We start from the raw sequence: 56,915 nt of genomic DNA on the forward strand, positions 1-56,915 counted from the left end.
TGTCGGTGCCCGACCGGCTCGTCGAGCCGTACTTCCGGGCCCTGTCGGAGTGGCTCGACGCGGAGCTCGCCGTCGCGGCGGAGCGGGTCGCGGCCGGCACGCTGCACCCGATGGACCTCAAGAAGGTCCTCGCGGGTGAGGTCACGGCGGCGATCCACGGTGTGGACGCGGCGATGAAGGCCCGCGACGAGTTCGCCGCACGCTTCTCCCGGCGTACCTTCGCCGAGGTCGACGACCTGCCGACGGTCGCGGACCTCGGGGTCAGCGTCACCGAGGCGGTCAAGGCGCTGGGCTTCGCCGCGAGCAACGGCGACGTCCGTCGCGTCGCGCAGCAGAACGGCCTGCGCCTGGTCGTGGAGGCCGACGGCGAGCAGGAGCAGCTGTCGCTCACCGCGGACGACGCCCGCGCGGTGCTCGCGGACCTCGTCAAGGACCGGCTCGACGGAAAGACCGGGGACTACTTCCTCAAGGTCGGGCGCAAGCTGGCACGCATCCGGGCCGACTGAGCCGGGTCGCCCGGGACGGGGCGACCGAGCCGGAACGGCGGTGCGTCGGCACCTGCGCTCTACCATCGCGGCATGAGCGGCGAGGAGACGCGCGACGGCGCCCGTCGGAAGAACGCGTCCCGGCGCGGTCGTGGCGAGGCCGGCGCCGACGACAGGGGAGCCCGGCCGAGCACCGCCCGCCGCGAGCTGGTGGAGAACGAGCTCTACGAGCACGCCACGCGCCTGTTCGCCGAACGGGGCTTCGCCGGCACCAGCCTGCAGGACATCGCCGACGCCCTCGGCATCACCCGGCCCGCGCTGTACTACTACGTGAAGAGCAAGGACGAGCTGCTCGCCAAGCTCGTCACCGAGGTCACCAACGGCCCGCTCGACGACCTGAACGAGCTCGCCGCGCGGACCGACCTCGACGCCGTCGCGAAGCTGCGCGGGGTCGTCGAGGTGATCGTGGGCAGGCGGACGGCGCAGCCCGAGCGGTTCCGGCTGCTCATCCGGTCCGAGGCGGAGCTGCCCGCCGAGCTCGTCGAGGCCTACGACGAGGGCAGGCGCGAGGTGCTCGCCACCATCGCCGGGATCGTGGAGGACGGCGTGCGTGCCGGGCGGTTCCGGCCCGTCGACGCCCGGGTCGCGGCGCTGGGCGTGCTCGGGATGTGCAACTGGGTGGCGTGGTGGTTCCACCCCGGTGGCCGGGACTCCGGCGAGTCGGTCGTCGCCCAGCTCGCGGACATGGCCGTCGGTGCGCTGCAGCGGCCCGACGGACACGTCCTCGACGGCGAGGGTCCCGCCGCGGCGCTGAAGATGCTCCGCCAGGACCTCGACCATCTCGAACGCATCCTGGACGTCTGATCGTCCCGCGCTCCGGGCCCGCAGCCGGGCCGCTTCCCGCCGCACGCGCTCCCGCAGCGCTGTACGCGGCGGGGTTCGTCACGGCGTTCGGGGCACACGCGGTCGCGGCGACCGTCGGGTCGGAGGCCGGGATCGACGCGATGTCGCTGTTCTCCCTCGGCGTCGTCCTCGCCGTGTACGACGGCGCGGAGGTGCTGCTCAAGCCCGTCTTCGGCTCCCTCGCCGACCGGTGGGGGCCGCGACGCGTGCTCACCGGCGGGCTGGTCGCCTTCGCGCTGGTGTCCGGCGGGTACGCCGTCGTCGCGGCCACGGGTGCGGTCGCCACCGGGCCGGGCGCGGTCGTCGCCCTGACGCTGGCGCGGCTCGGACAGGGCGCGGCGGCGTCGGCCTTCTCACCGGCCGCGGGAGCGATGGTCGGCCGGCTCTCCCCGACCGGGAAACAGGGCCGCGCCTTCGGGTCCTACGGCGCCTGGAAGGGCCTGGGCTACACCGGGGGTCCGCTGCTGGGCGGGGTCGTCGTCCTGCTCGGCGGGCTGTCGGTGCTCTTCGCGACGCTCGGGGCGCTCGCTGCACTCGTCGCGGTGTGGGTGCTCCTCGCGGTGCCCGTGCTCGACCCGCTGCCGCGGCGCCGGCAGACGGTCGTCGACCTGGTGCGCAGGCTCGGGTCGCCCACCTTCCTGCGTCCGACCGCCGCGCTCGCCGCCGGCACCGCCGCGCTCTCGGTGGGGGTCGGTTTCCTGCCGGTCCTCGGCGCGGCGGCCGGACTCGGCCCGGTCGCCACGGGTGCGGCCGTCGCGCTGCTCGCCCTCAGCTCGACGCTGGTGCAGCCGCGCGCGGGCCGCGCGCACGACCGCGGGACCCTCGGGACGAGGGCCGCGCTGCTGCTCGGGTTCGGCCCGATTATCGCCGGGTTCGTCGTCGCCGCGACGGTCCCCGGGCTGCCCGGGCTCGTGCCCGCGGCCGTCGCCATCGGGTTCGGCGTCGGGACCCTGACCCCGGTCGCCTTCGCGACGCTCGCCGCGACCTCGCCGCCCGAGCGACTCGGGCAGACCATGGGCTCGGCCGAGCTCGGCCGCGAGCTGGGCGACGCCGGTGGACCGTTGCTCGTGGGCGCGGTCGCGGCCGGGGCGTCGACCGGCGTCGGCCTGGCGGTGCTGGCCGGTGTCCTCGCCGTCACCGGCGCGGCGAGCCTGGTGCGGACCGGCGGCACCGCCCCGCACGGGCCCGATGCCGGGGCGGACTAGCGGATCCGGGCGCCGTAGACGTGGTCGACCGTCATCGTCATGAGCACGCGGCGGTCGTCGACCATCACGCGCCGGTACTCGTCCCAGTCCGGGTGCTCCCCGGCCGCCGACCGGTAGTACTCGACGAGGGCCTGCACCTCGGGCCCGTCCGGGTCGGTGCCGGGACCGACGAGCGTCGCGACCCCCTCGACCGTCGCCCAGCCCCACCCGTCGGCACTGGTCACCTCGAGCGTCGCGCGAGGGTCGCGGCGCAGGTTGGCGGTCTTCGCGCGGCCCTCCGTCATCGACACGCGCACGACACCGGCCTCGCGGTCGTAGAACGGCGTGACGGGGGAGAGCTGCGGACGGCCGTCGGACTTGATGGTCGCCAGCACGCCGAGGCGGCTCTCCGCGAGCAGGGCGTGGGGGTCGAACGAGGAGTCGCTCATGACCCCGGCAACCCTGCCCGCGGCGGCCCGTATTCCGCCGTCAGTGGAACGGCTTGTGCGGGATCTCGGCGTCGTTGAGCTGCTGCTCGGGGTCGACCCAGATCGCGTCGTCCTCGATCTTGCAGGCGTACACGGGGATCGGGCTCACCGCCGGTACCCCGCGCGGTTCACCGGTGCGCAGGTCGAAGCAGGAGTTGTGGGCCGGGCAGATCAGCGTGTCGTCCTCCTGCAGGTAGCCCTCGTTGAGCGGCTGCTGCTGGTGGGTGCACGTGTTGTGCACGGCGACGGCCTCGTCCTCGTAGAGCCGGACGACGCAGATCGGCTCGCCCTTCATCTCCACGACCATCATGTCGCCCTCCTCGAGCTGGTCGAGGTCGGCGACGGCTTCCCATGCCATGGCTGCTCCTAGTTGGTGGTGGGGGCACTGCGCGTCCGGGTGCGGCCCTCCGCCGGTGCAGCCGAGCCCGCCGCCGACCGCGTGCCGCGCGCCCGCGGCTGCGACCCCCGCACCTCGACCCAGCCGTTGCGGATGCGGGTCGGCAGCACGGGCTGGGGATGGTGGGCGGGTCCGCGCACGATGTGGCCGTCGCGCAGGTCGAACAGCGACTCGTGCAGCGGGCAGGAGATGACGCAGTCCACGACCTCGCCGCGGCTGAGCAGGCCGCCCGCGTGGCTGCACAGGTCGTCGAGGGCGTACACCTCGTCGCCGGCGCGGTGCAGCACCACCTGCCTGCCCTCGACGACGACGCCGGTGGTCGCGCCGTCGGGCAGGTCGGCCTCCTCGACCGCCTTCACCCAACGGTTGGGGCCCGACGTCGTCGCGACCCGGTTGACCATGAGCGCGCGACCCTGCACGAGGTGCCCGCCGACGTACCCGGCAGCGGCGGTCACCGCCATGCTCGCGACGCTCAGCGCCTGCGCCGGGCGGCGCCTGCCCGCGACACGCGCGGCGAGGGAGGCGGCCTGCAACGTCGTGCCGGCGAGGTTCATCATGCCGTGCAGCAGCCCGACCCGACGGTCCTCGCCGTCGCTGACGGTCCAGTCCGTCGCGCCCGTCGCGACCGTGGCCGCCGCGGCGGCGAGCCCGGCCGCGCTCAGGGCGCCGGCGGGATCGAGGCGGCTGCCGGCCGGACGCACGTCCTTGCCGAGGAGGTCGAGCACCACCGTGCCCGCCCAGAAGCCGATCGGCAGGTCGCTGAGCGCGGCGTGCAGCGAGTGCCCGGCCCAGCGGCCGCCGTGCATGAGCTCGACGGCGATGTTGCCGCGATGGCGGTCGTAGACGGGCAGGACGGCAGCGGCGACGTTCTCGTCGAGGTCGCGCAGCCACGGCCAGCGGGTGATCGCGGCGAAGAGGTCGCGGTGCCACGTCGTCAGCCGGGACGCGCCCCCGGGCGCCGGTGCGCCTGACGGTGTGTCCGAACTCGACATCGCAGCTCCGTCCGTCGTCGTGTCGCCCCGTCGCGATGTCTCGCATGGTCGCATCGCGGCGGTGTGCCCACCATCACTCACTTTCTCGCCCGGTGATGATCGGGCGGTTGCGCGACGATCACGCTGGTGAGGGGCCTGGGTCCGGTCAGGACGCCACCCGGTCCGGCGAGCCCCGGCACGGTGTCCGCTCACTCCGAGTAGGACTCGAACGCCGCGAGCCGCGACCAGTCGGGCGAGGTCAGCTCGTGCAGCCGCAGGATCCGGCCGTCGCGGTACTCACAGACGAGGACGACCTCGATGAGTAGATGTCGACGAGCGAGGCGTCCTCGGCCTCGACCATCCGCACGAACATCTCGCGCATCCGCTGCTGCAGCACCGTCATGTCCCCGACCCTGCCCGGCGGGGCGCCCGGCACGGAAGTCACACACCGCGCAGCCCGTGCGAGTCCACGGGTGACGACGCGTGAGGGGAGCCCGACATGCCGCGGACCGAACCCAGGTGGGTCCTCGACGAGGACGACGCGATCGAGGTGCTCGCGTACCTGGTCACGGCGGCCCGCACCCAGGTCGACGAGGCCGCCGAGTACGGCCCGCTGCGGCTGCTGACGGCCGCCCGCAGGCTCGCCGGCCTGCTCGCGCCGCGTGCGTCGGAGCCCACGGCGACGTTCGTCCGCGACCACGTCGAGCCGATGCCCGAGCTCGCGGTGCCACGCCAGGGCCGCGACGAGTACGTCGCGCGGCTCGACGGCCTGTGCGCCGAGCTGGGCTCGTTGCTCGCGCAGCGCTACGTGCCGGGCCGGTCGTCGTGAGCGCCGCCGGGCCGGTCGACACGAGCGCCGCCGGAGCCGGGCCGGGCCGCGACGCGGAGCCGGGCCGCAACCCCGTCCTCGCGGCGATCCGCAGCCGCCGGGTGGTGCGCGCGATGACCGGCGAGCCGCTGGCCCGCGCGACCCTCGAGGCGATCCTCGACGCCGTCCGCTGGGCACCCACGGCAGGCAACCGGCACCTGCAGCGCTTCGTCGCGAGCGACGATCCCGGCACCCTGCGGGCGTTGCGGATGGTGTCGCCGGGGATGCTGCAACGGCCTGCCGCGGTCGTCGCCGTCTGCGTCGACCGGGACCTCGCCGCCGACTACGGGTTCGCGCCGGACGCGCGGAGCCTGTCCGTCGACGTCGGCACCGCGACCGCGACGTTGCTGCTCGCGGCGCACGCGCTCGGCGTCGGCTCCGGACCGGTCACGTCCTTCAGCCGGGTGGCGGCGGCCGCGGTCCTGGACGTCCCGAGCGGCTGGACGGTCGAGCTCGTCGTCTGCCTCGGGCACCCGGCGCCGGTCGAGCCGGGCCGGCTGGGCCGCGGCCGGGTCACCTGGCGCGACCTCACGGTCTGGGCACCGCGCGACGCCGGCTGAGCCGGGTCAGTCCGCGTCGGCCCACAGCTCCAGAGCGATGTTGTCGGGATCGCGGAACTCCAGGAGGTAGCCGATGCCGATGTCCTTGACACCGGCGTGCTCGACGCCCAACTCCTCGAGGCGCCTCGCGGCCGCGTCGAGGTCGGCCCGGCCCGGGAGCTTGAAGCTCAGGTGGTCCAGGCCCGCCCGGTCCTCGGTGAACTGGTCACCGCTGGGCGCGACGGGCCGCAGTCCGAAGAACCCGCCGGGTACCTGGTAGACGACACCGCCGAAGAGCCACCACATGTCCTGCTGGGTGGACTCGTCGGCGTCCGGGGGCATCTCGAAGGCGATCGGCAGGCCGAACACGTCGTCGTAGAACTGCTTCGATCGCCCGAGGTCGGTGACGGTGATCCGCACATGGGAGAACCCGGTGACAGGAAGGGACATGGCGGGAGTGTTCCCCCGGGCGCGGATCGCGTCACCTGGCCGGACGGACAGGCCCGTTCAGCCTCGTCCGAGCGCCTGCAGGGCCGCCGCGACCGTGGGGAACGACCGGAACCGCAGCAGCTGGTAGCGGTCGCGACCGCTGAGGGTCATCGTGTGCTTCGACGTCCCGACGAGGTCGAGGGTGAGGCCGTGCGCCTCGGCGACCTCGCGGGCGCGCAGCAGGACGGTGGCCGTCCCGGGTGCCATGCCGGTCACCCCCGAGAGGTCGACGAGCACGTGCCGCGTCGCGCCGTCGCCTGCCGCGACGACGTGCCCCCTGGCGTCGACGATGCGCAGCAACCGGTTCGCCGTCGCGGCGTCCAGGTCACCCGAGACCCGGACCAGGTGCACGGTCGGGGTCGGGGACTCGATCGCGAGGAACCCGGGGTGTGCGAGCGTCATCGGCCGCCTCCGTCTGCGCGGGAGCGGCTTCTTCACCCCTGGACCGTCGGCGGCGGGAAGCCGCCCACCCCGACCTTACCGCGGAGTGGTCGCCCGTGAGAGGACGTCGCGGGCCGATCGGACGACCGCCTCGTCGAGCATGCGGCCCGTGCGGGGGTCGACGGCGACGCCCGAGCCCGCGGACTCCAGCGTCTCGACGATGCCCCGGGCGCGGTCGAGCTCGTCGGTGGACGGGGTGAACGCCGCGTTGATCGACGGTACCTGCCGGGGATGCACCGCCGTGCGCGCCCGGAAGCCCTGGCGGAGCAGGGCGGCGGTGCTCGCGACGAGCGCGTCGTCGCTCACCGTCAGGTCCGTCTCGACGGGGGCGATCGGGCCCGCGAGCCGCGCCGCCGCCGACGCGACGACGAGCTGCGCGCGGTGCGGGGCGAGCTCGGCCCGGTCCGGACCCGGTACGACGCCCAGCTCGGCGGCGAGGTCGGCCTCGCCGATGGCGAGCCGCGCGACGCGCGGCCCGCGGGCGAGCGCCGCGGTCTCGAGCAGGCCCGCCGCCGTCTCGACGACCGGCACGACCGCCACGGACCCGGTGGCCATCCCGGCGGCCCGTTCGGCGTCGGCGAGAAGGGAGTCGATGCGGTGCAACGATTCCACGCTCGCCTTGGGCAGCAGGACACCCGCGAGCGCCGGGCCCGTCACGGCCGCGACGTCGGCGTCGAGCCGGTCGGCGTCGACGCGGACCCAGTTCTGCGGGCCCGGGCCCGTCGGGGCCAGCGCGGCGAGGTGCCGGGCCACCGCCGCGCGGGCGCGGTCCTTCGCCGCGGCGGCGACGGCGTCCTCGAGGTCGAACACCAGCGCGTCCGCGCCGCGCTCCGCGGCACGGGCGAAGCGGTCCTCGCGGTCGCCCGGCACGTAGAGGTAGCTGCGCGGACGCACCGGCGTCAGCTCCGTCCGGTCGGCCGGTGCAGGTAGCCGCCCACCGCGTCGCCGACGACCTTGCGGTCGGCCAGCACCTGGTGCCCGCGCACGAACGTGTCGGTGACGACCGCGTCGAGCTCGAAGCCCTCGAACGGCGTGTACTCCTGCGCCGACTCCGAGTCCGCGGCCCGGACCGTCCAGTGCACGGTCGGGTCGAGCAGCGCGACGTCGGCGTCGAACCCGACGGCGATGGCGCCCTTGGTGCGCAGGCCGAACCGCTGCGCCGGGTTCCACGAGGTCAGCTCGGCCACCCGCTGCGTCGAGAGCCCGCGCTTGGTGCCCTCGGAGTACAGCCCGGCGAGCAGGTACTCCGCGCCGCCGAACCCGGACTTGGCGACGAAAACGTCGTCGCGCGGGTCGCCGAACTTCGTCTCGTCGCGGCAGCACGCGTGGTCGGAGACGACCCAGTCGAGCTCACCGGCGAGCAGGTGCGTCCACAGCGCCTCGACGTCCTCGCGCGGGCGGATCGGCGGGTTCACCTTGGCGCCCAGGCCCGACGCGGTGTCGACGTCGGCGAGCAGGTGCCCGATCGTCACCTCGCGGCGGAAGTCGATGTGCGGGAAGGCGCCCGCCATGCGCAGCGCGGCGTCGACGGCCTTGGCCGAGCTGAGGTGCAGCAGGTTGATCTTCGGCAGGCCGGTCTCGTGCGCCAGGTACGACGCGATCGAGACGGCGAGGCCCTCGGAGTGCGGCGGCCGCGACGCCGAGTAGGCCCGCAGCCCGGTCAGCGACCCGTCGGCCTCCACGATCTTCTGGTACGCCGTCATGATCTCGGCGGTCTCGCAGTGCAGGCTGAGCGAGATCTCCTCGGCGAGGTCCGGGAACCGCTCGCGGGCCGCCTGGATGCCGCGCATGACGAACTCGAAGTGCGCGAGGTCGTAGCGCTCGCCCTCGGGCGTCATGAGGAACGAGCTCTGGTCGTTCGAGCGTCCGTGCAGGCCGTGCCCGCCGTAGAACATGAAGATCTTGAACGAGGTGACGCCGAACTCCTCGACCAGGCGCGGGATCTCGTCGATGTGCTCGCGCATCATCGGCGCGAGGTGGAACGCGTAGTCGACGAGCGCGCGCCCGGCAGAGGCGTCGAGGACCTCGGGGAAGAAGTCGCGGTAGGCGCCGCCCTTGTTCAGGTAGTACTGCCCGGTGCGCATGTAGTTCAGCGCGGTGGTGACGCCGCCCTGCGCGCACGCGCGGCTCTCGATCGCGGTGTCCTCGGACAGCGGGTTGTAGATGCCCCAGTGCTGGTGGGCGTCGACGACGCCGGGGAAGGCCAGCTTGCCGGCTGCGTCGACGACGGTGGTGGCGTCCTCGACCGGGATGCCCGGCTCGAGGCGCACGATCTTCCCGTCCACGACGCCGATGTCGAGGCGCTCGGGCTCGGGCCGGTCATGGCCGGCAACGGCGGCGTTGGTGATGAGCAGGTCGAGTGCCACTGCTACTCCTCGGTGTCGGAGAAGGTCGGGGTGAGCCGGGCCAGCAGGCGGCCGACGACCGCGGGGTCGTCGGAGGCGGCCAGGCCCAGCACGGTGTCGGTGACCTCGTCGGCGACGGCGCCGGCGACGTCGGCCGGGAGCGTCACCGCGAGGTTGTCGCGGAACTTGCGGGCGTGCTCGGCGTCGGTCAGCGGCCGGTCGGGGCCGCCGCGGTTGGTGAGGACCTCCTCGGTCCACTCCCGCCCGTCGGCGGTGGTGACGCGCAGGACCGCCGGGAACTGGTGCGGGAACACCGCGTCGCAGCGGGCGTCGGCGACGACGTCGACCTTGGCCATCAGCGCGCGCCGGTCGGGGTCGGCGGCCAGCGCGTCGGTGTAGTCGGCGAGGGCGGCGCCGAGGCCGCCGCCGCCGAACAGGCCGACGGCCACGGCGTACGGACCGGAGAACTGCGCCTGGTAGCCGGTGACCGGCGCGCGCTTGGTCTCGATGGGCTCACCGATGGTGCGGATCACCGCGCCGGGCACGCCGAGCGTCGCCGACGTGACGTCCTGCGGCCGCACCCCGCGCTCCCGCAGCCGGGCCGCGGCGTCCACCGCGGTGTGGGTGAAGTGGTTGGCGGGGTAGGGCTTGAAGAAGATCCCGGGCACCGCCCACTCGTCGCCGAGGCCGTCGGTGATCGCGGCCGGGTCGGCCTCGCCGCGCAGGAACGCCTCGAAGAACCCGAAGCGGCCCTCCAGGACCGTCGGCGGGCCGCTGAACCCGCGGCGCACCAGTTGCGCGGCCGTGACGGCCGAGTGCGCGGCCCAGCCGCAGTGCACCCGCTTCACCGTGCCGCCCGTGCGGTTGGCCTCGATGACCCCGGCCGCCATCGACGCGGTGATGCCGAGCGCGTCGCGCACCCCGTCCTCGCCGAGGTCCAGCAGCAGCGCGGCCGCGGCCGCACCGCCCATCGCGCCGCAGATCGACGTCGCGTGCTGGCCGTGCTCGAAGAACACCGAGTTGCCGAGCCGCTCGTCGTAGCCCGCCATGCCGAGCCGGACGGTGATCTCCAGCCCGACGGCGATCGCCTCCACCGTTCGTGCGCCCGACGCGCCGGCGTACTCCGCGGCGGCGAGCGCGGCGGGGACGACCGCGGCGCTGGGGTGCAGCACGGACGGGAGGTGCGTGTCGTCGTAGTCCAGCGAGTGCGCGGTCACGCCGTTGGCGAAGGCCGCCCACGCCGCGGGCACCGCGGCGGGCAGCCCGACGGCGTGCGCCTGCGGGGCGCCGCCCTGCTCCGCGACGTGGTCCAGGGCGGCGCGGCTCGTCGGCAGGTCGAGCGCGGCGACGCAGAGCCCGAGGACGTCGAGCACGCGGCGGCCCACGCTCGCGGCGACGTCGCCGGGCAGCTGGCTCTGCGTGGACTTCGCGGCGAACGCCGCGAGGTGCTCGGCGAGGGTGCGCTCAGCCACCGCCGACCACCGCCAACGGCCGGACGGGCGACCCGGTCGCGCCGAAGAGGGCGAGCGGGCTCAGCACGAACAGGAACTCGTGGACCCCCGCGGCGGCGAGGTCGTCGAGCGCCATGGCCTCGATGATGTAGATGCCCGCCTCGACCAGCAGCACCCGGTGGGCCGGCAGCACGGCGTGCCCGGCGCCGGGGGCGAGGCGCTCGAACGCGATGGTGTCGGCGCCGGCGGCGTGCACCCGACGCTCGGCGAGCCACTGCGCGCCGGCCTCGGAGACCCCCGGGACCCCGGAGTCGTGCCCCACGTACGTGCGCGGGTCGGGATCGTCGAAGTGCCGTCCCCAGCCGCTGCGGACCAGCACGACGTCGCCCTCGGCCGGGACGGTGCCCTGCCGCTCGACGGTCGCGTCGAGGTCGTCGCGGGTGATCTCGTACCCGTCGGCGCAGTGCGGCAGGCCGAGCGTCGCGGGGACGTCGAGGAGGATCCCGCGCCGGACGATCGGTGCGATGGTGTGCGCGCCGAGCGCGGCGTACCGGCCGCCGACGCCCGCCTCGTGCGCGTCGGACCCGTCGTGCAGCCTGCCGTCCTGGGAGACGTGCGACAGCGCGTCGATGTGGGTGCCGACGTGCGTGCCCATCGTGATCATGTCGTTGGCCGCCGACGCCCCGTCGGACCGCACCCGGTCGCCGTGGCGGCGGGGGAGGGTGTGCCAGTAGGGCGGGTGGTTGGGCGACTGCGGCATACCGATGCTCAGCGGGCGGCCCAGGTCGTGGACCGTCACGCCGCCGGCGAGGGCGGCCAGGAGCGGGTCGGCCCGCTCGGTCGTCGTGGGGGTCATGCGTCCTCTCCGTCTCGCGGAGGCGGCGTCAGTTGACGACGCCGCGCTCCCGCAGCTCGGCGACGGCGTCCGGGTCCATGCCCAGCTCGCCGACGAGCAGTTCGTCGGTGTCGGCACCCGGTGGGCGCCCGGTGAACCGGATCGACCCCGGGGTCCTCGACATCCGCCACATCACGTTGTGCATGGCCATCGGCCCGAGGTCGGGATCCTCGACCTTCGTGATCATCTCCGTGGCCCGCACGTGCGGGTCGGAGACGATGTCGCTCGCGTCGTAGATCGGGGCGACCGCGGCGCCGGCCGCGGCGAACGCCTCGGCGACCTCGTCGCGGGTGCGTGCGGCGATCCAGTCGCCGACGTAGCGGTCGAGCAGGTCGGCGTGCTCGGCACGCTGGGCACCCGTCGCGAACCAGGGTTCGGCGATCACCTCGGGGTGCCCGACGAGCTCCATGACGCGTTCGGCGACCCTCTGCGCGCTCGTCGAGACCGCGACCCAGCGGTCGTCCTTCGTGCGGTAGGTGTTGCGCGGGGCGTTGTTCGACGACCGGTTGCCGTTGCGGGTGCCGATCTCGCCGAGCTGGTCGAAGACCGTCGGGCCCGGACCGACCGCGGCGAGGATCGGCTCCAGCAGGCTCATGTCGATCACCTGGCCGCGGCCGCGCTCGTCGCCGGGCGCGTTGTCGCGCGCGAACAGCGCCATCGCCACCGCCGACGACGCCGCGATCCCGGCGATGCTGTCGGCCAGCCCGAACGCAGGCAGCGTGGGCGGCCCGTCGGGCTGCCCGGTGAGGTGGGCGAACCCGCTCATCGCCTCGGCGAGGGTCCCGAAGCCGGCCCGCGCCGCGTACGGCCCGGTCTGCCCGAACCCGGTGACGCGCACCAGGATCAGGCCGGGGTTGAGCTCGTGCAGCACGTCCGGGCCGAGGCCCCAGCGCTCGAACGTGCCGGGCCGGAAGTTCTCGACGACGACGTCGGCGGTGGCCGCGAGCTCCTTGAAGACCGCGGCACCGGCGGGATCGGACAGGCTCAGCCCGATCGTGCGCTTGTTGCGCGAGATCTCCTTCCACCACAGCGGGACGCCGTCCTTGGACCGGCCGTGCCCGCGCATGCTGTCGCCCGCGACGGGGTGCTCGATCTTGACGACGTCGGCGCCGTAGTCGCCGAGGATCTGGCAGCACAGCGGCCCGGCGAGGATCGTCGAGGCGTCGATCACGCGGATCCCGGCGAGCGGGCCGGCGGCCGTCCCCACAGAGGCAGGGCCGTCGTTCACAGGGCCGTCGTTCACAGGGCCGTCGTTCACAGGGCCGTCGTTCACAGGGCCGTCGTGCACAGGGTTCTCGGTCATAGGGCATCCACCACCCCGTCGGGCTGCCACCCGAGCTCGAGGCTGATCTTGTGCGCGGCCGCGACGACGCGGGCGCCGTACTCGGCCTGCACGTCGGCACCGAACCGGTCGACCGGCCCGCACAGCGACACCGCGCCGAACACGCCGCCGTCGGCGAGCAGCACCGCTGCGGCGACGCTGCCCGCGCCGTGCTGGCGCTCGCCGCGGCTGCCCGCGTAGCCGCGCTCGCGGATCGACGCGAGCTCGGCGCGCAGCCGCTCCGCGGAGGTGATCGTGTGGTCGGTGACGGCGGCGAGCGCGTGCGACTCCAGGTACTCCTCGACCTCGGTGTCCGAGAGCGCCGCGAGGATCGCCTTCGACGACGAGCCCGCGTGCAGCGCGTGGGCGGTGCCCAGCGCGACCGACATCCGGATCTCGTGCGGCGACAGCACCTGGTCGATGTAGACGCGCGCCGCGCCCTGGCGGGCCGACAGCGTGGCCGTCTCGCCGGTCTCCTGGACCAGCCGCTGCAGGTGCGGACGGGCCACCCGCGGCACGTCGAGACCGCGCAGCGCGGCCATCCCGACCTGCAGCGCGCCCGTACCCAGCCGGTAGCGCTTGGTCACCTCGTCGAACGCGAGGAACTCCAGCGACGCGAGCTCCTTGAGGATGCGGTGCGCGACCGTCTTGGACAGCCCCAGCTCGCGCGCGATCGCCGAGACCCCCATCGCCTCGGGCGCCCGCTCGGCGAGCGTGCCGATCACGCCGAGCGCCCGGGCCAGGCCCGAGCGCGACGCGGTGTCCGGCACCGCGGCATCGGATTCGGTGACGTCGAGACCCGTCGGCAGCACGTGCATGTCCCCCCTGTCGGTGCCGGTCACGGCCGCCCCCTGGCGTCGAGCGTGACCGGGGCACCGGACCGCAGCGCGTTGGAGTACGGGCAGACCTGGTGGGCCCGCTCGACCAGCTCGTCGAGTGTGGCCTGCGGGCAGTCGGGTGCGTCGACGGTGAGCGCGGCGCTGATCGAGTACCGGCCGTCGTCGCCCGCGTGCAGGGAGACGGCGGCGGTCACGGTCGGGTCGCCGACGGCGACGCGGGCGGCGCGGGCGGCGCCGTGCAGCGAGCTCAGGAAGCAGGCCGCGTACCCGGCGGCGAACAGCTCCTCCGGGTCGGTGCCCTTGCCGGTCCCACGGGTGGCGGGCCGGGCCAGGTCGAGGTCCAGCGAGCCCGACGTCGAGCGGGCGTGCCCGTCGCGGCCGCCGGTCGCGGCGACCTCCGCGGTGTGGAGCGCGGTCCCCGGGCCGGTCCCCGCGCTCATCGGGCACCGCCGGCGTGCGCGGGCTCGCGCAGGACGTAGCGGGCGAGCTCGTCGGCGAACGCCTCGGGCTGCTCGTCGGCGACGAAGTCGGTCCCGCCCGGGATCGTGACGAGCCGCGCGTGCGGCAGCGCCGCGGTGACCCGGGACGTCATCCGGTCGACGAGGTCGTCGGCGCCGTGCAGCAGCAGGACCGGGAAGGTGTCGAGCCGGTCGGTGTCGACGACGTGGTCGAACACGGCGCGGTAGGCCGTCGCGTAGTCGGGGCCGGTCTGCAGGTACTCGATGACCTGCCGGTCGGTCTCCGCGACGCCCAGCCGCGGGTAGAGGCCCTTCACACGGTCGCGGATGACCCGCAGGTGGCTGCCGTCCTCGGCCGGCTCGTAGGGCGGGGCGTAGACCGTCTTCTTCTCGACGCGCTCGGCGTCGTCGTAGAGCGGCAGACCCTGCAGCACGACGCCGTCGACCCGCTCGGGCTGCTGGAACGCCGCCTCCGCGGCGATCACGGCGCCGGTGTGCTGGCCGAGCAGGTGCACCCGGCCGAGGCCGACGGCGTCGGCGAACGCCCAGGCCGCCTCGGCGTACTCCGGGATCGACCACGTCGTCGGCGTCGGGTCGGACATGCCGAAGCCGGGTGTGTCGGGCGCGACGACGCGCAGCCCGCGCCGGGCCAGCGGCTCGACGACGGCCTCGTACGTGGCCGACGACAGCGGCGACTGGTGCAGCACCAGCACCGTCGGCGCGTCCGGGTCGCCGCCGTGGCGGTAGTGCACCTGACCCCACGGCAGGTCGACGTACCCGCGGGCGGCGCGGCCCCCCATGCTCCTCACGCCGGCTCCTCCGTGCTCGCAGCCATCGCGGCCATGATCTCGATGACGTGCTTGATCCCGGCCCGGTAGTCCTCGAGCAGGATCTGCTCGTTCGGGCCGTCGACGCCGGAGTCGGCGCGCGACACGCCGACGCCGACGATCGGCCGGTCGGCGAGCACGCCCTGGTTGCCGATCCACTGCGTGTAGGGCTCGATGACCGGCTCGGCGCCGTAGGTGCGCCGGGCGGCGTCGGCGACGAGCGCGACGAACGGGTCGCGGTGGTCGGTCAGGCTGGGCCGGCTGGTGGCCATGACGTCGATCTCGACGTCGGCGAAGCCGGTCCGGTCCAGGTGGGCGCGGATCGCGTCGAGTACCTGCTGGGGGTCCTGCCCGGCGACGAGCCGGATCTCGACCTTGGCCGACGCCTCGGCGGGGATGCCGAGGGTGACGTCGTCGCGGTCGTCGCCGCCGGTGAGGCTCGCGATCGTCATCGTCGGCCGGGTGCGGATCGCGACGGCCGCCTCCCGGTCGTCGACACCACCGATGAACCCGTCGACCTCGGCGCGGCGGCGCAGGAAGTCACCGTCGAACTCGACGTCGGCCAGCAGCGCGAGCTCGTCCTCGGTCGGCGGCCGGGCGCCGTCGGCGAAGCCGGGGACCCCGACGGTGCCGTCCGGGGAGACCATCCCGGCGAGCGCGCCGACGAGCCGGGTCGTGGCCGACGCGAGCAGCGCCGTGTTCTGGCTCGTCAGGTCGCGGGGCAGGGTGCGGACCTTGAGGCGCAGGTAGAGCACGCCCTTCTCGGCGAGCTTGAGCAGCGGGCGGCCCGTGCTGTCGCGCCACGAGTTCTCCCACAGCGCCGCGTCGGACGCGACCCGCTCGGCGTGCGCGGCGGTGAACGAGCCGAGTCCGGGGGAGTGCAGCATCTGCTTGCCCTCCATGATGAACACGCTGGTCACCGGCGGGGTGAGGCCCGCGAGCCGCCACGCGGCGACGGCGTGCAGCCGGGACATGATGACGCCCTTGTCGTCGGCGACGCCACGGGCGTAGAGCGCGCCGTCGCGGATCGCCGCCTCGTAGGGCCCGCTCACCCACTCGGAGTCGTCACCCGCGGGCTCCACCTCGACGTCGTAGTGGGTGAAGTGCAGCAGCCGCTTGGGCCCGCCGGGCACCTCGGCGAGCACGTACGGGTGCGAGTGCTCCCACGGGATGACGTCGGCCGTCGCGCCGTGGCGTCGCGCGGACTCCGCGAGCCACTCGGCGGTCGCCTTCATCTGCTCGGGCTCCTGGCGGCGGCTGCGGAACCGGCACAGCTCCTGCAGCTCGGCGACGAACTCGTCGAAGTGCGCGTCGACGGCGGCGAGCGCGGCGTCGATGTCGGCACGGGTCGGTGCGGGGGCCGTGCTCAGCTGGGTGCTTCCGGGCGCGTCGCCCACGGGGTCCTCCGGGAAAGGGGTGTCGGGGAAGGGCGGGGTGGTGGTCAGTGGATGGTCACGCCGCCGTCGACGAAGATCGTCTGGCCGGTGACCATGCCCGCCGCGGGGCTGAGCAGATAGGCCACCGTGTCGGCCACGTCCTGGGTTCCGGCCATGCGGCCCAACGGGATCGTGGCCATCTTCTCGGTCATGTAGGCGTCGTCGACCCGGAGGTCGGCGGTCATGTCGGTCGGCACGATCGTCGGTCCGACGGCGTTGACGCGGATGCCGTCGGGCGCCCACTCCAGTGCGAGCACCCGGGCCATGTGCATGACACCGGCCTTGCTGACGCAGTAGCCCAAGGTGTTCAGCACGGCGACGTGGCCGTTGGTCGAGCCGATGTTGACGATCGAGCCGGACGTCTCCGCCAGCGCCGCGCGGGCGGCCCGGCAGACGCGGAACGTGCCGGTCAGGTTGACGTCGAGGACCTCGGTGACGGACTCGGCCGTCATCGTCGCCGCCGGGCCGCGACGCACGATGCCCGCGCCGTTGACGACGTGGTCGAGCCGGCCGTGCCGCGCGAGGACCTCGGCGACGACCGCGTCGGCCGACTCCTGCGACCGCACGTCGAGGGTGTGCCGCGAGTGCGGCTCGCCGAGCGTGTTGGTCCACTCCCCGGCGGGGAGCACGTCGGCGCTCGCGACGGTCGCGCCGCGCTCGGCGAGCGTCTCGGCGATCGTCTGCCCGATGCCGCGGGCCGCGCCGGTGACGAGCGCGACGCGCCCCGCGAACGAGTTCGGGTCCTGCCTGGTCATGCGGCGATCACCCGGCTCTCCTCGGCCCAGAACGCGATCTTGCGCTGGGCGAACCGGATCAGGAAATGGGCGAGCAGGCCCAGCACCGAGAGCACGACGAGCACGGCGAACATGCCCGCGATGTCGAAGTTGTAGTTGGTCTGCAGGAGGAGGTAGCCCAGGCCCTCCTTGGCGCCGATGAACTCGCCGACGACGGCGCCGAGGATCGCGAACACGATGCCGATGTCGAGACCGGCGAAGATGAACGGCATCGCGCTGGGCAGCCGCACCATCCGGAAGATCTGCAGCTTGCTGGCGCCGAACACGGTCAGCATCTGGATCCGGTCGGCGTCGGCGGCCCGCAGCCCCTCGATCACGTTGATCAGCATCGGGAAGAACGAGATCACCGCGGCCATGACGATCTTGCTGGTCAGGCCGAAGCCGAACCACACGACGAACAGTGGGGCGAGTGCCACCTTCGGCACCGTCTGGAACGCGACGACGTAGGGCATCAACGTCTTCTCGACGAGCCTGACCTGCGAGATCGCGGTGCCGAGGAGGATCGCCGAGCCGACGCCGATGAGGAAGCCGATCAGCGACTCGCGCAGCGTCACCTCCAGGTGCCCCCAGAACAGCGGGTCGGTGAGCTGCTGGATCAACGAGTCCACGATGCTCGAGGGCACCGGGAGCACGTAGTCGTCGACGAACAGCGGGATGAGGAACTGCCACACGAGGATCAGGACGACGAACACGGCAGGCACGAGCAGCAGCTCGGGCCGCTCCCGGACGTCGAACCGGGACTTGCGCTCCACGGCGGCGCTCCCCTTCGGGGACTGGCCCGGCGGGTCGGAGACGGTGCTCCCGGCAGGGGTCGCGGTGGTCATGTGGTCCCTCCTTTCCAAGCCGCGCCGGGCTCAGTCGATGACGCTGGTCGCGTTGAAGTGGCGGCGGATCCGCTCGACGTACACACCGGCCCGGTCGCTGGCCATGACCGAGAGGTCACGCGGCCGGTCGAGCTCGACGTCGACGATCTCGGCGATCCGGCCGGGGCGCGCGCTGAGCACGACGACCCGGTCGGACAGGAACACCGCCTCCGGGATGGAGTGGGTGACCAGCACGACGGTCTTGCCGCTCTGCTGCCAGATCCGCAGGAGCTCGACGTTCATGTACTCGCGGGTCATGGCGTCGAGCGCGCCGAACGGCTCGTCCATGAGCAGCACCGCGGGGTCGTGCACCAGCGCCCGGCAGATGCCGGCGCGCTGCTGCATGCCGCCGGAGAGCTCGTAGGGGTAGCTGTCGGCGAACTCGCCGAGCCCCACCATCTCCAGCAGCTCGTCGGCCCGCGCGCCGTACTTCTCCTTGTCCAGGCCCTGGACCTCGACCGGGACCAGGACGTTCTGCCGCACGGTCCGCCACGGCAGCAGGGTCGCCGCCTGGAAGACCATCCCGATCTCGGGGAGCGGCCCGTTCACGTCGTTGCCGGCGATCTGCACGTCCCCCGCGGTGCGGGAGACGAGGCCGGCGAGGATCTTGAGCATGGTCGTCTTGCCACAGCCCGACGGGCCGACCACCGAGACGAACTCCCCGCGGCGCACCGACAGGTCGATTCCCTGGAGTGCAACGGTCGGTTCGGAACGGCGTGCCTTGTACGTCTTGTCGAGACCCGCCACGCGGATCCACGCGTCGGTGTCGGTCTCGGCCGCGGTGGCCGGGCTGGTCTGCCGGCCGGGTGCGCGCAGGCTCACGGCGTGTCCTCCATGTCGGGGATCGGCCCGTCGGATGTGTGCGTCGGTCAGGGCTGGTAGTCGGCGGCCTGCTTGATGACCGCGGCGGAGTCGAACTGGTTGGCGGTCTGCAGCTGCGAGGGGTCCCAGATCTTGTCGAGCTCGACCGGCCCGGTGATCTGGCCGGCCTGCTGGGTGTAGTCCTGGGTCTTCGCCCACTCGGCGTCGCTGATCGCGCCCCAGTCCTTCCACGAGGACGGCTCGCCGGTGGCCGGGGTGGCGGTCTTGATCCAGGTCTTCAGCGTCTCGGTGTCGTTGGCCAGCCGCGTCGACGGGTCGGCGCCGCCGAGGATCTGCGGGAACACCTGGTAGCCGATGCGCATGGCGGCCTCGGGGTTCGAGGCGGAGAACAGCATCGCCTTGTACGCCGCACGCAGGAACTTGCCGTAGGTCTCGGGGCTGTCCTTGAAGTTCTTCGACGCGACGGCCCAGCTCAGCGAGCGGATGCCCTGGAAGACGTCCGGGTTGTCGAGGTAGGCGAGCTTCGTGCCCGCCAGCTCGATGACGGTGTAGGCCTGGGTGTAGAGCGCGAGGGCGTCGACCTGGCCGCCGTTGAGCGCCGCCGCGGCCTGCGCGCCGACACCCACCGGGACGAGCTCGACGTCGGTCTGCGGGTCGAGGCCGGCGGCCTTGACGTACGCCCGGGCGTAGGGCGCCGAGCCCGAGGCCAGGCTGATCACGCCGATCTTCTTGCCCTTGAGGTCGGCGCCGCTCTTGACGGGCGAGTCGGTCTTGGTCGCGATGACCCACGGCCAGTTCTGGACGAGACCGCCGATGGTCGTGATCGGGACGTTCTTCTGCGCGGCGGCGAGCAGCGAGCCCGTGTCGGAGGCGGTGATGCTGCCGCTGCCGGAGGCGACGGCCTGCACGGCGGCGACGGAGCCGTCGGCGTTGATCGTGTCGACGGTCAGGCCCTCCTCGGAGAAGTAGCCCATCTTCTGCGCGACGGCGTAGACGGCCACCTCCTCCTTGGGTCCGATGACGGCCGACGCGATGGCCATCGTGAGCTTGGTGGGCTCGCCGCCGCCGCTGCCGCTGCTGTTGCTGCTGCCACTGTCGCCGCCGCTGCCACAGGCGGACAGCAGCAGGATGCTGCCGGCGGCGAGCGCGCCGAGCAGCTTTCGTCCGGTCTTCATGAGGTGGACTCCAGGTGGAGGGGGGTCGCCGCGGCCGTCGCGGCGATCGAGAGGTCGTTGAACACGTGCTGCTCGGCGATGCGGTCGCCGTCGAACACGAACACGTCGACGAAACGGATCCCGGAGAAGGACGTGCCGTCGAGCCACCGCCCGGACAAGGTGCCCAGGCAGGTGACGGTGGTGGCCCCCGAGCCGTCCGAACCGGCGAGGTAGCGCCGTTCGGGCTTGCCCACCTGCAGGTAACGACCCTTCGCCGCGGCCACCATCGACGGCAGGTCGGTGAACACCACCCCGCCGGGGAAGACGAGCCGGGCGCCGGGTGCGAGGTGGGCGGCCGCCTCGTCGAGACGGCGCTGCTCGCACAGCGTCAGGTACGTGTCGACCCGCTCGACGGCGGTCACGGCCGGCATCAGCCGGCCTTCGTGGCGAGGGCGTCCTCCCACTGCTCGCGCAGCGGGTGCTCGGCCGGTCCGGACTCGGTGATGATCCGGACGAGCCGGCGGGTGTAGGCGTCACGCTCGCGGTCGAGCGTGGCGGCCTCGTCGGCGGTGGCGCGGAAGCCGTCCAGCTCGCCGGCGGTCAGGGTGCCGGAGCGCACGAGCAGCTGCTCCAGCGCGCGGGTGCGCTGGCGTCCGACGTGGACCTCCGTGGCCAGCTGCAGGACCAGGTCCAGCAGCTTGGAGATCCGGCGGTCGCCCAGGTAGTCGAACTCGTCTGCCATCAGTTCTCCTCGGCGGGGCGGGTCGCGGTCAGCACGGCCCACGGGAAGTGCCACTCGGGACGGTGGCCCCAGCCCTGCGGGCGCATACCCTCCAGGCGCTCGTCGAACGGCGTCCAGCGGGCGTCGGTGAGGCCGTACCTCGCGCAGAGGGCGACCAGGTCGCTGCCGAACAGGTCGTGGAAGAACGGCTCGTTGTTGCGCTCGGCGTGCTCGACGACGGTGACGTCGCGCAGGGCCTCGCCGGTGGGCTGGAACTCGAGGAACGCGACGGTCCCACCCGGCTTCACGATGCGTGCGGCCTCGGCGATCGTCTCCTCGATGACGCTCGCGGGCATCTCGTGCAGCAGCATCGTCCCGGTGACGACGTCGCAGCTGTCGGCGTCCAGGCCGGTGCTGCGGGCGTCGGCCTGCCGGTAGCTGACCTCGATGCCGGCGTCGGCACTCTCGGCGTGGGCGAGCCGCAGGTTCGGAGCGGCGAGGTCGATGCCGATGACCTCGGCCGTCGGGTAGCGCAGCTTCAGCGGCCGGGTGCTCTTCCCGAACCCGCAGCCGAGGTCGACGACGCGGGTCGCCTCGGGGAGCTCGGGCAGCGCGGTGGTAACGAAGAGCTGGTGGAACTTGTAGCCGTCGTTGTCGCGCAGCATGACGATGCGCGCGCCGAATTCGTAGACGTAGGCCGACAGGTCGTCGGAGAAGACGCCGCCCGGCTGGACGTGGATGTCGTAGTCGGTGTACCAGTCCGGCAGGACGAGGTCGGGGTCGAGCCGGAGGCTGCCCTCGGGTCCCGCGGGGGCCTGCTCGAGCTGGCCGAGCAGCTCCTCGCGCCGTGCGATGACGGCGTCGCCCGCGATTTTCCACAGCATCTTCTGCTGTACCCGTTCGAGGTGGCTGAACCACGGATACAGCGGCAGATCGTGCAGCGCGGTGTCGGCGTCGCCGGCGGTCGCCGGGTCGGCGCCGGTCGCGACGAACTCCTCCACGAGGGCGGGATAGATCGTGTCCGACCAGCGTTTGCGCAGGCTGAGCACGAAGTCCACGGAAGAGCGCTCGTCGAGCGTCAACCGTTCCTCGATGTCGAGCACGAATGACCTCCGGGTTCGGCCGGCGGTGCCGGCAGATCGTCGTGCCGGCGGGGCCGGCGGATCATCCGGGCCGGCGGGTGCCGGCGCGGCGGTTCGGTATGCAGATGTCGATCGGTTCGCGTGCGGGTTCAGCGGGTCAGCGCGAGCAGGAACGGTGCCGGGTCGTGCACGGTGGTGTGCACCGCGCCGGCGAGCCTGCCCTCGTAGACGGCCTCGAGCGCGGTCCGCGGGGAGTTGGCGTCCCCGGCGAGGTGCAGGCGCGGACCCGGCCCGTTGCCGACGAGCGCGTCCAGCGCGCGGTGCAGCTCGTCGTCGGCCGAGCCGGACCCGGCGTCGACGACGAGCGTGACGCCCTCCACGCGGGCGCGGGTCCCGCCGACGACCTCGACGAGGTCGACCGCGTCCGGACCCGCCGCCTCCGGCGTGCACATCAGGTGGACGTGCACCCCGAGGTCGGACAGCCGCGGGACCAGCGCCAGCTTCGAGTAGGTCGTGATCTTCGGGCTCAGCGGCGCCGACGGCGAGACGAGATGGACCTCGGCGCCGCGGCGGGCGAAGCGCTCGGCGAGCGAGGCGGCGGGCCAGCCGCCGTCGTCGTCGAGCACGAGGACCGCGCCGGTCGGCGCCTCCTCGGCCTCGACGAGCTCGACCGCGGTCCAGGTGTCGACGACGCGCGGACCTCCCGGCAGCTCACGGCGCGCAGGGCGCGACCCGGTCGCGACGACGACGTCGTCCCAGCCGCCGTCGAGCACCTCGGCCGGGGTGACCCGGTGACCGGTGACGACCTCGGTGCCCGCGTCGCGCACGGCGCGCTCGAGGTCGTCGACCAGCAGCACGAGCCGCTCGCGGCCCCCGACCCGCGCCGCGGTGCGCAGCTGCCCGCCGAGCCGGTCGGCGGCCTCGACGAGCCGGACGGTGTGGCCGGCCCGGCGGGCGGACAGCGCCGCCTCCAGGCCCGCGGGCCCGCCGCCGACGACGAGCACCCGCCGTGCCGGCGCGGTCGCGGCGCGCTCCCGGTGTGCCGCCCACTCGCCCTCGGCACCGACCTCGGGATTGACGACGCACGAGATCGGCAGGCTCTGCTCGACGCGCGCGATGCAGCCCTGGTTGCACGCCAGGCAGTTGCGGACCTCGTCCGGGCGACCCTCCGCGACCTTGCGGACCAGGTGCGGGTCGGCGATGTGCGGCCGGGCGAGCGCGACGAGGTCGGCGTCGCCGTCGGCGACCAGCTCGGCCGCCTCGGGCAGCGTGTCCAGCCGGCACACCGCGATGACGGGCAGGCCCGGCAGTGCGCGCCGGAACGCGGCGGCGTGGTGCCGGAACGGCGCGTGCCCGAAGCTCATGTCCGCCATCTGCGTCGAGAGCGACCAGCTCCCGTGGTAGGCGGAGTGGCTGACGTGCACGTAGGCGAGCGGGAACTCCTCGCGCAGCAGCCCCACGATCTCGATCATCTGGGCGACGTCGAGGCCGCCGGGCAGGAACTCGTCGGCGCTGATCCGGATGCCGACGGGCAGGTCGGTCGCGCTCCGGACGGTCTCGAGGACCCGGCGGCTCAGCCGCATCCGGTTGCCCAGCGAGCCGCCGTACTCGTCGTCGCGCTGGTTGGTGACGGGGGAGAGGAACTGCTGCAGCAGATGGCCGTGGCCGAGGTGGACCTCGAGGCCGTCGAGCCCGGCTCGGGTCATCCGGGTGGCGGCGGCGCCGAAGGCGTCGACGACGGTGTCGAGGTCGCGGCGGCCCATCGCCCGCGGCACCTGGGCGCCGGAGGTCCAGCGCAGTGGTGAGGCCGACCAGGCGACGGTGCGCGTCGCGTCGCCGTTGGCCTGCCGGCCCGCGTGCATGATCTGCGCGAAGATCTTCGCGCCCTCGGCCTGGACGGCCTGGGCGACCTCGGCGAAGGCGGGGATCGACGAGTCGTCGAAGCTGCCGAGGCTGATGTGGCGCCCCGCGCTCGTCGGGTGCACGCGCACCGCCTCGGTGACGATCAGCCCGACTCCGCCGCGCGCCCGCTCGCGGTGGTAGTCGACGTGGCGGCGGGTGGGCAGGTTCGCGTGCCCGAAGTTGGTGGTGTGCCCGGGGACGACCACGCGGTTGCGCAGCGGGACGCCACCGATCGTCACGGGCGAGAGCACCGCCTTGACCGCGTCCACTCGTTCTCCCTGTTCCGGTGAGCCGTACGGCATTCCGATGAGAGGAACGTAGAGGGGCGTTCCGTCAGAGTCAACGGCCAGTTCGTTATGGTCGTGTTTCGGGGTACTGAATCGATTTCAACTGGAATGACGACGGGAGCCATGTGCGGGCCCGCAGGGTTGGGGCGCTCCTGCGTGTGCGGGCGCTCGACCGGCATCGGGATCGGAACGGTCGATCGGGGTGATACGGACCCCGAGCGTCGTCAGAAGGTGAGCGACTGCCCGTCCCGGTCGAAGGGTGAACGCCCCGTCGCGGAGTCGGGGCCCGCCGGTCGGCGCGGACCACCGGGGGTGGCCCGCCCGGCGAGCGCATCGGTCACCAGGGCCGCCGCGGCGACCACGTCGGGTGCGACGGCGGCGATCCGCTCGTCGGTGAGGCGGAAGCGGGGGCCGCACACCGAGACCGCGCCGACGGCCACGTCGGCCCGGCCGAGGACGGGTGCGGCGACCGAGGCGGCGCCGGCCTCGCGTTCGCCCACCGACGCCGCGTGGCCGTCCGCGCGGATGCGGGCGAGCTCGGCGCGCAGCCGGTCCGGGTCGACGACCGTCGCCTGCGTCACCGCGCGCAGGTCGCGGGACAGGGCGAGGTCGATCTCGTCCGGGGTCGAGAACGCGAGGATGCACTTGCCGACCGCGCCGGCGTGCAGCGGGAGCCGGCGACCGACCTCGACCGACATCGTGATCTCGTGCGCCCCGACCACCTGGTCGAGGAAGAGCCGGCCGCCCGGCACCTTCGCGCTCACGGTCGCCGTCTCGTGCAGGCGGTCCCGGAGGTCGACGAGATGGGGCAGTGCGACCGCGCGCAGGTCCGAGTCCCGCAACGCCCGGCTGCCGAGGGACGCCGCGGCGGGGCCGAGCCCGTACTCGCGGCTCGCGGCGTCGTAGGCGACCAGGCCGCGGCCGGTGAGGGACTGCAGGATGCGGTGGACGACCGCCTTGGACAGACCGAGCTCGCGCGCCGCCCGGGTGACTCCGATCGTCCGCGGCCCGTCGGAGAAGAGCAGGAGGATGTCGGCGACGCGCTCGCTCGAGCTCGTGCCGCCGGTCGCCTCGGGCACCTGCACCTCATTCCGCTCAGAGGAACAACAGACGAACCGCCAGGGCGACGTCATCGCACCAGGTACCGCGCCACCGACGACGTCTTGCCTTCGATACTGGTAGATGTTCTCATCGCTGCGCCGGGAAGACAACGACAGATGTTCCTCCTGGCGGAACAGGGGGTGGACGTCGTGACCGACAGGAATGACGCGCCGCCGCCGGAGCGGGTGTTCCGGCCGTTGACGCTCGGTCCCGTGACCTTGCGGAACCGGATCTTCGTTTCGGCCCACACGACGAACCTCGGCGAGCGGCACGAGGTCTCCGACCGGCTCGTCGCCTACCACCGAGAGCGTGCCGCGGGCGGCGTCGGGCTCGTCGTCACCGAGGGGCTGCGCGTCCACCCCACGACCCTGAAACGACCCGAGGCCCTGTCCGTCTGGTCCGACGACGCCGTCGCGCCACTGCGCCGGCTGACCGCCGCCGTCCAGGGCGAGGGCGCGGCGATCTTCGCCCAGATCCTCCACTCGGGACGGGAGGCCGCCGACGACTACACGCGGACGCCGTCCTGGGGACCGAGCCCGATCCCCTGGAGCCGGGGCGCGGCCGTACCCCACGCGATGACGACCGACGAGATCGACGAGCTGGTCGACTGCTTCGCAGGCGGCGTGCTCCGCGCCGCGGCCGCGGGGCACCTTCGACGGGGTCGAGATCCATCTGGGTCACGGGCACCTGCTGCAGCAGTTCCTCTCGCCCATCAGCAACGGACGCGACGACGAGTACGGCGGCACACCCGCGAACCGGGCGCGGCTCGTCGAGCGGGTCCTCACCCGGACCCGGGGCCTGGTCCCCGCCCACATGGCGTTCGGCGTGCGGATCAGTGCCGAGGAGTTCGTCGACGGCGGCCTGGGCGTGGACGTCATGTCGCAGTGCGCCGCGCAGTGGGCGGCGAGGTACCGGCTGGACTTCGTCGACGTCAGCCACTCCGCCTACGTCGGCGGCCCGTCCCTGTCGACACAGATGGCCGACATGTCGCACGGCCCGGCGCCCTTCGCGCATCTCGGGAAGGCGGTGCGCGACCGGCTGCCCGACGACGTCGCGACGCTGCTCGCCTGCCGGATCGACTCCCTCGACGTCGCCGAGGACGTCCTGGCCGCGGGATGCGCCGACGCGACGGCCATGACGCGCGCGCACATCGCCGACCCCGGCCTCATCCGCAAGCACCGCGGCGGCGAGGTAGTCCGCAGGTGCACCTCCTGCAACCAGCTCTGCATAGGCCGCTCGTCCGGCGGCCTGCCCATCAGTTGCGTCGTGAACCCCGAGGTCGGCCTCGAGGAGGCCTGGCGCGAGGCCTACGCCGCAGCCGACCGGGTCGTGACCGGCGGACGTCCCCGGCTCCTGGTGGTCGGCGGCGGCCCGGCCGGGATGGAGGCGGCGCTCACGGCCACGCGGTGGGCGGACGTCACACTCGTCGAACGTGAGCCCGCACTCGGCGGTGCGCTCCGGACGGCCCGTGCCCTGCACGGCCGGTCCGGTTGGGCCCGGCTGGTCGAGGACCAGGAGCGGACGTGCCGGGAGCGCGGCGTCGAGCTCCGCCCGGGCGTCGCGTTCGACGCCGGCCTCCGCACGGCCGAGCCGTGGGACGGGATCGTGCTCGCGACGGGCGCCATCGTCGGGCCGCGATGGAGCGACGACCGCGACCCGGTGCGCTGCTTCGGCTCCGGCGTGCCGGATCCCGCCGGTGTCCGGCGGGCCGCCGTCCACGACGACCGCGGCGGCTGGGAGGCGTGGGGCGTCGTCGCACACCTCGTGCACCATGGCGTCGAGACGCACTACGTGACGCCGCTGCAGAGCCTGGCGCCGGGCGTGACGATCTACTCCCGACTCGGCCTGCTCGCCGGACTGCGCGCGTCCGACCTGCTGCACGTCCACCTGATGACGACCGTCTCGGGGTGGCGCGACCGCGTGCTGACCCTGCGGACGAGCCTGCCGGACGCCGAGACCGCCGTCGCGGACGTGGACGCGCTGTGGGACGCCGGCGTCGCGACCCCGGCTGCGCCACGTCGGCTGCCGGTTCCCCATCGTGTCGTCGGCGACGCCTACGCGCCGCGCGACGCGGGATGGGCCGTCTACTCGGGGAGGCTCGGCGCGCTGCGCATCCTCGCCGACATCCGACACCGCGACGACCCCGTGGCCCGCTCGACGGCCCAGCGGGGCCTCGACGCGCTGCCACTGCACACCCACCGACGCTCGCCGATCGGCGTGTAGCACACGTCGGACCAGGGAGAACCGTGAAGATCTGGTTTCAGAAGCATACGATCATCGGCCGCAACCCGTGGCTCGACGAGACCTACCCGAGACACGCGACGGCGATGCTCGGGGACCGCGCGGACGTCACGTTCGTCGGCCTGCCCGGCGCGGTCTACGACGACCAGATCCCGGCCGACTACGTGCGGTTCGGCCAGATCGAGGTGTTCTTCTCCTGGTACTTCGCCTCCCAGGCGGTGAAGGCCGAACGCGCGGGCTACGACGCCTACGTCATCGGCACGAGCCAGGACCCCGGGCTGGCGATGGCCCGCTCGCTGGTCTCGATCCCGGTGCTGGCCTACGGCGAGACCGCGTTCACCCTCGCCCGCACCCACGGGCTGCGCTTCGGCGTCGTCGGTTTCATCCCGGAGCTCGAGGAGGCCCTGACCGCCAACATCCGGGCACTGGGGCTGGCGGACTCCTGCGTGGGGTTCCGGTACCTCGAGGGCGGACGCGACCTCGTCACCAGCGCGACACGTGACGGTCGCACCGACGCGCTGGCGGCGGCGATGGACGAGGCCGCGGCGACGTTGCGCCGCACCGGGGCGCAGTGCATCGTCCCCGGTGAGGGGCTGCCCAACGAGATGCTGTGGGCGGCGGGCATCCACGAGGTCGGTGGGCTGCCGGTGATCGACTGCGACGGCCTGGTGATGCTCACCGCGGAGATGCACGCCCGGGCCCGCCGGCTCCGCGTGTGGGCGCCTGACGACGACAGCTACGACACCCGTCGCGCGCCCGACGAGGTGATCGACCGGATGACGGAGATCTTCAGCCCGGGCGGTGGGAGGTGGTGACCCCCGCCGCGCCCGCCCAGGAGCGCGTCATCGCGGTCTGGGACGCGATCGACGCCTCGTTCGACGGCTACCTCGACGAGCTCGAGGAGCTCTGCCGGTTCCGGTCACGGCGCGAGGAACCCGACGGGATGCTCGCGACGAAGGAGTGGATCGAGCGCCGGCTGCGCGCCCTGGGCGCGTCGATCGAGGTGGTCGAGTCCGCCCGTGCCTACCCGTACCTGCTGGCCAGGGTGGGGACCGGTGAGCGCTCGCTGCTGAACTTCAACCACTACGACGTCGAGGTCGAGCCGCCGGGACCCGACGAGGCGTGGACGACACCGCCCTACGAGCCCGCGCGCCGCGACGGTCGGATGTTCGCCCGCGGCATTGCCGACGACAAGGCCGCGCTGCTCTCGCGGATCCACGTCGTCGACGCGTTCGTGAAGGCCGGCGTCGAGCTCCCGGTCGAGGTGCGGTTCCTGATCGAGGGGAAGCGCACACTCGGCGCCCCGGCCCTCGCGGAGGTGGTCGACTGCTTCCCGGACTTCGTCCGCGCCGACGGTGCCCTCTGGGAGAACTCCTGGAGCGACTTCGACGGAAGGCCGCTGCTCAAGCTGGGGGAGAAGGGGATCCTCTACCTCGAGCTCCGGTGCCGGGCGCTCGACCGCGACCTCAGCTCGCAGAACGCGATCCTGCTCCCGCAGGCGGCCGCGCGCGTGACGGCCGCCGTCGCGGCGCTGACCCGATCCACCGACGGGCGGCACGTCCCCGGCTTCCTCGAGTCCGTGACGCCGTGGGGCGAGATCGACGCCGCGACCCTCGCGGCGATGCCGTTCGACCGCGAGTACCTGATCGGCCGGGCCGGGGAGTCGTTGCGCGAGAGCCTGACCGCCGTCGACGCCCCGGCATACACCGTCCGGACGTCACCGACGATCGTCCTGTCGTGGATCCACGCCGGCCCGCCCGCGGGGTCGGTCGCGCTCGGGGTCCCGGCCGAGTGCAGTGCGGGCATCGAGGTCCGGCTCGTCCCCGGCCAGGCGACCGACGGCGTGCTCGCGGCGTTCCGCTCGTTCCTCGCGGGGGAGGGCCTCGACACCGGCCTGGAGATCGAGGTGCGGCGGGCCGGGGAGCCGGAGTCGACGGACTCGTCGGGATGGTTCGCCGGTGTCGTCGCGGCCGCGGCCGAGCTCGCGCACGGCGTGCCGCCGGTGCTGGAGGCGACGACGGTGTGGATCGGGACGCGGGCACTGGTGGCCGCGGCCGGTGTGCCCGTCGTGGGGGTCGGGATCGCGCGTCCGGACTCCGGCGTCGACGGGCCCGACGAGAACATCCTGATCGAGGACTACCGCCTGGCGTTGCGGCACCTGGCGGCGATCATCGTCGGGATGGCGACGTGACGGCCGCGGACGCCGGGTGGGGTGTGTCGACCGTCCCCACGGCTCGGGGACGGGTGGGGGTGCGGCTGCGCCCCGCGGCCGACCACGGCGTCGTCACGCCACTCGTCGCCATCCTCCACCAGTCCCCGCTCTCGGGCTGGACACACGAGCCGGTCCTCGACCACCTCGGCCACCGCGGTCCGGTCGCCGTCCTCGACACGCCGGGCTACGGGCTCTCCGATCCGCTCGACCCGGCGACGGACGACCTCGCCGTCTACGCCGCCACACTGTGGGACGCGATCGAGATCGTGCGCGCAGGCAGGCCCGTCGTCCTCGTCGGCCAGCACACCGGCGGCCACCTGGCGATGATCATGGCTGCCGCGCACTCCGGGGTCGTCGCCGCGGTCGTGTTCCACGGTGTGTCGCTCTACACCGACGACGAGCGGGCCGAGCGAGCGGCCCGCTATGCCCCCGACATCGAGAACGCCGGGGACGGCACCCACCTGGCGACGATCTGGGCACGGCTGGCCCACCTCTATCCGGACGTCGACATCGCGCTGCGCAACCGCGCCGTCTGCGACTACCTCGTCGCCCGGCCCGGGTATGCCAGCGCATACCGCGCGGTCTTCGCGACGCCCGTCGCTCCGATGCTCGAGGCGTTCCGCACGACGGGGATCCCGTCGGCGGTGCTGATCGGGTCCGCCGACCTGATCGCCACCCGCCAGGACCGGGTCGCCCGCGAGCTCGGGAGCAGGGTGGTCCGTCTCCCCGGGCTGACCGACTTCGCCCCGTGGGAGGCGCCGGCCGACTTCGCCGCGGCCCTCGACGAGCTGGTCGACGAGCTCCTCACCCAGGGGTCCGGTCCCGGCGGCCCGCACGAGCACTGATCGGACGGAGGAAGGACAGGGATGGCCCGCATCGCACTCGACACCCTCGGCGACGACGACCGCCGCCGCATCGACTACCTGACCGCGATGAGGAGGCTCTGGTCGATCGAGGTCTTCGGACGGCTGCGCGACGAGTTCGACACGCTCGCCGCCCGGGAGGGCGCCCCGACGACCCTCGAGGAGGCGGGTGAGCTGGTCGAACGGTGCCCGAGCTACGCGTGGTTCGGCTTCCTCGAGCGCGGCGCCCAGGTCCTCAAGTGGCGGGTCGTGAACGACGTCGTCGCGCGGAACTGGGAGACCCTCGGCGAGGACCTGCGCCCGCCGCACCTCGCGCGCGCGGAGCTGGACCCGGAGCTCGAGCTGCCGGGCTGGTACCGCGACCACGACATCCACTGTCAGCCCGGCGGTGTCTGGGGAGCGGCGCCGTCCGCGCTCGTGTACGAGATCGGGACCCAGGTGCTGCACATCGGCCGCAACCGCGGGCTCGAGCTGCACCGCAGGTTCACCGCGACGTTCCCGGGCGAGACGTACCGGCGGATCGTCGACATGGGGTCCGGGTTCGGCAAGAGCACCCGTCCGTTCAAGGAGCGGTACGCCGAGGCCGACGTCATCGGCATCGAGTTCTCCGGACCGTGCGTCCGACTCGCCGCGACCAGGGCCGACGACGACGGCCTGGAGATCACCTTCCGGCAGGGCGATGCTGCCGCGACGGGCCTGCCCGACGGCACCGTCGACGTCGTCACCGGGACGATGGTGCTCCACGAGATACCGCCCGACGTCCTGCGCGCGACGTTCGCCGAGGCGGCCCGCATCCTCACGCCCGGAGGCATCGTGCGGTTCCTCGAGTTCAGCCGCACCGGCGACCTCTTCCGGGACGCGGTGATGGAGGACCACGCCTGGCGGCAGAACGAGCCGTTCATGCCCGGGCTCATGGAGTTCGACGTCGTACGGGAGCTGTCCGCGGTCGGGCTGGCCGGGGCGCGGTGGGTGCCGTTCGACGAACGGACGGGCGCGCTCCTGCCCGAGGGCTTCCCGGAACGAGCCGAGTGGCATCTGCCGTGGGCGGTGCTGGAGGCGCACAAGCCCGCCCTGGCGGCATCGACGACACCACCGGCGCCGGCGGAGGGAGCAGCATGATCGACATCGATGACGTCGTGGAGGGGCCGGAGCCCGCCTTCCTGGGCAGCGCCACCGTCGACCAGCTGGCGGCGATGGTGCTCACGCTCGGGATGGAGCTCTCGGTGCTCGCCGCCCGGGTCGCCGAGCTGGAGGGCCGGGATCCCGCGACGGACAGCCAGTCGGCGTCGAGCCTGCTCGACCGGCTCTTCGCGAACCTGCGGCCCAGCAGTGGGCACGCCCGCCCGCTGGTCGCGGAGCGCCTCGACCTCGCCGTCCGTCCCTGACGGCCGGCGCGTGGCGTGATACACGGGCTGACCCCGATCCGTGGCGACGTCACCGGTCGCGGGTGAGCACCAGCGCGGAGCCGTCCTCTGGGCGCCGGACGTCGCGACGACGACGTCGTGGCGGGGCCCCGGTCCTGGACCTGCCGGACGGCCTCGCCGACGGTGTTCGTCCCGTGCAGGTAGCCCTCCCCGAGCAGCCCGCCGTGGGTTCTCCAGCGACATGAGGACTGCCTCGCTCCGCTCGTTGTGCAGGAACGGCACTTTCCCGCAACTGGACTGCCGGAAAGGGCCGTTCCTGGCGGCAGGAGGCCGGTGACGTTGCGGGCGTGGTCCTGGGTGAGGACATCGCCCGGCCCGGCCCGGCCCGGCGCGCAGCACGCGGCGGCGGAGCGCCGGCGCGGCACAGCACGACGCGCCGAGCCGTCGGGGCGACGGGCTCGGCGCGCGTGTCGTCGGGGAGCCGGCGGGTCCGGCGTGGTGGTGTCCAGGAGCCGGCGCGGGCCGGCGCCGACGTGGTCAGGAGCCGGCGCGCTCGGCCGCCAACCCGATCGCCACGTCGATGATCATGTCCTCCTGGCCGCCGACGTAGCCCAGCTCGCCGCAGCGACGCAGGATCTCGTGCGCCGGGACCTTGTAGCGCTCGGCGGCCCGCTCGGCGTGCAGCAGGAACGACGAGTACACCCCGGCCCACCCCTGCACGATCGCGTTGCGGTCCATCTTCGGCCAGCGCTGCAGGTACGGCCGCACGACGTCCTCGGCGGCGTCGAGCAGGGCACCGGCGTCGAGCCCGGTGTCCACGCCGAGCCGGTCGAACACCGCGGCGAGCACCTCGGTGGGGGAGTTGCCCGAGCCCGCGCCGAGCGCGCACAGCGACCCGTCGATCGACCGGACCCCGGTCTCGTAGGCGATCACCGAGTTCGCGACGCCCATCGACAGGTTCTGATGCCCGTGGTAACCGACGAGCGCCTCGTCGCCGACCTCGGCGAGCAGCGCCTCGAACCGCGCCCTGGCCTCGTGCATCAGCAGCGCGCCCGCGGAGTCGGTGACGTACGGGCACTCGCACCCGGCGTCGACCATGATCCGCGCCTGCTTCGCCAGGTCGGCGGGGTCGGTGCGGTGGGCCATCATCAGGAAGCCGACCGTCTCCATACCCAGGTCGCGGGCGGCCGCGAAGTGCTGCGGCGACACGTCGGCCTCGGTGCAGTGCGTCGCGACGCGCACCATCTCCGCGCCCGCGTCGTGAGCCCGCTTGAGGTCGTCGACGGTCCCGATGCCCGGCACCAGCAGCACCGCGATCCTCGCCTGCCGGGCCTCTTCGCGGGCGGCGGCGATGAGGGTCATCTCGTCGGTGCCGGAGAACCCGTAGTTGAACGACGAGCCGCCGACGCCGTCGCCGTGCGACACCTCGATCCACTCCACCCCGGCGCCGTCGAGGGCACGGACGGTGTCGCGGACCTGCGTCTCGGTGAAGCGGTGGGCCATCGCGTGGCTGCCGTCGCGCAGCGTGGTGTCGATGATCCGGACGTCGTTGCGGAGTGCGCGCTTCGTCATGCGAGAGCTCCCAGCTCGGCGCGGGCCATCAGCTCGCCGGTGCGTGCCGCGGCCGCGGTCATGATGTCGAGGTTTCCGGCATAGGGCGGCAGGTGGTCGCCGTTGCCCCTGACCTCGAGGAACACGGCGACGCGGGCGTGCCCGCCCCACTCGTCGGTGGGCTCGTCGAACTGCGGCTCGGCACGCAGCGTGTAGCCCGGGACGTACTCCTGCACCCGCAGGACCATGGCGTGGACGGACGCGGTGATCGCGGCGCGGTCGGCGTCGGCACCGATCATGCAGAACACGGTGTCGCGCATGATCATCGGCGGTTCGACCGGGTTGAGGACGATGATCGCCTTCCCGCGCGCCGCCCCGCCGACCTCGGCGACGGCGCCGCCTGTGGTGTGGGTGAACTCGTCGATGTTGGCGCGGGTGCCCGGTCCGGCCGACCGCGACGCGATCGAGGCGACGATCTCGGCGTAGGGCACCGGGGTCACCCGGGAGACGGCTGCGACCATCGGGATCGTCGCCTGCCCGCCGCAGGTGATCATGGAGACGTTCGCCGCGTCGAGGTGGTCCTCGCCGTTCACCGCCGGGCAGACCATCGGGCCGAGGTGGGCCGGGGTCAGGTCGACGGCGCGAATGCCCGCCGCCTCGTAGCGCGGCGCATTGGCCAGGTGCGCCTTGGCCGACGTCGCCTCGAAGACGATGCGCGGCAGCGGGTCCTGGGCCAGCAGCCAGTCGACACCGCCCGCCGACGCCGCCACGCCGGCCTCGCGGGCCCGGGCCAGGCCCTCGGACTCGACGATCCCGGCGACGTAGCGGACGTCGAGCACCGGGCTCCGACGGAGTTTGACCAGCAGGTCCGTGCCGATATGTCCGGGGCCGACGATCGCGACCGGCACCTTCGGGATGTCCATGGACTGGACGATCGCACCGCGACGACGCAGGCTGGAAGGCGTGCGGTCCACTCATCGGAACGGCGACGGGCCCAACTCCGTTCTCGGCCGGGCCCTGACGGTGCTCACCGCGTTCCGGCTCGGCGACGACGAGCTCTCGCTCGCCGAGATCGTGCGCCGCACGGGCATCGCGAAGGCGACGGTGCACCGGTTGGTGAGCGAGCTCGCCGAGTGGCAGGTCGTGGAACGCAGCCCGGGGGGCGGGGTGCGGCTGGGGATGCGCCTGTTCGAGCTCGGCCAGCTCGTGCCGCGGCAGCTGGGCCTGCGCGAGGCGGCGGTGCCGTTCCTCGCCGACCTCTTCGAGGCCACCCACGAGACCATCCACCTCGCGACGCCCGACGGCACCGAGGTCGTCTACGTCCAGAAGCTCGAGGGCCGCTCGGGACCGCGGGTGCCCTCACGCGTCGGCGGCCGGATGCCGATGCACTGCACCGGCGTCGGCAAGGCCATCCTCGCGTTCGCGCCGCCGGAGCTCCTCGACGACGTCCTGCGCGCCGGCCTCACCCGCCGCGCCCCACGCACGATCATCGCGCCCGGCCTCCTGCACGCCGAGCTGGCCCGGATCCGCGAGCGCGGCGTCGCGTACGAGCGCGAGGAGTCGGGTGTCGGTGTCACCTGCGTCGCCGCCCCGGTGCTCGACGCCGACGGACGCGCGCTCGCCGCGCTGTCGATCACGGGCTGGGTCAACCGGTTCGACGCCGAGCGGCTCGCCCCGGCCGTTCGCACCGCGGCCCTCGGCCTCACCCGCGCGCTGGCCGTCGTCCGCTGACCGGCCGCAACCTCATTGTCGTCGCCGGGCGGGAAAGCGACGCTCAGGTTGCGCCCGGCGGGTCGTCCGTCCGCGTCGCGGGGGCGCGTCCGGTGTTGCCTGCCGACCCCGGGCGCAACCTCACTGTCGTCGCCGCGCGGGAAAGCGACGCTCAGGTTGCGCTCGTCGGCCGCATCCGGGCCGGTCGCGCTCGCTCGCAATCCCGCGCGCAACCTCGCTGTCGTCGCCGGGCGGGAAAGCGACGCTCAGGTTGCGCCCGGTCGTGGCGGCGCGAGCGGGCGGCCCTGCCGAGCGTGCTGAACGGGGCGTCGCAGCGGCTCCGTGACGACGAGGTTGCGTCGGGCAACGAACGGGTTTCGGCTGAAGCCGGTTCCTTGCATACAACCCGACCACAGGATATTTTCTATTCACTGCAGAACACGTCGAGGGGAGCCTCCCGTGAGACAGAGACGTCTGTGTTGCCTGCATGATCTGCCTCGTGACCGAACCTGAGATTCCGACGCATCGGACCAAGTCGGAGCTGGCGCTCCGGGTCCTGCGCGAACGAATCCGCAGTGGCCAGCTGGAGGTGGGCTATCGCCTGCAGGTCGACGAGCTGGCGGCCGAGCTGGGCATGAGCCCCACCCCGATCCGGGAGGCGCTCCGCCTGCTGCAGGCGGACCGTCTCGTGCACTACGAGCCGCACCGGGGTGTCGTCGTCGCGCGACACTCGCCGGAACGGCTGTCTGATGTGTATGCAATGCGCATGGCGCTCGAGCCGTTGGCCACCCGGCTCGCGATCGAGCGGATGACCGACGACCAGAGGGGAGAGCTGCAGACCATCCACGAGAGCTTCCTGGCCGCAGGCCGCGCCGGCCGCGGCAAGCGGATGGCTCAGCTCAACTCCGCCTGGCACCTGGCGATCTACGAGGCCGCCGGCTCGGACATGCTGCGGGACTTCACCGCACGGCTGTGGGACGTGTTCCCGTGGCGGACCAACTGGGCCGTCGAGCAGCGGTCGCCCGACAGCATGCGCGAGCACAGCGAGGTCATGGCCGCCGTGCTGGCCGGCGACGCCCAGGCCGGCGCCGACGCGATGCTGGCGCACATCCAGGCGGGCTCGGCCTCCGAGCAGCCCGAGCTGGGCGAGCCGAGGACCTAGGACCCCGCCGGCGACCCCCGGACGCCGGCATGCCGGCGTCCGGCAGGCCCGCATGCCGTTCGCGACACGCAGTTCACCCGACAGCGACATCGACATCGACAGCGACATCGACTTCCGACATCGACGAGGATCCGATGACCCTTCAGTTCACCGAAGCCGACGTGCCCGGCCCCCGGCGCGACCTCATCGGGTACGGCGCGACGCCGCCCGCCGTCGACTGGCCGGGCGGCGCGAAGATCGCCGTGAGCATCGTGGTGAACGCCGAGGAGGGCTCGGAGATCTCGTGGGCCGCGGGGGACGCCCGCAACGAGGGCCTGGGCGAGATCCCGTACGGCATGCCCGCGGAGTACCGCGACCTCTGCGTCGAGTCCATCTACGAGTACGGCGCGCGCGCCGGCGTCTGGCGGCTGCTGCGCCTGTTCGAGGAGTACCGCGTCCCGACGACGTTCTACGCCGCCGCCGTCGCGTTCGAGCAGAACCCCGAGCTGGCCAAGGCCGTCGTCGGCGGTGGGCACGAGGTCTGCAGCCATGGCTGGCGCTGGGAGGAGCCGTGGGTGCTCAGCCGCGAGGAGGAGCGCGAGCACATGGCGGCGGCCATCGCGTCGTTCGAGCGCACCTGCGGAACCCGGCCGGTCGGCTGGTACTGCCGCTACGGCCCGAGCGTGCACACCCGCGAGCTGCTGGTCGAGGAGGGCGGGTTCCTCTACGACTCCGACGCCTACAACGACGACCTGCCCTACTACGTCAGCGTCGGCGACAAGCGCCAGCTCGTCGTGCCCTACACGATGGTCTACAACGACGTGAAGTACGCGATGCCCCCCGGCATGGCCAGCCCGACCGACTTCTTCGACGTCTGCCGCCGCGGTTTCGACGAGCTGCTGCGCGAGGGCCGCGCCGGGCGGCCGCGGATGATGTCGATCGGTCTGCACCCGCGCTGGGCCGGCCAGGCCGGACGCACGTCGGCCCTGCGCGAGTTCATCGAGCACGCCCAGCGGGAGTCCGACGTCTGGTTCGCCACCCGCGAGCAGATCGCGCGCTTCTGGCTGGAGAACCACCCCGACGAGGGGGCCGCGTGACGCCCCCGGCGGGTCGTGAGCGGCGACCATCGCCGCTCACGGGGGGACCGGGCGCGAACCCCGGAGCCGCTCCGACCGTACTTCATAGAATATTTTCTGTATCGACTCCGAGCCTCCACGAGCTGACGACGAGGAGCCGTCCGGCATGACAGATCTTCCCCTGCAGGGACTCAAGGTGGTCGACGCGGCGTCGATCTTCGCCGGGCCCGTGGCCGCGACGCTGCTCGCGGACTTCGGCGCCGACGTGCTGAAGGTCGAGCACCCGCGCGGTGACAGCCTGCGATCGATGGGCTGGAACGTCGACGGCGAGTCGCTGTTCTGGGCGCTGGTCTCCCGCAACAAGCGCTGTATCACGCTCAAGCTGTCCGCCCCCGAGGGTGCCGACATCCTCAAGAAGATCATCGCCGACGCGGACGTGTTCGTCGAGAACTTCCGGCCCGGCACGCTCGAGCGCTGGGGCCTGGGCCCCGACGTCCTGCACGAGATCAACCCCGGCCTGGTCATCCTGCGCACCACCGGGTTCGGCCAGACCGGCCCGTACGCGAACCGGCCGGGGTTCGGCACCCTCGCCGAGGCGATGTCGGGGTTCGCCCACATCAACGGCTGGCCCGACAAGCCCCCGGCGCTGCCGCCGTTCGCGCTCGGTGACTGCATCGCGGGGTTCACCGGCTGCTTCGCGATCATGTTCGCGCTCTGGTGGCGCGAGCACGGCGGCAACGGCAAGGGGCAGGTCATCGACCTGTCGATCTACGAGCCGATGTTCTGGATGCTCGGCCCGCAGACGATCCTCTACGACAAGACCGGTGAGGTCGTGGGCCGCTCGGGCAACCACACGCCCTACAGCGCCCCGCGCAACGCCTACCAGACCAAGGACGGGCGCTGGCTCGCCCTGTCGGCCACCGCGCAGTCCATCGCCGACCGGGTCGTCCGGCTCGTCGGCCGGCCGGACTTCGCCGAGCAGCCGTGGTTCGCCGGCAACCCCGGCCGCATCGCCCACACCGCCGAGCTCGACGAGGCGATCGGCGGTTGGATCGCCGAACGCACCGCCGAGGAGGTGCTCGCGGAGTTCGAGACCGCGGAGGGGGCGATCGCGCCCGCGTACACCGCGGCGGACATCGTCAAGGACCCGCAGTACCTCGCGCGGGAGACGATCGTGCGGGTCCCGCACGAGGGGCTCGGCGACGTGCTGATGCAGAACGTCGTCCCGGTCCTGTCGGACACCCCGGGGAAGGTCCGGCATGCCGGGGCCCCCAAGGGGTCGAGCAACGACGAGGTCTACCGCGAGCAGCTGGGCCTCACCGACGAGCAGCTGGCGGCCCTCGAGGCCGACGGCATCATCTGAGGAGGAACGCGTTGTCGGACAACGGTTTCGAGGCCGTCGGGGAGTTCTACGCGGAGCGCGGCATCGGCGCGGCCGCCGGTGCGGGGGAGCGCCCCGCGGTGCTGGTCGTCGACGTCTCGCGGGCGTTCACCTCCAGCGCCTACGGCGTGGGTGCCGACGACGCGCCTGCGGTGCCGCACATCGCCGAGCTGCTCGGGCGGGCGCGGGAGGCCGGCGCGCCGATCGTGTTCACGACGATCGCCTACGCCCCCGGCGAGGACGCCGCGTCGTTCGCGGCGAAGGTCCCGGCGCTGCGCGAGCTGCGCACCGACGACCCGGCCGCGGTCGAGGTCCACCCGGACCTGGACCGGCGCCCCGCCGAGCTGGTGCTCGTCAAGAAGTTCCCGTCGGCCTTCTTCGGTACCCATCTCACGTCGTACCTGGTGCAACGGGGGATCGACACCGTTGTCGTCACCGGGTGTTCGACGTCCGGCTGCATCCGCGCCAGCGTCATCGACGCGGTGTCCTACGGGTTCCGGGTGGTCGTGCCCGAGGAGTGCGTCTTCGACCGGGCCGAGGAGCCGCACCGCGCGAACCTCTTCGACATCGGCTCGAAGTACGCCGACGTCCTGCCCCGGCAGGACGTCGAGAAGTACCTGCTGTCCCACGCCCGCGGCGACCGCTGACCCGGTCCCGGCTGGTCTCTAGGAGGAGACATGCTGTCTGGCACGTCCATGAAACGGATGGCGACCGTCGGCGCGGCGGCGCTGATGCTGACCGTCGTCGCCGCGTGCTCGTCGGGAGGCTCGTCCTCCGGTGACGCCGCGGCGGCGGGCGGGGGCGCCTCGTGCGACCTCACCGCCGTCAACGCCGCGCTCGACAAGTACTCGGCGGTGCCCGAGTACAAGGAGCCGGGCCCGGCGTTCGACATGAGCAAGGCCGCCGGCAAGACCATCTTCAACATCCAGGAGTCCAGCGCGAACCCGTTCACGCAGGCCCTGACGACGTCGATGACCCAGGCCGCGGAGAAGGTCGGCATGAAGGTCGTCGACTACCCCAACCAGGGCGACCACACCCAGTGGATCCAGGGCATGAACGCGGCCATCGCGCAGAAGCCCGACGCCATCACCCTCACCGGCGGCACCATCAGCCCGACCTACTTCCAGCCGCAGGCCGCAGCGGCGAAGGCGGCGGGGATCCCGATCATCACCGTCCTCAACGAGGACCTCACCCAGCCCCAGGGACCCGAGGTCACCGCGCGTGTCGCGCAGCCGTACGACCTCGCCGCCCGGCTGTCCGCGGACTTCGTCATCAAGGACACCAACTGCGCGGGCAACGTCCTGGTGCTGACCTCGAAGGAGGTCATCGGGAGCCCGGCCTCGATCGACGCGATCAACGACGAGTTCAAGAAGTACTGCCCGAACTGCAAGCTGACGTTCCAGAACGTCTCGGTGCCGGACTGGTCGACGCAGATCACCAACATCGTCCGCTCGGCCATCCAGACCGACCCCAACCTCAACTACGTCGTGCCGCTCTACGACAGCATGTCGCAGTTCGTGGTGCCCGGCATCCAGCTCGCCGGCGCCACCGGCAAGGTGCACATCTCGACGTTCAACGGCACCCCGTTCGTGCTCAAGATGATGCAGGACGCGGACGTCGTGCGGATGGACGTCGGCGAGAACCCGGCGCAGGTCGGGTACGCCGTCGTCGACCAGGTCGGCCGGATCATCTCCGGCGCGGGCCCGATCGCGTCGGGTGACGAGGGCATCCAGCTGCGGGTCTTCACCAAGACCAACGTCGCCGAGGCCGGCAACCCGCCGGAGCTCGGCAAGGGCTACGGCGACTCCTTCGCGGACAGCTACCTCAAGCTGTGGGGCAAGGCGGCGGGCTGATGGCGGTTCCGGCAGGTTCCGGTGGGGCGCCCCGCGCGGGCGCCCTGCCGGTGGTCGAGGCGCGCGGCGTCTCCAAGTCGTTCGCCGGGGTCCGGGTGCTCGACTCGGTGGACCTCGACGTCCTCCCTGGAGAGATCCACGGTCTGCTCGGGGAGAACGGGTCGGGCAAGTCGACCTTCATCAAGGTCCTCGCCGGGTTCCACGACCCGGACCCGGGCAGCCGGCTGCGGATCAACGGCGAGGACGTCGCGCTGCCGCTGCCGCCGGGCGCGTTCCGCGACCACGGGATGAGCTTCGTGCACCAGGACCTCGGGCTCATCACGAGCCTGTCGGTGCTGGAGAACCTGCGCATCGGCTCGTTCAGCCGGTCGCGGAACTGGGCGATCGGCTGGCGACGGCAGCGGGCCGAGGCCCGGCGTCTGTTCGAGGAGTTCGACGTCGACCTGGACCCGGCCGCCCGCGTCGCGGATCTCGACGGCACCCAGCGGGCGCTGCTCGCGATCGTGCGGGCCGTCCACGAGATGCGGACGCTGCGCGGCAGCACCCGCACCGGGCCCGGGATGCTGATCCTCGACGAGCCGACCGTGTTCCTGCCGGAGACGGGTCGCCGCCAGCTGTTCTCGCTCATGCGCGAGATCGCCGGCGGCGGCTCCGCCGTCCTGTTCGTCTCCCACGATCTCGACGAGGTCCGGGAGATCACCGACCGCGCCACGATCTTCCGGGACGGCCGGCTGCGGGCGACGGTCGAGACGGCCACGGTGAGCGACACCGAGCTGGTCCAGCTGATCATCGGGCGCGAGCTGCCCGATCACAGCGGGGAGCGCGAGGAGGTCGTGCCGACCGCGGCGACGGGGGCGATGGCCGTCGAGGACCTGTCCGACGAGCGTGTCGAGTCGGTGTCGTTCGCCCTCGGCCCCGGTGAGGTGCTGGGCCTCACCGGGCTGCTCGGCTCCGGCTTCGAACGCATCCCCTACCTGCTGTTCGGGGCGTTCCCGGCGGCGTCGGGCACGCTGCGCAAGGGTGCGGAGGTGCTGTCGCTGCCGGGGATGGACCCGGTCAAGGCGATCGCACACCGGATGGCGCTCATCCCCGCCGACCGGCAGCGCGACGGCAGCGTCGGCAGCGTGAGCGTCCGCGACAACGCGATGCTGCAGGTCATCGACCGGTACTCGACGTGGCACGGGCTGTCGCGGGCCCGGCTGGCCCGGGACTGTCAGGACACCCTGCACCGGTTCGACGTGCGACCGCCCGTCCCCGGACTGGCCTACCAGTCGCTCTCGGGCGGCAACCAACAGAAGGTGCTGCTGGCCAAGTGGCTCGCGGCCGAGCCCGAGGTGCTGTTGCTGCACGAGCCGACGCAGGGCGTCGACATCGGCGCCCGCGCACAGATCTACGACGTGGTCCACGAGGCCGCGCGGTCCGGCTGCGCCGTGCTGTGCGCGAGCTCGGACTACGAGCAGCTGGCGGCGATCTGCGACCGGGTGCTGATCTTCGACCGCGGCCGCGTCGCCCGTGAGCTGTTCGGCGACGAGATCACGAAGGACCGCATCGCGCACGAGTGCTACACACTCGCCGACCGTGCGGTTCCCGCCGGCCCGGTGGGGCCGACCGAAGGCGAGGGAGAGGACCGATGACCCGCACGAGCAACTCCGAGCCGGCGACGGACGTCGTCGTGGAGCCGGGGCGCTCCTCGAGCGCGACCGTCGCGCGGTCGCTGGCGCAGCGGTTCTCGATCGTGATCGCGCTGGTCGTCGTCGTGGTGGTGTTCGGTGCGCTGCGCCCCGGCACGTTCCTGACGACGTCGACCCTGCAGGGCATCCTCGGCTCGCAGGCCGTGCTCGTCGTGCTGACGTGCGCGCTGCTGATCCCGCTCACCGCGGGCGACTACGACCTGTCGGTCGCGGGCGTGCTGATGACGTCACAGATGCTGATCGGCGTGCTGAACGCCCAGCAGGGCATGAACATCTGGCTCGTCATCGTGATCTGCCTGGTCACCGGGGCGGTGATCGGCCTGCTCAACGGTGCGTTCGTGTTGCTGTTCGGCGTCGACCCGTTCATCGTCACGCTGGGGACGGGCACGATCCTTTCCGGCGCCGTGCTCTGGCTGGGCGACTCGACGACGATCAGCGGCATCTCGTCCGGCTTGACCGACTGGGTCATCGTCAACCGGTTCCTCGGGGTGCCGCTGGCGTTCTGGTACGGCCTCGTGATCACCGCCGGGCTCTGGTACTTCCTCGAGTACACCGCCGCCGGGCGGCGGCTGCTGTTCGTCGGCCGTGGCCGGGCCGTGTCGCGGCTGTCGGGCCTGCGGGTCACCCGGATCCGGTGGGGTGCACTGGTCGCGTCCGCGACGCTCGCCGCCCTGGCCGGCATCCTCTACGCCGGCACGACGGGCGCGGCCGACCCGGTGTCCGGCGAGGCGTTCCTGCTGCCGACGTTCGCGGCGGCCTTCCTCGGTTCGACGGCGATCCTGCCCGGCAAGTTCAACTCGTGGGGCTCGTTCATCGCCGTGTACTTCCTGGTCGCGGGCACCACCGGCCTCCAGATGCTCGGCGCCCAGTCCTACGTCTCGGACCTGTTCTACGGCGGCGCGCTCGTCGTCGCGGTCTGCGCCTCGCGCTACAGCAGGCGCAAGGAGGTCCGCGAGGCCGGATCGCTCTGACCCACTCCACGGAGGAAGCACCCACCATGCCGTTCCACGAGCGCCCCAGCCGGGCGCTGTACGCCGGGCCGGAGCGGGCCGCGGCCCGCTCCTACCTGCGCAACATCGGTTTCACCCCGGACGACCTCGACCGTCCCGTCGTCGGCGTCGTGCACAGCTGGACCGGCACGATGCCGTGCAACCTCAACCACCGCGACCTCGCCGTGCACGCGGCGGCGGGCGTGCGCTCCGTCGGGTGCACGCCGATGGAGGTCAACACGATCGCGATCTCCGACGGGATCACGATGGGCACGCCCGGCATGCGGGCGTCGCTGGTGAGCCGCGAGCTCGTCGCCGACTCGGTCGAGCTCGTCGCCCGCGGCCACATGTTCGACGGCATCGTCGGCATCGCCTCCTGCGACAAGACGGTGCCCGCCATGGCGATGGCCATGGCCCGCATCGACCGGCCGTCGGTCCTGCTCTACGGCGGGACGATCCTCACCGGCCGGTTCCGCGGCCGGGAGGTCGCCGTGCACGACGTGTTCGAGGCCATCGGCGCACACGCCGCCGGGACCTTCACCGACGCCGACCTCGACGAGATGGAGGCCGCCGCCTGCCCCGGCGCCGGGGCGTGCGGCGGCCAGTACACGGCCAACACCATGGCGATGGTCATGGAGGTGCTCGGCCTCTCGCCCGCGCGGGTCAACGGCATCCCCGCGGTCGACGCGGACAAGCCCGAGGCGGTCGCGGCGGCGGCCGCCCTCGTCGACACCGTCGCCACGAACGACCTGCGTCCCAGCGCGTTGCTCACCCGGCCCGCGTTCGAGAACGCCGTCGCCGCCGTCGCGGCGTCGGGCGGCTCGACGAACGCGGTCCTGCACCTCATCGCGCTCGCCGCGGAGGTCGGTGTCCCGCTCACCCTCGACGACATCGACCGGATCTCCCGGCGGACACCGCTGCTGTGCGACCTGATGCCGGGCGGGCGCTACAGCGCCGCCGACCTGCACGCCGCGGGCGGCACGATGCTGCTCGTCGCGCGCCTCGTCGAGGGCGGGCTCGTCGACGGCTCGACGCCGACGGTCACCGGCCGCACGCTCGGCGAGGAGGCGGCCGACGCGGTGGAGTCGCCGCGCCAGCGCGTCGTCGCCCCCCTCGCGGAGCCGTTCGCGGCCGAGGGCGGGCTCGTCGTCCTGCGCGGCAACCTCGCACCGGACGGTGCCGTCGTCAAGGTCACCGCGCACACCCCGCGGTCGCACACCGGGACGGCGCGGGTCTTCGACGGCGAGCGCGCCGCGCTCGACGCCGTCCTCGGCGGCGCGGTGGGTCCGGGCGACACGGTGGTCATCCGGCACGTCGGGCCGCGCGGCGGGCCGGGGATGCCCGAGATGCTGCAGGTGACGTCGGCGATCATGGGCCGGGGACTGGGCGAGACCGTCGCACTGGTCACCGACGGCCGGTTCAGCGGCGCGACGCGTGGTCTGATGGTCGGGCACGTCGCGCCGGAGGCCGCGGCGGGCGGGCCGATCGGATTGCTGCGCACCGGCGACCGGATCGTCCTCGACGCCGACACCCGCACGATCGCCACCGACGCCGACCTCACCACCCGCACCCCGCCGCCCGCGCCCGGTCACGAGTTCACCCGCGGCGTCTTCGCCAAGTACGCCGCCACGGTCGGGTCGGCGGCCGGAGGCGCGGTCACGACCCCCTCCTCGAACGGAGCCCCCGCATGACCGACCCCCGCTCACTGCTCTTCGTGCCGTCCAACCGGCCCGACCGGTTCGAGAAGGCCTCCCGCAGCGGCGCCGACGCCGTGATCCTCGACCTCGAGGACTCCGTCGGCGTGAGCCAGAAGGTCGCCTCGCGCGACAACCTGCAGCAGGCCGCCGACCTGGCCGCCGCCGCCGGGCAGTCGGTGTACGTGCGGGTCAACCCCGTCGACACCGAGTGGCACACCGGGGACCTGGCCGCCGCCGCCCGGATCGGCGCGCGCGGCGTGATCGTCCCCAAGTGCGAGGACGCCGACGTCGTCGCGGGCATCGACCGCGACCTGGCCGCCGGGCTCGAGCTCGTGCTGATCCTCGAGACCGCGGCCGGGGTGCTCAACGCCGTCGCGCTCGCCCGCCCGACCGACCGGGTCCGCCGGATCTCCTTCGGCGCCTACGACTTCGCGCTCGACATGGGGGTCGTGCCCGAGCAGGCGCACGCACTGATGACGTCGTCGCGGATCCACGTCGCGATGGCCGCCGTCGCCGCGGGCGTGCAGCCGATCGACACCGCGTTCGCCGACGTCCGCGACCCCGGCGCGATGCGCCGCCAGACCGAGGAGGCCCACGGGATGGGCTTCACCGGCAAGTTCGCGATCCATCCCGACCAGGTGCCGATCGTCAACGAGGTGCTCTCACCGAGCCCCGCCGAGATCGACACGGCGCAGCGCATCGTCGCCGCCTTCGACGAGGCCGAGCGCGACGGCATCGCCGCGATCACCGTGGACGACAAGCTCGTCGACTACCCGATCGCCCAACGCGCGCAGGCCACCCTGGAGCGGGCCGCGCAGTTCGGGCTGGTTGCGTCGTGAGCACGACCGCGCGCAGGTCGGCGTCCGGCCTCGACCTGCACATCCACACCGGCGACGGCTCCGGGAAGGCCCCGATCGTCGCGCTGCACCCGTGGTTCGGCTGCTGGCAGTTCTGGCTGCCCGTCGTCGAACTGATGCCCGAGCGGGACTGGGTGCTCGTCGACATGTACTCCGGCGCCGGCACGATCCCCGCCGACGACGGTGCCTTCGACGGCCTCGCCGCCGCGATCACGTCGGCGACCGAGGAGTACACCGACCGGCCCGTCGTGCTCATGGGCAACTCGACGGGCGGGCTGCTCGCGCAGGTCATCGCTATCGCGGGCCGCCCGGCGCTGGACTCGCTCGTGCTGGTCGGCACCGGCGCCACGGCCGCCGGGGTGAAGGCGCCGTTCCGCGCGACGCTCGGCGAGTGGCTCGACGCGGGTGGCACCGCCGCGCCCGCGTCGACCGCCGCCGTCGTGCGGTCGCTGGTGTACCGCGATCCGCCGGCCGAGGACATGCGGCTCTACGCCGAGGCCGTCGAGACCGCCGACTACCCGTTCCTGTCCGCGGTGCTGCGCGGCGTGCTCGCCGGTGACGTCGTCGACCGGCTGCCGGAGATCTCGGTGCCGACGCTGGTCGTGCGTGGCACGGAGGACGCGGCGCGTACCGAGGAGCACGTCGCGACGCTCGTCGCGGGCATCCCCGACTGCCGGGCCGTCGAGATTGCGGAAGCGGGCCACTCGCCGATGGTCGACACCCCGCGGGAGTTCGCCGCGGCGGTCCGCGAGCTGTTGGGGGACGAGGCATGACGGGACCGGGAGGACGCGACGTCGTCGGCTACGGACCGACCCCGCCGACGCGTCGGTGGCTCGGCGACGACCGGCTCGCGATCTCGCTCGTCGTCAACTACGAGGAGGGTTCGGAGCGTTCGCTCCCGGCGGGGGACGCGACGCAGGAGTCGCTGACGGAGTGGGGGGCCTACCCCTTCCCGGACGGTGTCCGCAACCTCGCCATGGAGTCGATGTACGAGTACGGCTCGCGCGTCGGCGTCTGGCGGATCCTCGACGTGCTGCGCCGCCACGGCGTGCCCGCGACGTTCTTCGCGTGCGCACAGGCGTTCGAGATGGCCCCCGCGGTCGCGGAGGCCGTCTCCGCCGCCGGGCACGAGGTGTGCAGCCACGGCTGGCGGTGGGAGGAGGTGTTCGGGCTCTCCGAGGAGGAGGAGCGCGAGCACATCCGGATGGCCGTCGAGTCGCTGGAACGCACCACCGGGAGCAGGCCCGTCGGCTGGTACTGCCGGTACGGGCCCAGCGAGCGGACCCGGCGGCTCGTCGTCGAGGAGGGCGGGTTCCTCTACGACTCCGACTCCTACGCCGACGACGTGCCCTACGAGGTCGACGTCGACGGGACCTCGCACCTCGTCGTGCCCTACACGGCCGACACCAACGACATCCAGTTCTGGCTCGCCGACCCGCTCGCGACCTCGGAGCAGTTCTTCACCTACCTCAAGGACGCCTTCGACACGCTGTACCGCGAGTCCGCGCAGGCGCCGCGGATGATGTCGGTCGGCCTGCACTGCCGGATCATCGGCAGGCCCGCCCGCATCGCGGGCCTCGAGCGGTTCGTCGAGTACGCATCGGGGTTCGACGGGGTCGTCTTCACGACGCGCGAGCGGATCGCCAGGTCCTGGCGGGCCTCGGCCGACGGGCCCGTGCCCGCGTCCCCGGTGACCGTGATCCCGCGGGCCGAGGCCACCGCCCGCGCGGGCGAGGGGTCGTGGGCGACCATGCTCGTCGACGCCGACACGGTTCCCCACGCGACGTCGACGCTGGGGCTCTCCCACGTGCTGCCGGGGGAGTCGACGGCGCTGATCCGGCACACGACCGAGGAGGTCTGCCTCGTGGTGGCCGGGTCGGGTGTGCTGCGTACGGACCTCGGCGACGTCGCCTTCACCACCGGCGACACCCTGCACATCCCGGCGGGACGCCCGCACGCCATCGTCAACACCGGGGACGTGCCCGCCGAGATGGTCTTCTCGTTCCCGGGCGCCCGCCGGCCGCGGACCGAGGAGGTCACCGGCTGACGGTGTCCGGATCGTCGGCTCTTGTCCCAGTCCGTGGACAGGTCTAACCTCTCGCCATGCAGAGATCGGGCCAATCCTCGGGCGCGAAGCCCCGGCTGTACCTGGCGGTGGCCCAGCAGCTGCTCACCTCGGTGGCGACGGGCGAGTACGCCGCGGGGACCCGGCTCCCGGGCGACCGCGATCTCGCCGAGCGGCTCGACGTCTCCCGCGCGACGGCGCGGGAGGCGATCCTCGCGCTGGAGATCGTCGGCGCCGTCGAGGTGCGGCACGGCGACGGGACCTACGTCCGCACGCACCCGGCGGTCGCGGCGATCGAGGCCTCCGCGCTCGACGTCGCACCCCGGGAGCTGATCGAGGCCCGCCGCAGTGTGGAACCGGCCGTGGCCGCGCTCGCGGCCACCCGGATCGACGGCGACACCGTCGGCAGGCTGCGCCGGATCCTCGCCGAGGCCGCCGAGCTCGTGGCCGAGCCCGCCGAGGTGACCCGGTTCCTCGCCCTCGGTCTCCGGTTCCACGGCGAGCTCGCGCTGGGGTGCGGCAACACCCTGCTCGCCGGCATCGTCGGCCAGTTCGTCAACGCCGAGTCGCATCCGCTGTGGGTGCTGGTGAACCAGTTGGCGGTGAGCTCGCCGGCGGCCAGGGAGAGCCAGCTCGCCGAGCACACCGAGATCGTCGACGTGATCACCGCGGGCGATTCCGGCGCCGCGGCCGCGACGATGGCGGCCCATCTCGCGGCGGTCGACACCGTCATCTTCGATCCCGCGGCGGTCCGGGCCGCCACCGCAACGAGCTGAGGAGCCCGCCCGATGACCTCGTCGACCCCACCGCCGACCCCACCGTCGACCCCACCGTCGACCCCACCGGCTCCCGCGGACCTCGTCGTCCACGGCGGCACCGTCGTCAACGCGGGTGGCAGCGCCGCCGCGACGGTCGTCGTCACCGACGGACGGATCGTCGCGGTCCAGGACCCGGCGCTGCCGCTGCCGCCGCACCGACGGGCGATCGACGCCGCGGGATCGTTCGTGATCCCCGGTGGTGTCGACCCGCACTGCCACATCGGGCAGCGGCTCGGCGAGTACAGCCAGCTCGACGACTACGCCTCGGCCAGCATCGCCGCGCTGTGGGGCGGCACGACGACCGTCGTCGACTTCGCGATCCCCGATCCGGGTCAGCGCCCGATCGACGCGGTCGCCGAACGTCGCAAACTGGCGGAGATCTCCCGCTGCGACACCGCGCTGCACGGTTGTGTCATCCAGTGGGACGCCACGACGGCGGGCCAGATCGCCGAGATGGCGACCACGGGCGTGCGCACGATCAAGCTGTTCACGACGTACAAGGACGTCGTCATGGCCGGGCCCGACACGGTGCTCGAGGTGCTGCGGACGCTGCACGCCCAGGGCGGCATCGCCTACGTGCACGCCGAGGCCAACCACGTCATCGAGGACGCGCAGGCGTCGGCCGTCGCGGCGGGCGAGGCGGCCGCCGGCCACATGCCGCGGACCCGGCCCGAGCTCGCCGAGGCCGCGGCGGTGGCACAGGTCCTCGCGACGGCCGAGCACGTCGACGCCCCGGTCTACTTCGTGCACCAGACCACCGCGGAGGCCGTCGACCTCGTCCGGGCGGCGCGCCGGCGTGGGGTGCGGGCCTACACCGAGACCTGCCCGCACTACCTCTATCTCGACGAGGGCACCTACGCGGGCGACCATCCCGAGCGCTTCGTCTGCTGCCCGCCGCTGCGCGCGCCGGAGACCGTCGCGCAGCTGCGGGCCCGGGCGCTCGTCGGCGACGTCGACACCCTCGGCTCGGACCACTGCTGCTACTCGACGGGCCAGAAGTCCGAGCACTCGCACGACGTCCGGGTCATGCCCAACGGGCTGCCGGGCGTCGAGACCCGGCTGCCGGTGACCTTCACCCAGCTCGTCGTGCGCGGCGGGATGCCGGTCGAGCGGTTCGTCGGCATGTTCGCGACGAACCCCGCCCGGCTCAACGGCCTGACCGGCAAGGGCGTGCTGGCTCCCGGGCACGACGCCGACCTCGTCGTGCTCGACCCGGCCGGGCGCCGCCCCGCACGGATCGCCGACCTGCACATGGCCACCGACTACTCGCCCTACGAGGGGGAGGAGCTCGCCGGCTGGCCGTCGGTCGTCGTCAGCGGGGGCCGCGTGGTCCTCGACGCCGACGGCTTCCACGACCCCGGGCCCGTCGGCCGCGCCCTGCACGCCGACCCGATGCCCGACCACCTCATCACCTGACGGCCCCCGCCGTCGCGCGTCGCTCGACCGTCACCGACCTCCGGAAGGCCACCAACCCCACGCGGAGCCCGTCATGACCAGCTCGGCCGCACGCCCCGGCCACGGACCGGCCGCCCGTGCCGCGCAGTGCGCGGCCGGCGGGTGTGCCGGGACGGCGGGCGCGGCCGGCGACGGCGCCGGGTGCGTGAGCGCGTGCGTGATCCGGCGTCGCCGTGATGCGTGTCTCGCGACGGCGTCCGCGGGGCCCGTCGCGGCCACCGTCGGTTCGCCCCGAACACCGGACGGCACGGATCTCCGGGCGAGCGGCCTGCCCGCGCCCGTGGGGATCCGGCGGCGTCCGGCGGACGCGCGACGACCTGGACGAAACCGACACGTCGCAGGGGCGGAAGGCTCTCCGCGAGCGTCCGGACGGACGGCCCGACGCGGAGCGCCACACGGGGCCGCGGGACGGCTGCGCCCTGTGACCGTTCCAAGATTGCATACCGAACGGGCAGAGTCACCGCGCGCTTACGAAACTCAACAGTTACAAACTGGGCGCCAGATCTGTTGACTGATGAGGGGAAACCCGGTTCGATTGGCCGATCGGGGGACTGAATCTGGTCCGAGAAGAGGGCAGCACATGTATACACATAGAGCCCGGCGCTGGGTGGCAGGAGCGATCGCCGCCGTCGCCGTGGTGGCACTGGCCGCCTGCTCCAAGGGCGGGACCGCCTCGACGTCGTCCGACTCCGGGGCACCCGCCGCGGCGGTGCCGCAGGCCGTCGTCGACAACATCGCGAAGTACAGCGGTCCGTCGACGTTCACCCCGCCCGGTCCGGCCATCGACGTCTCGTCGCTCAAGGGCAAGAAGATCTTCGACATCCCGTCGGTGCCGAACCCCTTCGTGCAGTCGATCTCGGCCTCCATGCAGGAGGCGGCCGAGAAGGCGGGCATGGTCTACACCAAGTTCGACAACCAGGCCCAGGTGTCGCAGTGGGTCCAGGGCATCAACCAGGCCATCGCCTCCAAGCAGGACATCATCGTCCTCAACGGCGCGCCCGACCCCCGCGCGCTCGGCCCGCAGCTGCAGGCCGCGAAGGCCGCGGGCATCCCGGTGATCGTGATGCACTTCCACGACAACGAGATGCCGGACCCGCCCGCCTGTGAGGGCTGCACCGACGTCACCGCGACGGTGACCGCGCCGTTCAACGAGGCCGGCAAGGCGGCCGCCGACTGGATGATCAAGGACTCCGGCGGCAAGGCGAACGTGCTGATCGTGGGCGGCAGCGACATCCTGCCCAGCCCCGGCACCATCAAGACGATGCAGGACGAGTTCGCGGCGAACTGCCCGGACTGCTCGACGACCGTCACCAACATCCCGGTGGCGGACTGGAACACCAAGACCCAGGGTGTCGTCCAGTCGGCCCTGCAGGCCAACCCGAAGGTCAACTACGTCTACGTGCTCTACGACGCCATGGTCGCGGGCGCGATCCCGGCGGTGCAGACGCTGGCCAAGACCGGTCAGGTGAAGATCACCAGCTACAACGGTTCGCCCTTCGCCCTCGACGCGATCCGCCAGTCCAACGGTGAGCTCGTCGCGATGAACGTCGGTGAGGACACCCCGGGTATCGGCTACGCGACGATGGACCAGGTCTTCCGGGTCCTGCTCGGTCAGCAGCCGGTGCACGAGCGCACGCCGATCCGCATCTGGGACAAGACCAACGTGGCCGAGGCCGGCACGCCGGCCAAGGCCGGCGAGGGCTACGGCAACGCCTACACCTCCGGGTTCCTCAAGCTGTGGGGCCTGGGCGGCGGCGCCTGACCCGTACGAACCATCCGCTCTCCAGCGGTCCCCGGGCCGGTCGCCGACGCGGCCGGCCCGGGGCCGGGTGAGCAGCCGACCCACCGCTCGCACGCCGAGGAGGACAGTCATGACGAACTCGACCCCGCTCGTCCGGATCCGCGGGCTCACGAAGATCTTCGGTGGGCAGCGGGCCCTCGACGGTGTCGACCTCACGATCATGCCCGGCGAGGTGCACGGTCTGCTGGGGGAGAACGGCTCCGGGAAGTCCACGCTGATCAAGGTCCTGTCGGGCTTCCACACGCCCGACGGGGGCACGCTGGAGGTTGCCGGCCGGGACGTCCCGCTGCCGCTGCTGCCGGGCCAGCACCGCAGCCTCGGCTTCGACTTCGTCCACCAGGACCTGGGGCTCGTGCCCTCGCTGTCGGTCACCGAGAACCTGATGCTCGGCGAGATCGCGTCGTCGCGGAAGGTCGCGTACTCCTGGCGGGCGGCCCGTGAGCGGGCAGCGGCCATGTTCGCGCGCTACGACGTCGACATCGACCCCGACGCCACCGTCGAACGGATCCGGCCCGTCGACCGGGCGATGCTCGCGATCGTGCGTGCCGTCGAGAGCATCCGCGCGGGCGCGGCCGCGGAGGGTGAGGCGGGCGCGAACATGCTCGTCCTCGACGAGCCGACCGTCTTCCTGCCCAAGCAGGAGGTCGGTCAGCTGTTCTCGCTGGTGCGGCGCATCACCTCCGACGGGTCGAGCGTCCTTTTCGTGTCGCACGACCTCGACGAGGTCCGTGAGATCACCGACCGGGTGACCGTCCTGCGCGACGGCCGTACGTCCGGCACCGCGGTGACGAAGGAGATCTCCGGCCGCGAGCTCGTCACGATGATCATCGGCCGTGAGCTCGCGGAGCACCCGCACGACGCGCACGCCGCGACGACCGTCGGCCGCGACGTCGTGCTGTCGGTGCGCAACCTCTCGCACGGCCCGCTGCAGGACGTGTCCTTCGACCTGCACGAGGGCGAGGTGCTCGGCTTCGCCGGCCTCGTCGGGTCCGGGTACGAGGAGGTCGTCTACTCGCTGTTCGGGGCCTCCCCGGGCGCGACCGGGACGATCAGCTCCGGCGAGCGCACCATCGACATCGCGAGCCTCACGCCGCGGCGCGCCATGTCGTTGGGCATGGCGCTCGTGCCTGGTGACCGCAAGAACTCCGGCAGCGTCGCGACGCTCTCGCTCGGCGAGAACATGAACCTCACCGTGCTGGACCGGTACTTCCGCGGCTGGCGGCTGCGGCACGGGACGATGCGCGACAACGTCCGTCAGCTCGTCACCGAGTTCGACGTCCGGCCCGCCGTGCCCGACCTGGAGTACGGGTCGTTCTCCGGCGGCAACCAGCAGAAGGCCCTCATGGCCAAGTGGCAGCAGACGAACCCGAAGGTGCTGCTGCTGCACGAACCCACCCAGGGCGTCGACGTCGGCGCCCGCCAGCAGATCTTCGACATGATCCGCGGCAGTACCGCGACCAGCGCGACGATCTGCGCGAGTTCGGAGTACGAGCAGCTCGAGACAATCTGTGACCGCGTGGGGATCTTCGTGCGCGGCCGGCTCGTCACGTTCGTGACGGGCGCAGACATCACCAAGGCCCGCATCGCCGACCTGTGTCACGGCCAGGCGTCGGCCCCCGTCCCGGCCCCGTGAACGACCACACCGGCCCCGTGAACGAGAAGAGAGGCGCCGACATGACGACCGCGCGCAAGGACGCCGAGACCCCGGTGGACGCGGGGCCGCCCGTCACCGAGTCCACATCGTCCACCGCCGCCGAGGCGGCCGAGCCGTCGGAGAAGGCGGCCCGGCGCAGGCCCACCGGCCGGCTCGAGGCCATGGCACTGCCGCTGACCTGGCTCGCGGTGATCGTCGTCTTCAGCATCCTGGAGACCGACACGTTCTTCACCTCGGCCAACGCGGCGTCGATCCTGGCCTCGCAGGCCGTCCTCGTGGTGGTGACCCTCGGCCTGATCGTGCCGCTCATCGCGGGCGACTTCGACCTGTCGATCGGGTCGGTCGTCGGGATGTCGGCGCTGGTGATCGCGATCCTCAACGTCCAGCACGGCTGGAACATCTGGGCCGCGGTCGTCGTCGCGCTGCTCGCCGGCATCGTCGTCGGGTTGATCAACGGCATGCTGACCGTGCTGCTCGGGATCGACAGCCTGATCGTCACCCTGGGCATGAGCACGCTGCTCGCCGGCGTCGCGCTCTGGATCAGCGGCGCGAACACCATCACCGGCGTCGACCAGACGCTCGTCGACGTGGTGATCTCGTACCGGCTGTTCGGGATCCCGATGGAGTTCTACTACGCGATCATCTTCGCGCTGGTGCTGTGGTACGTCTTCGCCTTCACCCCGCTCGGGCAGCGGCTGCTCGTCGTCGGCCGCAACCGCGAGGTCGCCCGGCTCTCGGGCATGCGGGTGTCGACGCTGCGCATCGGCGCGCTGGTCACCTCGGCCTTCGTCGCCGCGCTCGGTGGTGTGCTGATCGCGGGCACGTCCGGTTCCGCGGGCCCGACCACCGGTCTGGACCTGCTGCTACCGGCGTTCGCGGCGGCGTTCCTCGGCTCGACGACGATCAAGCCCGGTCGCTTCAACCCGTGGGGCACGGTGATCGCGGTGTACTTCCTGGTCACCGGCATCACCGGGCTGCAGCTGCTGGGCCTGCAGTCGTTCGTGCAGAACATCTTCTACGGCGGGGCGCTGATCCTCGCGGTGTCGTTCTCCCAGATCATCCGGCGCCGCCGGATGAAGCAGGGGTTCTGACGCCCGCGCGGGCGGGACGGCCGCCGTTCTCGCTGCGCGAGGGAGTCGCGCTCTCGGTGCTCGCCCTGGCGGCCGGCGGCTTCGCGGTCGTCGGCGCCTCGGCGAACGCCCCCCTGATCAGAGTGGATCTCCGGCTCACCGAGGTGGGCGTCGGCGCGATCGCGTCGGTCGCCTACCTCGGCGCCATGTTGACGTCACGCACGGGTGGCCGGGCCACCGACCGGTTCGGCCCGGCCGTCGTGCTCGCGACGGGCCTGCTGACCATGGCCGCCGGCGTCACCGTCGCGGCCACCGCGGCGGGCGCCGGCTGGTTCTTCATCGGGATCGCCGTCACCGGCCTCGGCTACGGCATCGTCAACCCGGCGACGAACGTGCTCGCTAACCCGGTGCACGCCCGCCGCCGGGGCCTGGTCATGAGCGTCAAGCAGGCGGGTGTGCCGCTCGGCGGCATCGTCGCGGGCGCGGTACTGCCGGCCGTCGGCTCGGCCGCCGGCTGGCGCTGGGCCGCCGTCGTCCCGCTCGCGACGTGCGCGGTCGCCGGCCTGCTCGTCGCCCTGCGCGGGCGGGTGCGGGTCGCCGCGTCCGGGGTCGTCACCGGGCTCGCGCGTCCCGACCTGCGGATGCGGCTGCCGCACGGCTACGGCTACGGCTTCGTCATGGCCGGGGCCCAGGTCAGCATCTTCGCGTTCACCACGGTGTACCTCGTGGAGGAGCGCGGCCTGGATGCGGCGCGAGCCGGCCTGGGTGTGGCGCTGCTGCTGGTCGGTGGGGTCGTCGGGCGACCGCTCTGGGGCTGGGTCTCCGACCTGCGTCCCGACGCCCGGCTGCGGCACCTGCAGGTCGTCGCGCTGGCCGGGGCGGCCGCCGTCACGCTGCTGTGGGTGGTGCCCGAGGCCCTCCTGCCGGTGGCGCTGCCGGTCGTCGGGCTGTGCGCGGTCGGCTGGAACGGCGTGTACGTCGCCGCGGTCGCCGAGGCCGCGCAGCCGGGCGAGGTCGGCCGCACGACGGGCGCCTCGCTGACCCTGATCAACCTCGGCGCCGTGGGCTGCCCGCTGCTCGTCGGGTTCGTGGTGTCGCTCGCGGGCGCCTGGACGTGGGGCTGGGTGACGTGTGCGGTCCTCAACGTGGCCGGCGCCGCGATCGTGGCGGTGTCGCGCGCCGACCGGGTCGACGGTACCGGCACCGAGAACGAGCCCCACGTCGACTGTTCCGAGGAGATGCAGCCGTGACCGATCCTGTCCTGTTCGACGACGACCACGCCGTGCTGGGCCGCACCGGTCTGCCGGTGTCGCGCTTCTGCCTGGGCACCGCGACCTTCGGCGGCCAGTGCGACGAGAAGGAGTCGCACGCGATCCTCGACCGGGCCGACGAGCTCGGCATCTCCTTCCTCGACACGGCCGACAAGTACCCCATCGGCAGCCCCTGGGAGCAGGCCGGGACGACCGAGGAGATCGTCGGGCGCTGGCTGCGCGGGCGGCGCGACCGGTTCGTCGTCGCGACCAAGGTCCACGGGCCGACGGGGCCGCGGCCGTGGGACGGCGGGCTGTCGCGACGGCACGTCCTCGACGCCGTCGACGCGTCGCTGCGCCGGCTGGACACGGACTGGATCGATCTCTACCAGCTGCACCGCCCCGACCCGCTGACCCCGGTCGAGGAGACCCTGTCGGCGCTCGACGACGTGGTCCGCGCGGGCAAGGTGCGCTACGTCGGCTGCTCGAACTTCCTCGCCTACCAGGTGGCGAGGGCGTTGGGGCGCAGCGCCCTGCACGGGTGGACGGCGTTCGTGTCGGTGCAGGCCCGCTACAACCTGCTCTTCCGCGAGCACGAGCGCGAGCTGTTGCCGCTGTGCCGCGAGGACGGGCTCGGGCTGCTCGCCTACAACGCGTTGGCCGGCGGCATGCTCACCGGCAAGCACCGCCGTGACGGCACGTCGGCGACGGGCACCCGGTTCGCCGACGCCGGCGCAGGCGGGCTCTACCGCGACCGCTACTGGCACGACGACGCGTTCGACGCCGTCGAGGCGATCCGCGGGCTGGCGGCCGGAGCGGGCCTGACGATGCCGGTGCTGGCCACGGCGTGGCTGCGCTCCCGGGCGGGGGTGACCTCTGTGATCCTCGGCGCGACCCGGCCCGACCAGCTCGATCTCGCGGTGGAGGCGGCGGGCGTCCGGCTCGACGACGCGCTGCTCACCGAGCTCGACGCGGTCACGGCCCGGTTCCGGACGGGCGACGCCGTCCAATGAGTCACCGCCCGCGGCCGGTGTGCGGCCGCGGGCGGGACGGATCACTTCTGCAGGGCGGAGTTCCCGCGGGCGGGCGCGTCGATGTGCGCCAGCGCCTCCT

The 56,915-nt window shown here is 73.0% G+C and carries 57 protein-coding genes and 2 pseudogenes (2 of these 59 cut by a window edge); 32 read left to right on the forward strand and 27 right to left on the reverse strand.

Annotation, left to right across the window (positions count from 1 at the left end):
• From tyrS to PSD17_RS10655, 3 genes are all read left to right on the forward strand, one after another.
• Positions 1-506, forward strand: partial view of a tyrosine--tRNA ligase gene (tyrS, locus tag PSD17_RS10645; protein ID WP_013676290.1) — the 3' end only. 889 nt of this gene lie to the left of the window's left edge; 506 of the gene's 1,395 nt are visible here — the last part of the coding sequence; its start codon lies off the left edge, out of view; its stop codon occupies positions 504-506.
• A 72-nt stretch (positions 507-578) separates the two neighbouring features.
• Complete coding sequence (locus PSD17_RS10650; RefSeq protein WP_013676289.1) at positions 579-1,349, forward strand: TetR/AcrR family transcriptional regulator; 771 nt, start codon at positions 579-581, stop codon at positions 1,347-1,349.
• A gap of 59 nt (positions 1,350-1,408) precedes the next feature.
• Positions 1,409-2,593 carry an MFS transporter gene (locus tag PSD17_RS10655; protein ID WP_339122625.1) on the forward strand — a complete coding sequence of 395 codons (1,185 nt, stop codon included), beginning with the start codon at positions 1,409-1,411 and terminating at the stop codon, positions 2,591-2,593.
• On the opposite strand, the gene PSD17_RS10660 is transcribed toward PSD17_RS10655, so the two are convergent.
• From PSD17_RS10660 to PSD17_RS10675, 4 genes are all read right to left on the reverse strand, one after another.
• A complete protein-coding gene (locus PSD17_RS10660) occupies positions 2,590-3,021 on the reverse strand; it encodes a PPOX class F420-dependent oxidoreductase (protein WP_013676287.1) in 432 nt (143 codons plus the stop codon). The two genes, PSD17_RS10655 and PSD17_RS10660, sit on opposite strands and share 4 nt — an antisense overlap.
• 40 nt (positions 3,022-3,061) lie before the next feature.
• Positions 3,062-3,418, reverse strand: a complete 357-nt coding sequence (locus PSD17_RS10665) for a Rieske (2Fe-2S) protein (protein ID WP_013676286.1) — start codon at positions 3,416-3,418, stop codon at positions 3,062-3,064.
• Positions 3,419-3,426: 8 nt separating this feature from the next.
• Positions 3,427-4,449: a Rieske 2Fe-2S domain-containing protein gene (locus PSD17_RS10670; protein WP_013676285.1), complete on the reverse strand. Its 1,023-nt coding sequence runs from the start codon at positions 4,447-4,449 to the stop codon at positions 3,427-3,429.
• A 238-nt stretch (positions 4,450-4,687) separates the two neighbouring features.
• Entirely contained in the window at positions 4,688-4,831 is a 144-nt protein-coding gene (locus PSD17_RS10675; protein WP_339122541.1) for a hypothetical protein, read from the reverse strand.
• Positions 4,832-4,927: 96 nt separating this feature from the next.
• Here PSD17_RS10675 and PSD17_RS10680 point away from each other — a divergent pair, with 96 nt between their 5' ends.
• Positions 4,928-5,257, forward strand: a complete 330-nt coding sequence (locus PSD17_RS10680; RefSeq protein ID WP_013676284.1) for a DUF6092 family protein — start codon at positions 4,928-4,930, stop codon at positions 5,255-5,257.
• Positions 5,254-5,856: a nitroreductase family protein gene (locus PSD17_RS10685; RefSeq protein WP_103379818.1), complete on the forward strand. Its 603-nt coding sequence runs from the start codon at positions 5,254-5,256 to the stop codon at positions 5,854-5,856. The genes PSD17_RS10680 and PSD17_RS10685 overlap by 4 nt, the downstream gene beginning before the upstream one ends.
• A gap of 6 nt (positions 5,857-5,862) precedes the next feature.
• Here the strand turns inward: PSD17_RS10685 and PSD17_RS10690 are convergent, their stop codons facing one another.
• The 20 genes from PSD17_RS10690 to PSD17_RS10785 form a co-directional block, all read right to left on the reverse strand.
• Positions 5,863-6,285, reverse strand: coding sequence for a VOC family protein (locus tag PSD17_RS10690; protein WP_103379817.1), 423 nt, complete (start codon positions 6,283-6,285; stop codon positions 5,863-5,865).
• Between the two features lie 57 nt (positions 6,286-6,342).
• Positions 6,343-6,726: an STAS domain-containing protein gene (locus PSD17_RS10695; protein WP_013676281.1), complete on the reverse strand. Its 384-nt coding sequence runs from the start codon at positions 6,724-6,726 to the stop codon at positions 6,343-6,345.
• A gap of 75 nt (positions 6,727-6,801) precedes the next feature.
• The gene (locus PSD17_RS10700; RefSeq protein ID WP_339122542.1) at positions 6,802-7,659 is read right to left on the reverse strand and encodes an HpcH/HpaI aldolase/citrate lyase family protein; all 858 of its coding nucleotides are present in this window, start codon (positions 7,657-7,659) and stop codon (positions 6,802-6,804) included.
• 5 nt (positions 7,660-7,664) lie between these two features.
• Positions 7,665-9,131 carry a dihydroorotase gene (locus tag PSD17_RS10705; protein ID WP_103379815.1) on the reverse strand — a complete coding sequence of 489 codons (1,467 nt, stop codon included), beginning with the start codon at positions 9,129-9,131 and terminating at the stop codon, positions 7,665-7,667.
• Between the two features lie 2 nt (positions 9,132-9,133).
• On the reverse strand, positions 9,134-10,582 hold the full coding sequence (locus PSD17_RS10710; RefSeq protein WP_339122543.1) for an MmgE/PrpD family protein: 1,449 nt from the start codon (positions 10,580-10,582) through the stop codon (positions 9,134-9,136).
• Positions 10,575-11,417, reverse strand: coding sequence for a cyclase family protein (locus PSD17_RS10715; RefSeq protein WP_013676277.1), 843 nt, complete (start codon positions 11,415-11,417; stop codon positions 10,575-10,577). Before PSD17_RS10715 ends, PSD17_RS10710 begins: the two co-directional genes overlap by 8 nt.
• Before the next feature lie 28 nt (positions 11,418-11,445).
• Positions 11,446-12,663 carry a CaiB/BaiF CoA transferase family protein gene (locus PSD17_RS10720; RefSeq protein ID WP_041759929.1) on the reverse strand — a complete coding sequence of 406 codons (1,218 nt, stop codon included), beginning with the start codon at positions 12,661-12,663 and terminating at the stop codon, positions 11,446-11,448.
• Positions 12,664-12,755: 92 nt separating this feature from the next.
• A complete protein-coding gene (locus PSD17_RS10725) occupies positions 12,756-13,619 on the reverse strand; it encodes an IclR family transcriptional regulator (protein ID WP_013676275.1) in 864 nt (287 codons plus the stop codon).
• The gene (locus PSD17_RS10730; RefSeq protein WP_013676274.1) at positions 13,616-14,056 is read right to left on the reverse strand and encodes an Ohr family peroxiredoxin; all 441 of its coding nucleotides are present in this window, start codon (positions 14,054-14,056) and stop codon (positions 13,616-13,618) included. Before PSD17_RS10730 ends, PSD17_RS10725 begins: the two co-directional genes overlap by 4 nt.
• Positions 14,053-14,874, reverse strand: a complete 822-nt coding sequence (locus PSD17_RS10735; RefSeq protein ID WP_339122627.1) for an alpha/beta fold hydrolase — start codon at positions 14,872-14,874, stop codon at positions 14,053-14,055. The genes PSD17_RS10730 and PSD17_RS10735 overlap by 4 nt, the downstream gene beginning before the upstream one ends.
• 5 nt (positions 14,875-14,879) lie before the next feature.
• On the reverse strand, positions 14,880-16,298 hold the full coding sequence (locus tag PSD17_RS10740; RefSeq protein WP_013676272.1) for a M20/M25/M40 family metallo-hydrolase: 1,419 nt from the start codon (positions 16,296-16,298) through the stop codon (positions 14,880-14,882).
• 44 nt (positions 16,299-16,342) lie between these two features.
• The gene (locus PSD17_RS10745; RefSeq protein ID WP_339122544.1) at positions 16,343-17,092 is read right to left on the reverse strand and encodes an SDR family NAD(P)-dependent oxidoreductase; all 750 of its coding nucleotides are present in this window, start codon (positions 17,090-17,092) and stop codon (positions 16,343-16,345) included.
• Entirely contained in the window at positions 17,089-17,955 is an 867-nt protein-coding gene (locus tag PSD17_RS10750) for an ABC transporter permease (protein ID WP_013676270.1), read from the reverse strand. Before PSD17_RS10750 ends, PSD17_RS10745 begins: the two co-directional genes overlap by 4 nt.
• A 30-nt stretch (positions 17,956-17,985) precedes the next feature.
• On the reverse strand, positions 17,986-18,816 hold the full coding sequence (locus PSD17_RS10755) for an ABC transporter ATP-binding protein (RefSeq protein WP_013676269.1): 831 nt from the start codon (positions 18,814-18,816) through the stop codon (positions 17,986-17,988).
• A gap of 47 nt (positions 18,817-18,863) precedes the next feature.
• Positions 18,864-19,991 (reverse strand): ABC transporter substrate-binding protein, encoded by a 1,128-nt coding sequence (locus PSD17_RS10760; protein ID WP_103379810.1) that lies wholly within the window; start codon positions 19,989-19,991, stop codon positions 18,864-18,866.
• Positions 19,988-20,401, reverse strand: coding sequence for a hypothetical protein (locus PSD17_RS10765; RefSeq protein WP_013676267.1), 414 nt, complete (start codon positions 20,399-20,401; stop codon positions 19,988-19,990). Before PSD17_RS10765 ends, PSD17_RS10760 begins: the two co-directional genes overlap by 4 nt.
• Positions 20,401-20,712 (reverse strand): hypothetical protein, encoded by a 312-nt coding sequence (locus tag PSD17_RS10770; protein WP_103379809.1) that lies wholly within the window; start codon positions 20,710-20,712, stop codon positions 20,401-20,403. Before PSD17_RS10770 ends, PSD17_RS10765 begins: the two co-directional genes overlap by 1 nt.
• Positions 20,712-21,794 (reverse strand): class I SAM-dependent methyltransferase, encoded by a 1,083-nt coding sequence (locus tag PSD17_RS10775; RefSeq protein WP_013676265.1) that lies wholly within the window; start codon positions 21,792-21,794, stop codon positions 20,712-20,714. Before PSD17_RS10775 ends, PSD17_RS10770 begins: the two co-directional genes overlap by 1 nt.
• 128 nt (positions 21,795-21,922) lie before the next feature.
• Entirely contained in the window at positions 21,923-23,944 is a 2,022-nt protein-coding gene (locus tag PSD17_RS10780) for an oxidoreductase (protein WP_339122545.1), read from the reverse strand.
• A 242-nt stretch (positions 23,945-24,186) separates the two neighbouring features.
• Complete coding sequence (locus PSD17_RS10785; RefSeq protein ID WP_445261005.1) at positions 24,187-25,095, reverse strand: IclR family transcriptional regulator; 909 nt, start codon at positions 25,093-25,095, stop codon at positions 24,187-24,189.
• An 84-nt stretch (positions 25,096-25,179) separates the two neighbouring features.
• Between PSD17_RS10785 and PSD17_RS35350 the strand changes: the two are divergent.
• The 8 genes and pseudogenes from PSD17_RS35350 to PSD17_RS10820 form a co-directional block, all read left to right on the forward strand.
• Positions 25,180-25,644, forward strand: a pseudogene (locus PSD17_RS35350) (oxidoreductase); the annotation flags it as partial.
• 76 nt (positions 25,645-25,720) lie between these two features.
• Positions 25,721-26,227: pseudogene (locus PSD17_RS10790) on the forward strand (oxidoreductase); the annotation flags it as partial.
• A gap of 192 nt (positions 26,228-26,419) precedes the next feature.
• Positions 26,420-27,286, forward strand: a complete 867-nt coding sequence (locus PSD17_RS10795) for a hypothetical protein (protein ID WP_339122628.1) — start codon at positions 26,420-26,422, stop codon at positions 27,284-27,286.
• A gap of 23 nt (positions 27,287-27,309) precedes the next feature.
• Positions 27,310-28,119, forward strand: a complete 810-nt coding sequence (locus tag PSD17_RS10800; protein WP_339122547.1) for an aspartate/glutamate racemase family protein — start codon at positions 27,310-27,312, stop codon at positions 28,117-28,119.
• Positions 28,116-29,495 carry a M20/M25/M40 family metallo-hydrolase gene (locus PSD17_RS10805; protein ID WP_339122548.1) on the forward strand — a complete coding sequence of 460 codons (1,380 nt, stop codon included), beginning with the start codon at positions 28,116-28,118 and terminating at the stop codon, positions 29,493-29,495. Before PSD17_RS10800 ends, PSD17_RS10805 begins: the two co-directional genes overlap by 4 nt.
• On the forward strand, positions 29,492-30,361 hold the full coding sequence (locus PSD17_RS10810; RefSeq protein WP_013676260.1) for an alpha/beta fold hydrolase: 870 nt from the start codon (positions 29,492-29,494) through the stop codon (positions 30,359-30,361). The genes PSD17_RS10805 and PSD17_RS10810 overlap by 4 nt, the downstream gene beginning before the upstream one ends.
• A 21-nt stretch (positions 30,362-30,382) precedes the next feature.
• A complete protein-coding gene (locus PSD17_RS10815) occupies positions 30,383-31,498 on the forward strand; it encodes a class I SAM-dependent methyltransferase (RefSeq protein ID WP_339122549.1) in 1,116 nt (371 codons plus the stop codon).
• Positions 31,495-31,764: a hypothetical protein gene (locus tag PSD17_RS10820; protein ID WP_339122550.1), complete on the forward strand. Its 270-nt coding sequence runs from the start codon at positions 31,495-31,497 to the stop codon at positions 31,762-31,764. The genes PSD17_RS10815 and PSD17_RS10820 overlap by 4 nt, the downstream gene beginning before the upstream one ends.
• A 516-nt stretch (positions 31,765-32,280) precedes the next feature.
• Here PSD17_RS10820 and dmpG read toward each other — a convergent pair.
• Entirely contained in the window at positions 32,281-33,315 is a 1,035-nt protein-coding gene (dmpG, locus tag PSD17_RS10825) for a 4-hydroxy-2-oxovalerate aldolase (protein ID WP_013676257.1), read from the reverse strand.
• Entirely contained in the window at positions 33,312-34,217 is a 906-nt protein-coding gene (locus PSD17_RS10830) for an acetaldehyde dehydrogenase (acetylating) (RefSeq protein ID WP_339122551.1), read from the reverse strand. The genes dmpG and PSD17_RS10830 overlap by 4 nt, the downstream gene beginning before the upstream one ends.
• On the opposite strand from PSD17_RS10830, the gene PSD17_RS10835 reads away from it, so the two are divergent.
• From PSD17_RS10835 to PSD17_RS10925, 19 genes are all read left to right on the forward strand, one after another.
• Complete coding sequence (locus PSD17_RS10835) at positions 34,216-35,025, forward strand: IclR family transcriptional regulator (protein ID WP_083845243.1); 810 nt, start codon at positions 34,216-34,218, stop codon at positions 35,023-35,025. The genes PSD17_RS10830 and PSD17_RS10835 overlap by 2 nt on opposite strands.
• 478 nt (positions 35,026-35,503) lie before the next feature.
• Entirely contained in the window at positions 35,504-36,166 is a 663-nt protein-coding gene (locus PSD17_RS10840; RefSeq protein WP_158511334.1) for a GntR family transcriptional regulator, read from the forward strand.
• 134 nt (positions 36,167-36,300) lie between these two features.
• Positions 36,301-37,242, forward strand: coding sequence for a polysaccharide deacetylase family protein (locus tag PSD17_RS10845; RefSeq protein ID WP_339122552.1), 942 nt, complete (start codon positions 36,301-36,303; stop codon positions 37,240-37,242).
• 145 nt (positions 37,243-37,387) lie between these two features.
• Complete coding sequence (locus PSD17_RS10850) at positions 37,388-38,584, forward strand: CaiB/BaiF CoA transferase family protein (protein WP_013676252.1); 1,197 nt, start codon at positions 37,388-37,390, stop codon at positions 38,582-38,584.
• An 11-nt stretch (positions 38,585-38,595) separates the two neighbouring features.
• A complete protein-coding gene (locus PSD17_RS10855) occupies positions 38,596-39,249 on the forward strand; it encodes an isochorismatase family protein (protein ID WP_339122553.1) in 654 nt (217 codons plus the stop codon).
• Positions 39,250-39,279: 30 nt separating this feature from the next.
• Entirely contained in the window at positions 39,280-40,455 is a 1,176-nt protein-coding gene (locus PSD17_RS10860) for a sugar ABC transporter substrate-binding protein (protein WP_013676250.1), read from the forward strand.
• Positions 40,455-42,089 carry a sugar ABC transporter ATP-binding protein gene (locus PSD17_RS10865; protein WP_013676249.1) on the forward strand — a complete coding sequence of 545 codons (1,635 nt, stop codon included), beginning with the start codon at positions 40,455-40,457 and terminating at the stop codon, positions 42,087-42,089. Before PSD17_RS10860 ends, PSD17_RS10865 begins: the two co-directional genes overlap by 1 nt.
• A complete protein-coding gene (locus tag PSD17_RS10870; protein ID WP_013676248.1) occupies positions 42,086-43,117 on the forward strand; it encodes an ABC transporter permease in 1,032 nt (343 codons plus the stop codon). Before PSD17_RS10865 ends, PSD17_RS10870 begins: the two co-directional genes overlap by 4 nt.
• Before the next feature lie 26 nt (positions 43,118-43,143).
• Positions 43,144-44,826 (forward strand): dihydroxy-acid dehydratase, encoded by a 1,683-nt coding sequence (gene ilvD / locus PSD17_RS10875; RefSeq protein WP_103379795.1) that lies wholly within the window; start codon positions 43,144-43,146, stop codon positions 44,824-44,826.
• Positions 44,823-45,671 carry an HpcH/HpaI aldolase/citrate lyase family protein gene (locus PSD17_RS10880; protein WP_103379794.1) on the forward strand — a complete coding sequence of 283 codons (849 nt, stop codon included), beginning with the start codon at positions 44,823-44,825 and terminating at the stop codon, positions 45,669-45,671. Before ilvD ends, PSD17_RS10880 begins: the two co-directional genes overlap by 4 nt.
• Positions 45,668-46,462: an alpha/beta fold hydrolase gene (locus PSD17_RS10885; RefSeq protein WP_103379793.1), complete on the forward strand. Its 795-nt coding sequence runs from the start codon at positions 45,668-45,670 to the stop codon at positions 46,460-46,462. The genes PSD17_RS10880 and PSD17_RS10885 overlap by 4 nt, the downstream gene beginning before the upstream one ends.
• A complete protein-coding gene (locus PSD17_RS10890) occupies positions 46,459-47,736 on the forward strand; it encodes a polysaccharide deacetylase family protein (RefSeq protein WP_339122554.1) in 1,278 nt (425 codons plus the stop codon). Before PSD17_RS10885 ends, PSD17_RS10890 begins: the two co-directional genes overlap by 4 nt.
• A 56-nt stretch (positions 47,737-47,792) precedes the next feature.
• Entirely contained in the window at positions 47,793-48,530 is a 738-nt protein-coding gene (locus tag PSD17_RS10895) for a FadR/GntR family transcriptional regulator (RefSeq protein WP_013676243.1), read from the forward strand.
• 12 nt (positions 48,531-48,542) lie between these two features.
• Positions 48,543-49,988, forward strand: coding sequence for an amidohydrolase family protein (locus PSD17_RS10900; protein WP_339122555.1), 1,446 nt, complete (start codon positions 48,543-48,545; stop codon positions 49,986-49,988).
• 646 nt (positions 49,989-50,634) lie between these two features.
• Positions 50,635-51,789 carry a sugar ABC transporter substrate-binding protein gene (locus tag PSD17_RS10905; protein WP_041759922.1) on the forward strand — a complete coding sequence of 385 codons (1,155 nt, stop codon included), beginning with the start codon at positions 50,635-50,637 and terminating at the stop codon, positions 51,787-51,789.
• Between the two features lie 109 nt (positions 51,790-51,898).
• Entirely contained in the window at positions 51,899-53,461 is a 1,563-nt protein-coding gene (locus PSD17_RS10910) for a sugar ABC transporter ATP-binding protein (protein WP_013676240.1), read from the forward strand.
• Positions 53,462-53,478: 17 nt separating this feature from the next.
• Positions 53,479-54,573, forward strand: coding sequence for an ABC transporter permease (locus tag PSD17_RS10915; protein WP_339122556.1), 1,095 nt, complete (start codon positions 53,479-53,481; stop codon positions 54,571-54,573).
• Positions 54,574-54,629: 56 nt separating this feature from the next.
• Positions 54,630-55,802, forward strand: a complete 1,173-nt coding sequence (locus tag PSD17_RS10920; protein WP_339122557.1) for an MFS transporter — start codon at positions 54,630-54,632, stop codon at positions 55,800-55,802.
• On the forward strand, positions 55,799-56,815 hold the full coding sequence (locus tag PSD17_RS10925; protein ID WP_339122558.1) for an aldo/keto reductase: 1,017 nt from the start codon (positions 55,799-55,801) through the stop codon (positions 56,813-56,815). Before PSD17_RS10920 ends, PSD17_RS10925 begins: the two co-directional genes overlap by 4 nt.
• Before the next feature lie 41 nt (positions 56,816-56,856).
• Here the strand turns inward: PSD17_RS10925 and PSD17_RS10930 are convergent, their stop codons facing one another.
• Positions 56,857-56,915 carry the 3' end of a hydroxymethylglutaryl-CoA lyase gene (locus PSD17_RS10930; RefSeq protein ID WP_013676236.1) on the reverse strand. Its footprint extends 931 nt past the window's final position, so only the last 59 of its 990 coding nucleotides appear in the window; its start codon lies beyond the right edge, outside the window; the stop codon is at positions 56,857-56,859.

The organism is Pseudonocardia sp. D17, from assembly GCF_036984265.1.
Classification (GTDB): domain Bacteria; phylum Actinomycetota; class Actinomycetes; order Mycobacteriales; family Pseudonocardiaceae; genus Pseudonocardia; species Pseudonocardia benzenivorans.

Bases quoted from the DNA above. Each gene is read 5' to 3' on its own strand.
- PSD17_RS10650 (WP_013676289.1), top strand. From the start codon at position 579: ATGAGCGGCGAGGAGACGCGCGACGGCGCCCGTCGGAAGAACGCGTCC.
- PSD17_RS10660 (WP_013676287.1), bottom strand. From the start codon at position 3,021: ATGAGCGACTCCTCGTTCGACCCCCACGCCCTGCTCGCGGAGAGCCGC.
- PSD17_RS10665 (WP_013676286.1), bottom strand. From the start codon at position 3,418: ATGGCATGGGAAGCCGTCGCCGACCTCGACCAGCTCGAGGAGGGCGAC.
- PSD17_RS10670 (WP_013676285.1), bottom strand. From the start codon at position 4,449: ATGTCGAGTTCGGACACACCGTCAGGCGCACCGGCGCCCGGGGGCGCG.
- PSD17_RS10675 (WP_339122541.1), bottom strand. From the start codon at position 4,831: ATGACGGTGCTGCAGCAGCGGATGCGCGAGATGTTCGTGCGGATGGTC.
- PSD17_RS10680 (WP_013676284.1), top strand. From the start codon at position 4,928: ATGCCGCGGACCGAACCCAGGTGGGTCCTCGACGAGGACGACGCGATC.
- PSD17_RS10690 (WP_103379817.1), bottom strand. From the start codon at position 6,285: ATGTCCCTTCCTGTCACCGGGTTCTCCCATGTGCGGATCACCGTCACC.
- PSD17_RS10695 (WP_013676281.1), bottom strand. From the start codon at position 6,726: ATGACGCTCGCACACCCCGGGTTCCTCGCGATCGAGTCCCCGACCCCG.
- PSD17_RS10715 (WP_013676277.1), bottom strand. From the start codon at position 11,417: ATGACCCCCACGACGACCGAGCGGGCCGACCCGCTCCTGGCCGCCCTC.
- PSD17_RS10730 (WP_013676274.1), bottom strand. From the start codon at position 14,056: ATGAGCGCGGGGACCGGCCCGGGGACCGCGCTCCACACCGCGGAGGTC.
- PSD17_RS10735 (WP_339122627.1), bottom strand. From the start codon at position 14,874: ATGGGGGGCCGCGCCGCCCGCGGGTACGTCGACCTGCCGTGGGGTCAG.
- PSD17_RS10745 (WP_339122544.1), bottom strand. From the start codon at position 17,092: ATGACCAGGCAGGACCCGAACTCGTTCGCGGGGCGCGTCGCGCTCGTC.
- PSD17_RS10750 (WP_013676270.1), bottom strand. From the start codon at position 17,955: ATGACCACCGCGACCCCTGCCGGGAGCACCGTCTCCGACCCGCCGGGC.
- PSD17_RS10760 (WP_103379810.1), bottom strand. From the start codon at position 19,991: ATGAAGACCGGACGAAAGCTGCTCGGCGCGCTCGCCGCCGGCAGCATC.
- PSD17_RS10765 (WP_013676267.1), bottom strand. From the start codon at position 20,401: ATGCCGGCCGTGACCGCCGTCGAGCGGGTCGACACGTACCTGACGCTG.
- PSD17_RS10770 (WP_103379809.1), bottom strand. From the start codon at position 20,712: ATGGCAGACGAGTTCGACTACCTGGGCGACCGCCGGATCTCCAAGCTG.
- PSD17_RS10785 (WP_445261005.1), bottom strand. From the start codon at position 25,095: ATGACGTCGCCCTGGCGGTTCGTCTGTTGTTCCTCTGAGCGGAATGAG.
- PSD17_RS10815 (WP_339122549.1), top strand. From the start codon at position 30,383: ATGGCCCGCATCGCACTCGACACCCTCGGCGACGACGACCGCCGCCGC.
- PSD17_RS10820 (WP_339122550.1), top strand. From the start codon at position 31,495: ATGATCGACATCGATGACGTCGTGGAGGGGCCGGAGCCCGCCTTCCTG.
- dmpG (WP_013676257.1), bottom strand. From the start codon at position 33,315: ATGACGAAGCGCGCACTCCGCAACGACGTCCGGATCATCGACACCACG.
- PSD17_RS10835 (WP_083845243.1), top strand. From the start codon at position 34,216: ATGGACTGGACGATCGCACCGCGACGACGCAGGCTGGAAGGCGTGCGG.
- PSD17_RS10830 (WP_339122551.1), bottom strand. From the start codon at position 34,217: ATGGACATCCCGAAGGTGCCGGTCGCGATCGTCGGCCCCGGACATATC.
- PSD17_RS10845 (WP_339122552.1), top strand. From the start codon at position 36,301: ATGACCCTTCAGTTCACCGAAGCCGACGTGCCCGGCCCCCGGCGCGAC.
- PSD17_RS10850 (WP_013676252.1), top strand. From the start codon at position 37,388: ATGACAGATCTTCCCCTGCAGGGACTCAAGGTGGTCGACGCGGCGTCG.
- PSD17_RS10860 (WP_013676250.1), top strand. From the start codon at position 39,280: ATGCTGTCTGGCACGTCCATGAAACGGATGGCGACCGTCGGCGCGGCG.
- PSD17_RS10865 (WP_013676249.1), top strand. From the start codon at position 40,455: ATGGCGGTTCCGGCAGGTTCCGGTGGGGCGCCCCGCGCGGGCGCCCTG.
- PSD17_RS10870 (WP_013676248.1), top strand. From the start codon at position 42,086: ATGACCCGCACGAGCAACTCCGAGCCGGCGACGGACGTCGTCGTGGAG.
- ilvD (WP_103379795.1), top strand. From the start codon at position 43,144: ATGCCGTTCCACGAGCGCCCCAGCCGGGCGCTGTACGCCGGGCCGGAG.
- PSD17_RS10880 (WP_103379794.1), top strand. From the start codon at position 44,823: ATGACCGACCCCCGCTCACTGCTCTTCGTGCCGTCCAACCGGCCCGAC.
- PSD17_RS10890 (WP_339122554.1), top strand. From the start codon at position 46,459: ATGACGGGACCGGGAGGACGCGACGTCGTCGGCTACGGACCGACCCCG.
- PSD17_RS10895 (WP_013676243.1), top strand. From the start codon at position 47,793: ATGCAGAGATCGGGCCAATCCTCGGGCGCGAAGCCCCGGCTGTACCTG.
- PSD17_RS10900 (WP_339122555.1), top strand. From the start codon at position 48,543: ATGACCTCGTCGACCCCACCGCCGACCCCACCGTCGACCCCACCGTCG.
- PSD17_RS10910 (WP_013676240.1), top strand. From the start codon at position 51,899: ATGACGAACTCGACCCCGCTCGTCCGGATCCGCGGGCTCACGAAGATC.